Genomic DNA, 55,765 nt, shown 5'->3' with positions numbered 1-55,765 from the left:
AGCATGGCCCCCGCCCCGCCCACGGCTTGTTCGGGAGTGCTCTTCAGCTGGCTGCCCAAGGTATTGAGCCGATTGGCCTGCGCCTCGGGCGCCTGCACCTGGCCTTGTTGCTTCTGGTTCTGCATGGCCGACACGGCATTGGCGGCGTCGCTGAGGTTGAAGGCGAACACCGGGCTTGCGGCCAGGGTCATCAGGGTTGCCAGGGTGAATGCTTTCATCGGGAGGGACCTCGTGGGCCGGGATGGCCGGGGAAACGAGGCGTTTGACTTGGGGTTGGAGGGTTTGTTCCGCACCAACTGTCGTCAATTGTTCAACGCCGCTAATCGATATGCCTTCCTGACATTTTTGCTAGTAGCCAGTGCATTGAGGAGAGCCAATACTGTAGTTCCCCCCACGTGCAGGGCTTTGCCATGGAAAAGTGTGTAGACAGAACGAGGCTCTTTTATAGAGGGAAAGAACTTGCCACTGTGAGAAGGGGGAACCGCGACCTCGGGATTTTCCGCGGATACAATCAATGCCTTGCTGAACAGGATAGCGATAGCATTCGCTTGCTATGCGCGGATGAAAACGGCTCTGTTCTATGCGTGGAAGATGACGCCGAGCGCGAAGCGCATATTTTTACCGCCTACGGCTACGCTGCAACGATGCCATCAACCAAGACACTGAATGGCTTCAATGGTGAAATGCTAGAGCCTTTGATACAAAGTTACTTGTTGGGCGCAGGTTATAGGGCGTTCACCCCCACCCTGCTACGTTTCCACTGCCCTGACAATTTGAGCCCGTTTGGCCTAGGGGGCTTGAACGCTTATGCCTACTGCAATGGGGATCCGGTAAACACGACCGACCCAAGCGGACACTCCGGCTTTTTCAGGAGATTATCCAAGGGCATTAGAAATAGGCTTGGCTTGAGGCGTCCACGGCAATCCCCCAACCTACCCACAACGGCTCAGGCACCCAGCATTGCCCCACAAGCCAGTAGTCCGGAACAAAATCGAAGATCAAGGTTTCCGATGGATAACGTATCCGTCAATACTTATTCTATGATTTCCATGACTGAAACGCTGTCCTCACTTCACACATCGCTATCCTCGAGCCAAAGCGCAACGAGTCGTTTTACTACCGACAACCCTGAGCGCATTCCAAGCGGGTTTACTGTGGGTGATATAGACTCCTGGGTAACGGACCCTCGATTCAGTGTGAACGACCCCCAACTCATCCCCGACGACCTCACGATAGACTCAGTGAACGCAAGCCTTGTCACTCAGCACAACGGGAGAATTAAAAGCAAAATACTTAAAACCGCCGTTGAGGACTTTCCAGCCGATCGCGGATATATAGTTAACGGGAAGTATTATACTTCCGCTCAAAGAATCCAAAACCGCATCCGGCGTCGAAATAAATAATCCAGGCTTCATCGCCGGGGGCTGCCTTCACACATTTCGTGTCCTTCGCTGTAATGGGAAGATCACGCTGAGCGGTTTTTCCGCAAAAAATCTACGATTTATCCTATTTCTTGTAGGACGTTTCTGAAACATACTGCCGTCCCCCTCAAGCCATTGCGGTGACCTGGGTTGCGCACTAGTCTCGGGCGGTCGTTGCGCAAGCGGCGACCGGCTTTGACAGGCCGACTAGGTCAAAAAGCAGATGGCTTTGCCTTTATGGCGGCTGTGCGTGGGGCACCTCGTGTGCGCCGGGTGCTTTTGCTTTTTGTTCCTACCGGTCTGTCAACCCATGCACAGCTGCCACCCTCTTGTTTGACAGCAGATGGTGGTGGCCTTTTTTCAGGAACAAAAATGATGCTGAAAATCGTCCCCGATCCACCTCACAACTCCCATTCCCTCGAAGACACCCTCCTCCAGGCCACGGACTATGCCCTGTGCGCCCAGACCGTCGCGCACCAGGCAATTCTGTTGCAACCCAAGTCGCCGGTTTCGATTCTGATGATGGCCACGATGCATGAACTCGAAGCGCTGCGGGTGCTGCTCGAGTCGGCGCTGATCCAGGTGCAGATGCCGGCGGAGCCGCGGACGCTGCACTAGGGTTGAGGCCATGTGTTGCCTGGTCTGGCCTCATCGCCGGCAAGCCGGCTCCCACAGGGAAAGCCACAGGCCTCAGGCCATGCGCAGGGCCTTGTGGGAGCCGGCTTGCCGGCGATGAGGCCAGGCGATAAAGCACTTTCAGGGAGATCGAACAATGACCACTGACAACACCAAAACCACCGTAGGCAAGACCTTCTTCTTCCAGGCCCAAGGCCAAACCCAACCACTGTTCTGCATCGCCCCTGGCATCCCCTGCCAAAGTGCCCGCGAACAAGCCTCGGAGCTGATGGGCTATGTGCGCGACATGACCCTCACCGGCCTGATGGAAGGCGACCAGCAACTGCTCTGGGCCTCTCACTACCTGAGCGCAATGGCCAAGGCGCTGCTCGATGATGCCGAGCTTGGAATGATGCACTGATAGGCCCAATGCCGGGGCAAGGGCGCGAGCGAATGCCCCGGCGGCACCTGTTATTTTTGCCAGTTTCATTAATCTGGCGGCTGTTCAAAATGACCCCTGGGACAACGTTTCCATCATCGCTGCAGGGGGCCGAAGCCATGAGCAGGTCATTGAACGACACACTGTTCTTCTACCAACGCGACAAGCTCGTCAGCCTAAGACAGGGCAGCCAGCAGCGCACCATCTTGCGCAGTGCCGACTTTCCCTTAGCCGAATGGCAGGCCGGGGACACATCGGAAAGAGGGCTACTGGCCATTGATGAAAAAGGCTCTGTGCTCGAGGTCCAGGTGGCAAACGAAGCAGAGCAACACCATTATTCCGCCTATGGCCATGCCCCGAACCTTCCCTCGGCCCTGACATCGCTCAGTTTCACTGGCGAACACTGCTACTTGCGCCTGGGCGCCTATTTATTAGGTAAAGGCCAGCGCGCCTACCAACCAACACTGATGCGATTCTTTTCCCCCGATTATCTAAGCCCTTTTGCAGCAGGCGGGTTGAACGCCTACGGGTATTGCAACGGCGACCCTATAAACCAAATAGACCCATCCGGCACTTCACCGATAAAGTTCAGAGCGCCCGCTTCCAACGCACCCGTGCAAAAGCCTGCGTACTCTCAGAACGCCGCTATGCAAGCTGCCCAATACACTAGCTCAGCACCACTGGGCGCTAAAAGCGCCTTACCACAGCAACGCCAGCTTGACAGCAAGACGCAGAGCGTTCCTTACCGCCCAACCGATGAACGCGCCCATGCAGAATTAATCATGCGAGAACTTAGCGTCTTAGAACCCACGCGATCCGCACTAATAAAAGAAGTGTCAAAACTTAATGCTGGCATTCTTGAAAAACAAATCATCCATCAATTCGTTCCCCGGCAAGAGAAAACCAAAGTCGCACAGCTTAGAGATAAAATTGACATATTTAGAAAGAAAATCAACGCCTCAAACGATGAATTGAAAAAGATTCGCGGCTAGCGCCTGTAGATAACCCACCCGATACTCGACGTGCAGCACTCAAGGATCCGAAGCCATGAGCAAATCATTGAGCAACACCCAGTTTTTCTACCAAGGCGACAAGCTGATCACCGTCAAACACGGCGACCAGCACCGCGCTATCTTCCGCAATGCCGCGATGCCGCTGGCCGAGGTGCAGGCCGGCGAAGCCTCCAGCGCCGGGCTGCTGGCAACGGACGACAAAGGGTCTGTGCTGCAGGTGGCTAGCGAAGAGGAAGAGGAGCCTCATGCCTATTCAAGTTATGGCCATGACCCCACCTTGCCTTCTCCCCTGACGCTGCTTGGGTTCAATGGCGAGCGTTATGACCACGCTATTACAGGGTCATTGTTAGGCAATGGTTACCGGGGTTTCAACTCGACACTCATGCGCTTTTGCGCGCCTGATAGCTGGGGCCCTTTTTCAGTGGCAGGGCTGAACACTTACTGTTATTGCCTAGGTGATCCTGTCAACCACGTCGACCCGTCAGGCCATATTCGCCTGCCCATGCTGGCAAAAGCCATTACCAAATTTCTTGGACTCCGCCAGCGCCCATTGCCTTTCACCGGTACCAACGCAATGATGGTCATCGTTTCATCCCTACCTCGGCCATCTCGGCAGCGAATGCCCGTCGCGCCAAGCCCAAGGCCAGTGACAGCCCCCCACTCAAGCATTCAGGCACCACAGCAAGCGCTACGGGAGCCCGCTCCCATTCAGCTACCTCGTCAGCCACTTCAAGGCACTGTGCCTCGAGCGCGCCGCTATTCTTCCGACTCCTCGATGTCAACAGACGCTTCAACAGACTCCACACCGACGGGCAGTCGCGCTGCCAGTCCCACCCTCCCCGACTTCGTGCAACATGCACTGGACTTGAGAAGTAGCGCTTACTACAGCCGACGGTTCGATTATTGAAGTGCAAAAAAAACCCCTCATCTGAGGGGTTTTTCTAATTCACATCACGCCGCACTGAAGGTCTTGTGCGGATCGATCACAAACTTCTTCGGCACACCCGCATCGAACTCGCCATACCCTTCCGGCGCCTGATCCAGGCTGATGACCTGCACGCCAACGACTTCAGCGATATTGATGCGATCCCACATGATCGCCTGCATCAGCTGGCGGTTGTACTTCATGGTCGGGGTCTGGCCGGTGTGGAAGCTGTGCGACTTCGCCCAGCCCAGGCCGAAGCGGATGCTCAGCGCGCCGATCTTGGCGGCGGCATCGACCGCGCCCGGGTCTTCGGTCACGTACAGGCCCGGGATACCGATGCTGCCGGCAACGCGGGTCACTTGCATCAGCGAGTTCAGCACGGTGGCCGGGGCCTCGTGCTTGGCGCCTTCATGGCCGTGGCCGCGGGCCTCGAAGCCCACCGCGTCGACCGCGCAATCGACTTCGGGCTCGCCGAGGATGTCGACGATCTGCTCGTGCAGCGGGGTGTCCTTGGACAGGTCAACCACTTCGAAGCCCTGGGCCTTGGCGTGCGCCAGGCGCGCCGGGTTGAGGTCGCCGACGATGACGCAGGCCGCGCCCAGCAGGCGCGCCGAAGCCGCAGCCGCCAAACCGACGGGGCCGGCACCGGCGACGTAAACGGTGCTGCCTGGGCCAACACCAGCGGTGACGGCGCCGTGGTAGCCGGTCGGCAGGATGTCGGACAGGCAGGTCAGGTCGCGGATCTTCTCCATGGCCTTGTCGCGGTCCGGCAGTTTCAGCAGGTTGAAGTCGGCGTAGGGCACCAGCACGTATTCGGCCTGGCCGCCGGGCCAGTCGCCCATGTCGACATAGCCATAGGCACCCCCGGCGCGGGCAGGGTTTACGGTCAGGCACACACCGGTGTGCATCTCTTTGCACGAGCGGCAGCGGCCGCAGGCGACGTTGAACGGTACCGACACCAAGTCACCGATCTTCAGGCGCTCGACATCACGCCCCATCTCGACGATTTCACCGGTGATTTCGTGGCCCAGGACCAGGCCGACCTGGGCCGTGGTGCGGCCGCGGACCATGTGCTGGTCGGAGCCGCAGATGTTGGTGGAGACCACCTTGAGGATGACGCCGTGTTCGATCTTCTTGCCGCGCGGGTCCTGCATTTTCGGGTAGTCGATCTTCTGTACTTCGACCTTGCCAGCGCCGAGATACACCACTCCACGATTGCCAGACATGCTCTTACCTCGCTTGATTTGTATTTATGCAGCGGTGGTTGAACGCGCCGCCATCCGTGGGCGGCATCGGGTACTGGGATGCAGGGAATTGTGGGCCTGATGGGCGATGTCGCAGTGACTGGAAGCGACAGGGAGATACCTTTTTACGGCAGCCCCAAAGGGGTGGGGCCAATCGCCGGCAAGCCGGCTCCCACAGACCTGTGGGAGCCGGCTTGCCGGCGATAAGGCCCGAACAGCCTCTACAGAACGACCGTCCGGTTGGCATTGAGAAACACCCGCCGCTCGATGTGATACCCCACCGCCCGCGCCAGGGTCAGGCATTCGATATCCCGCCCCTTGGCAATCAAGTCCTCGGGGTAATGGCTGTGGTCCACCACCTCCACGCCCTGGGCGATGATCGGCCCTTCGTCCAGGTCGTTGTTGATGTAGTGCGCGGTCGCCCCAACCATCTTCACGCCCTTGTTGTACGCCTGGTGATAAGGCTTGGCGCCTTTGAAGCCGGGCAACAACGAGTGGTGGATGTTGATCGCCCAGCCATCGAGCCTGCGGCACAGCTCGGGCGACAGCACCTGCATGTAGCGGGCAAGGATCACCAGCTCGGCGCCACTTTCCTCGATCACCTGCAGCACCTTGCGCTCTTGCGCCGGCTTGTCCTTGGGGTCGAGGGCGAAGTGGTAATAGGGGATCTTGTGCCAGTGCGCCAGGGGTTCGAGGTCGGGGTGGTTGGACACCACCGCAACCACGTCCATGCCCAGCTGGCCGATGCACTGGCGATACAGCAAATCGTTCAGGCAGTGGTCGGCCTTGGACACCATGATCACCACCTTGGGGCGGTGGTTCGGGGCGGTCAGCTCGAAGGCCATGCCGAACGCTTCGCTACGCTCGGCGAGGCCGGCGCGAAAGCCCGCCTCGTCAAAATCGTCCGGCTGGCGGAATTCGACGCGAATGAAGAAGCGCCCCGACTGCCGGTCATCGAAGGAGTGGTGCTCGGTGACGTAGCAGCGCTGCTCGAAGAGGTAACGCGTCACCACGTCGACGGTGCCGAGCATGCTCGGGCAGTCGGCGGTGAGAATCCAGGTATCCGGTGCCCGACTCATGCCATGTTCTCCTTAGGCTTCGATGCTCAGGCCGTACTCGGCCGACGCGTCCTGCAGCCACAGCCACCAGTAGTCGGCGAAGCTGCGGCGAATCACCAGCTCCCAGGTGTCTTCGGCGGTGCGGCGGATCACCAGTTGCGACTTGGCGAACACGGTGCCAACTGCCTTGCCCACCGGGAAGTTGTTCGGGTGCACATCATAGCTGGTGGATTTCATCAGCACTTCGCGCACGTTCGGGCCGCGCAGCTCCAGCAGGCTTTGCCCGCCGCTGACGTTGACCACCTGGATGTGCTGACCTTCGAGGGCGGCGCGCAGTTTCTGCTCGACGGCGTACTCCTGGCCACCGGGCACGATCAGCAGCCACTCGTCGGGGCCCATCCACTGCAGCGACATCTCGGCGTTGGCGACCACGGTCAGGGCCACGGGCAGCTCCAGGCCCAGGGCCTTGTGCACGCCGGCGGCGAATTGCGGGTCATGGCCGTCGCCGCGCAGGGTCAGGTGGCCGAGGAACTTCTTCTCGCGCAGGGTCACGCCTGCGTTCTTGCGGCCTTTGCCGACCAGGCTGGCAAGGTCAGCGTGGTGCAGTGGCGACTGGGCCTTGGCATCGCTGCCGGGGTTTTGCTGGAAGACGTTGATAGCGCTCATTTCTTACCTGCCTTGAATTCTGGTTCGTCGAAGCGATGCAGACATCTGTCTTGTGGGGCCTTTGCCGGCCTCATCGCTGGCAAGCCAGCTCCCACAGGTACAGCATCAGCCTTCAGATCTGCATCGTTCCTGTGGGAGCCGGCTTGCCGGCGATGGGGCCGGCCGGCTCACCACAGGGCCCGGAGTCAAACGTTCTGCCGCTCACCCTTCGGATCGAAGAACACCGAAGAAACGATCTCGGCCTCGATCACGCTGCCGTCGGCCTGGGGCGAGAACACGCGCTCGCCCATGCGCTTGAGGCCGCCCTTGACCACACCCATGGCGAACGAATAGCCCAGGGAGTTGGCCGCGTAGCTGGAGGTGACGTGGCCGACCATGTCCATCGGGATCGGCTGTTTCGGGTCGAACACCAGTTGGGCGCCCTCAGGCAGCCACTGGGTGGGGTTCACAGGCTTGAGGCCCACCAGCTGCTTGCGGTTGTCGCGCACGCAGTCTTCGCGGTTCATGCCGCGCAGGCCGATCCACGAGAACGGCTTGTTGCGGCCCACGCACCAGCTCATGTTGAGGTCGTCCGGGGTCATCGAGCCGTCGGTGTCCTGGCCGACGATGATGAAGCCCTTCTCGGCGCGCAGCACGTGCATGGTCTCGGTGCCATAGGGGGTCAGGTTGTACTGCTTGCCCGCCTCGATCACCTTCTCCAGCACGCCCATGGCGTAGTTGGCCTGCACGTTCACTTCGTACGACAGCTCGCCGGTGAACGAGATGCGGAACACCCGGGCCGGTACGCCGGCGACGGTGCCTTCCTTCCAGGTCATGAACGGGAAGGCGTCCTTGTCCAGGTCGATGTCGTCGGTCAGCTCGCCAAGCAGCTTGCGGCTGTTGGGGCCGGACAGGGTCAGGGTGGCCCAGTGGTCGGTGACCGAGGTGAAGTACACCTTCATCTCTGGCCATTCGGTCTGGTGGTACAGCTCCAGCCACTGCAGCACGCGGGCGGCGCCGCCGGTGGTGGTGGTCATGTAGAAGTGGTTGTCGCCGACGCAGGCAGTCACGCCGTCGTCGAAGACCATGCCGTCTTCCTTGCACATCAGGCCGTAGCGGGCCTTGCCCACGTCGAGCTTGGTCCAGGCGTTGCTGTAGATGCGGTTGAGGAATTCGCGCGCGTCCGGGCCCTGGATGTCGATCTTGCCCAGGGTCGAGGCGTCGAGCAGGCCCACGCTGTCGCGCACGGCCTTGCATTCACGGGCCACGGCGCCATGGATGTCTTCACCGGCCTTGGGGAAGTACCACGGGCGCTTCCACTGGCCGACGTCTTCGAACTCGGCGCCGTTCTTCACGTGCCAGGCATGCAGGGCGGTGAAGCGCACCGGCTCGAACAGGTGGCCGCAGTGGCGCCCGGCAACAGCGCCGAAGGTCACCGGGGTGTAGTTGGGGCGGAACATGGTGGTGCCCATTTCCGGGATGCTGATCCCCAGCGAACGGGCGGCGATGGCCAGGCCGTTGATGTTACCCAGCTTGCCCTGGTCGGTGCCGAAGCCCAGCGCGGTGTAGCGCTTGACGTGCTCGACCGACTCGAAGCCCTCGCGGGTGGCTAGCTCGATGGCCGCAGCGGTGACGTCGTTCTGCTGGTCGACGAACTGCTTCGGCGCGCGGGCGGTGCCTTTGTCGTGTGGCACCTGGAACAGCGCCACGGTGGCTTCTTCCTTGCGCTGCACGGCTTTGGGCAGGGCGCCGGCGGTGGCTTTGAAACCGGCTTCGGTGGCTGCGCGCACGCCGCCTTCGAAACCATCGGCAATCACCTCACCCAGGGCGTAGACGCCATTCACGCCGCCCACGCACACACGCTTTTGCGGTGCATCGCCCGGCACGAAGCCGAGGATGTCTTCACGCCACACCGGGCGGCCGCCCAGGTGCGAGGCCAGGTGAACCACCGGGCTGTAGCCGCCGGAGGTGGCGATCAGGTCGCAATCCAGGGTTTCGCCTGGGCTGGTGACTTTGTGCGCCTGCACATCGATGGCGGCCACGCGGGCGCCGGTCACGTGCTTGCTGCCCTTGGCCTCGACCACGGCGCTGGAGGTGAGGATGCGGATGCCTTTGGCACGCGCTTCTTCAACCAGCGAGCCGCGCGGGTTGTGGCGCGCATCGGCGATGGCCACCACTTGCAGGCCGGCGTCGTGCCAGTCCAGCGCGCAGCGGTAGGCGTGGTCGTTGTTGGTCGACAGCACCAGCTTGCGGCCCGGGGCCACGCCATAGCGGCGCACGTAGGTGGAGACGGCACCGGCCAGCATGTTGCCCGGCAGGTCGTTGTTGCCATACACCAGCGGCCGCTCGTGGGCGCCGGCGGCCAGTACCACGCGGCCGGCACGCACGCGGTGCACGCGCTGGCGTACCTGGCCGATCGGGGCGCGGTCGCCGAGGTGATCGGTGAGGCGCTCGTGGATGGTCAGGAAGTTGTGGTCGTGGTAGCCGTTGACCGTGGCGCGGGGCAGCAGGGTCACTTCCGGCAGGCTTTCCAGCTCCTTGACCACCGCGTTGACCCAATCGGCGGCAGGCTTGCCGTCGAGGGTTTCGCGGGAGTCGAGCAGGCTGCCGCCGAACTCTTCCTGCTCATCGGCCAGGATCACCCGGGCACCGCTGCGTGCGGCGGCCAGCGCGGCGGCCAGGCCCGCAGGGCCGGCGCCGACGATCAGCACGTCGCAGTGCTGGTTCATGTAGTCGTAGCTGTCCGGGTCGTTCTGCAGCGGCGCACGGCCCAAGCCTGCGGCTTTGCGGATGTACTTCTCGTAAGTCATCCAGAACGATTTGGGGTACATGAAGGTTTTGTAGTAGAAACCCGGCGGCATCATGCTGCCGCCGACCTTGCCCAGGATGCCCATCACGTCGTTGTTGACGTTCGGCCAGCCGTTGGTGCTGGTGGCGACCAGGCCTGCGTACAGCGCCTGCTGGGTGGCGCGCACGTTGGGGATCTGGGTGGCTTCGCTGGAGCCGATCTGCAAGATGGCGTTCGGTTCTTCGGTACCGGCGGCGATGATGCCGCGCGGGCGCGAGTACTTGAAGCTGCGCCCGACGATGTCGACGCCGTTGGCCAGCAACGCGGCGGCCAGGCTGTCACCGGCATAGCCCTGGTAGGTCTTGCCGTTGAAGCTGAAGTTCAGGACCTTGCTGCGGTCGATGCGCCCGCCGCTGGCGAGGCGATAGGTCTGGCTCATACTTTTTCCCCTTGGCCCTTGACGGTCGACGGTGCGGCGCTCTGCTTGCCAGCGGCGGTCACTTGCGGCTTCTCGCCAATCTTGTAGGTTTCCAGAATTTCGTAGGTCACGGTGTCGCGGGTGACGTTGAAGTACTGACGGCAGCCGGCAACGTGGTCCCACAGTTCATGGTGGATGCCGCGCGGGTTGTCGCGGAAGAACATGTAGGTGCCCCACTCTTCGTCGGAGCAGGCGTTGGGGTCCAGCGGGCGGGCGATGTGCGCCTGGCCAGAGGCGTGAAACTCTTCTTCGGAGCGCAGCTCGCCGCAGTGGGGACAGAAAATATGCAACATGACGGTGGCTCCGGTTAGTGGGCGACGGCGGCAGCGCCGTGTTCGTCGATCAGTGCGCCGTTGTAGAAACGGTCCATGGAGAACGGCGCGGCCAGCGGGTGCATCTCGCCCTTGGCCAGGCTCGCGGCGAAGACGTTGCCCGAGCCCGGGGTCGCCTTGAAGCCGCCGGTGCCCCAGCCGCAGTTGAAGAACATGTTCTTCACCGGGGTCTTGGAGATGATCGGGCAGGCGTCCGGCGAGGTGTCGACGATGCCGCCCCACTGGCGGTTCATGCGCACCCGCGAGAGGTTCGGGAACATCTCGACGATGGCCTGCAGGGTGTGCTCGATCACCGGGTACGAACCGCGCTGGCCGTAGCCGACCCAGCCGTCGATGCCGGCGCCGATCACCAGGTCGCCCTTGTCGGACTGGCTGATGTAGCCGTGCACGGCGTTGGACATGATCACGCTGTCGATGATCGGCTTGATCGGCTCGGACACCAGTGCCTGCAGCGGGTGCGATTCGAGCGGCAGGCGAAAGCCCGCCAGGCGCGCCATGTGCCCGGAGTTACCGGCGGTGACCACGCCGACGCGCTTGGCGCCGATGAAGCCCTTGTTGGTTTCAACGCCAATGACCGCGCCGTTTTCCTTGCGAAAACCGATCACTTCGGTTTGCTGGATCAGGTCCACGCCCAGGGCGTCGGCGGCGCGGGCGAAGCCCCAGGCCACGGCATCGTGGCGGGCCACGCCGCCACGGCGCTGAACGGTGGCGCCGAGGATCGGGTAGCGGGTGTTCTTGGAGCAGTCCAGGTACGGGATTTCGGCCGCGACCTGGGCGGTGTTGAGCAGCTCGCCGTCCACGCCATTGAGGCGGTTGGCGCTGACGCGGCGCTCGGAGTCACGCATGTCCTGCAGGGTGTGGCACAGGTTGTAGACGCCGCGCTGGGAGAACATCACGTTGTAGTTGAGGTCCTGGGACAGCCCCTCCCACAGCTTCATGGCGTGCTCGTACAGGTGCGCCGACTCGTCCCACAGGTAGTTGGAACGCACGATGGTGGTGTTGCGGGCGGTGTTGCCGCCGCCCAGGTAACCCTTCTCGATCACCGCGACGTTGGTGATGCCGTGTTCCTTGGCCAGGTAGTAGGCCGTGGCCAGGCCATGGCCGCCACCGCCGACGATGACCACGTCGTAGACCTTCTTGGGGGTCGGCGTGCGCCACATGCGCTGCCAGTTTTCGTGGTGGCTGAGGGAGTGCTTGAGGAGGCCGAAGCCCGAATAGCGTTGCATGGTCGTCTGCTCCACTCAGCGGTAAACAGGGAAGTCGGCGCACAGCGCAGCGACGTTCTTCGCCACATCGGCTTCGACGTCGGCATCGCCGAGGTTGTCGAGCACGTCGCAAATCCAGCCGGCCAGGGCGGTGCACTGGGCAACCTTGAAGCCGCGGGTGGTGACGGCCGGGGTGCCGATGCGCAGGCCCGAGGTAACGAACGGCGACTGCGGGTCGTTGGGTACGGCGTTCTTGTTGACGGTGATGTGCGCGCGGCCCAGGGCGGCGTCGGCATCTTTGCCGGTCAGGCCCTGGCGAATCAGGCTGACCAGGAACAGGTGGTTGTCGGTGCCGCCGGAGACCACGTCGTAGCCGCGGTCGATGAACACCTGGGCCATGGCCTGGGCGTTTTCGATCACTTGTTTCTGGTAGGCCTTGAAGCCGGGCTCCAGCGCTTCCTTGAAGCACACGGCCTTGGCGGCGATCACGTGCATCAGCGGGCCGCCCTGGGCGCCAGGGAATACCGCAGCGTTGAGTTTCTTCTCGATCTCTTCGTTGGCCTTGGCCAGGATCAGGCCGCCACGTGGTCCGCGCAGGGTCTTGTGGGTGGTGGTGGTGACCACGTCGGCGAACGGAATCGGGTTGGGGTACAGGCCGGCGGCGACCAGGCCGGCGACGTGGGCCATGTCGACGAAGAGCAAGGCGCCTACCTTGTCGGCGATGGCGCGAAAGCGTGGGAAATCGAGGGTCTTGGAGTAGGCCGAGAAGCCGGCGACGATCATCTTCGGCTTGTGCTCGACGGCCAGGCGCTCGACTTCGTCGTAGTCGATCAGGCCGGTGTTGGTGTCGATGCCGTACTGCACGGCGTTGTACAGCTTGCCCGAGGACGACACCTTGGCGCCGTGGGTCAGGTGGCCGCCGTGGGCCAGGCTCATGCCCAGGATGGTGTCGCCGGCCTGCAGCAGGGCCAGGTACACCGCGCCGTTGGCCGAGGAGCCGGAGTGCGGCTGGACGTTGGCGTAGTCGGCGCCGAACAGCTGCTTGGCGCGCTCGATGGCCAGCGCCTCGACCTTGTCGACGTGCTCGCAACCGCCGTAGTAGCGCTTGCCCGGGTAGCCTTCGGCGTACTTGTTGGTCAGGCCGCTGCCCTGGGCCTGCATTACGCGCTTGCTGGTGTAGTTCTCCGAGGCGATCAGCTCGATGTGATCTTCCTGGCGCTGTTCTTCGGCATTCATCGCCGCCAGCAGTGCGTCGTCATAACCCTGGATCTGGTCTTGCTTGCTGAACATCATGTTTCTCCCGGCAGCGATCTGTTCTTGTCTGTAAGGCACTGTGGCCCTTTGTGGCGATGGTATGACTGGCCGGGGTGGGTCAGATGCCTGCGCACGCCTTGCAATGGCGCGTTTACGACATTGGCTTTGGGGTTGTTCACCCTGGCCCTATCGCCGGCAAGCCGGCTTCCACAGGTACAGCGCTGCACTCGAAGGCAGTGGTTTGCCCTGTGGGAGCCGGCTTGCCGGCGATAGGGCCCATGAAGTGGGTTGTATAGGCAACCGTTTCAGCAATGGTTTAGAGTGCGCTTCTGCGTCGTTCACAGGACCGTGCCATGACAGACAAGAGCCAACAATTCGCCAGCGACAACTATTCCGGCATCTGCCCCGAAGCCTGGGCCGCGATGGCCAAGGCCAACACCGGCCACGAACGCGCCTACGGCGACGACCAGTGGACCGAGCGCGCCTCGGAGTACTTTCGCAAACTGTTCGAAACCGACTGCGAGGTGTTCTTCGCCTTCAACGGCACCGCCGCCAACTCCCTGGCCCTGGCCTCGCTGTGCCAGAGCTACCACAGCGTGATCTGCTCCGAGACCGCCCACGTCGAGACCGACGAATGCGGCGCGCCGGAATTCTTCTCCAACGGCTCCAAGCTGCTGACCGCGCCCAGCGTCAACGGCAAGCTGACGCCCGAATCGATCCGCGAAGTGGCGCTCAAGCGCCAGGACATCCACTACCCCAAGCCGCGTGTGGTCACCCTCACCCAGGCCACCGAAGTGGGCACCGTGTACCGCCCCGACGAGCTCAAGGCGATCAGCGCCACCTGCAAGGAGCTGGGCCTGAACCTGCACATGGACGGCGCGCGCTTCAGCAATGCCTGCTCGTTCCTGGGCTGCAGCCCGGCCGAGCTGACCTGGAAGGCCGGCGTCGATGTGCTGTGCTTTGGCGGTACCAAGAACGGCATGGCGGTGGGCGAGGCGATCCTGTTCTTCAATCGCGACCTGGCCGATGACTTCGACTACCGCTGCAAGCAGGCCGGGCAGCTGGCGTCGAAGATGCGCTTCCTGTCCGCGCCGTGGGTGGGGTTGCTGGAAGATGACGCCTGGCTGCGCCATGGCGCCCACGCCAACCGCTGCGCGCAGTTGCTCGCGTCGTTGGTGAGCGATCTGCCAGGGGTGCAGTTGATGTTCCCGGTGGAGGCCAACGGGGTGTTCCTGCAGATGCCGGAGCCTGCGATCGAGGCACTGCGTGCCAAGGGCTGGCGCTTCTATACCTTCATCGGCAGCGGTGGGGCGCGGTTCATGTGCTCGTGGGATACCGAGGAAGCCAGGGTGCGCGAGCTGGCGGCGGACATCCGCGCCATCATCGGCGCCTGACAGATCGCAATCGCCGGCAAGCCGGCTCCCACAGGTACCGCGCTGCGCTCGAAGGCAGTGGTTTGCCCTGTGGGAGCCGGCTTGCCGGCGATAGGGCCACCACCGATCTAAAGCCTGAAGCCCCCCATCTGTCGCGCAAGATCATCCGCCAACCCACGCAACGCCTTACACTCCTCGCGGCACCCCTGTACTTCCGCCGCCGTTTCCCGCGCCAGATCCGATATCCCCTGCACCGTGCGGTTGATTTCCTCGGTCACCGCCGACTGCTCTTCGGTCGCCGTGGCCACCTGGTGGTTCATGTCGCTGATGTGCTCCACCTGATCGGTGATCGCGCCCAACGATGAGCCGGTGCGCTGGCTGAACTCCACGCCACTGCCCGTGGCCTGCTGCCCCGCCTGCATCGACGTCACCGCCGACCCCGCGCCCTGCTTGAGCCGCTGGATCATCTGCTGCACCTCATCGGTAGACAGCTGCGTGCGCCGGGCCAGGGTGCGCACCTCATCGGCAACCACGGCAAAGCCTCGGCCCATTTCCCCTGCCCTTGCGGCCTCGATCGCGGCATTGAGCGCCAGCAGGTTGGTCTGCTCGGAAATACTGCGGATCACCGCCAGCACCTCATCGATCGAGGCCACTTCACCGGCCAGTTGGCCGACCGCATCCGCCGCCTTGCCGATGTCGCCCGACATGCCCTCGATGCCCTGGATCGAGCGCTGCACCACATCGCGCGCCTGCAGCGCTTCGTCACGCGCCGCTTGCGAGGCTTGCGCAGCATCGCCGGCATTACGGGCAATTTCCTGCACGGTCAGGCCCATCTCGTGCACGGCAGTGGCGACCATCTCGGTCATTTCCTGCTGCCGGCCCGAGCGCTCGGCCGTGTTGTCCACCACCTGGGTCACCTGCTCGACGGCAACGTGCAGGCGCTCGGTGGTGCTCAGCACTTCGCCGATCAGGCCGCGCTGGCTGTCGAGAAAGCGGTTGAAGCCGCGGGCCAGGTCGCCCAGTTCATCCTGGCGAGAATCATCCAGGCGATGGCTGAGGTCACCCGCGCCGCTGCCGATCTGCACCAGCGCCGCCGTGACCCGGCGGATCGGCTTCACCAAGCCGCGCGCCAGCCATACCACCAGCAGCAGCGAAAGCAGCGCCACGGCGCCGCCGATCAAGGTGGTCAGCCACAGCGCCTGGTGCATCTGCGCGTAGATTTCCGCCTCCGGCACCTCGGCGACCAGGGTCCAGTTCAAATCGCGCAGGGGCAGGCCCAGGGCAAGATAGGCCTCGCCGTCGCGCTGGAAACGGTTGCTGCGCAAGGTCTGGTCGCCGGTGAGCAGCGCCTGGGCGGCGGGTGCGTCGAGCTGCTCGGCCAGTTGCCGCTTGCCGCTCAAGGCAGGGTCGGGGTGCACCTGGATCAGCCCGTCGTTGCGCACCAAAAAGACCTTGCCACGCTCGCCGAAGCTGAAGTCGTGGATCAGCTTCGACAGCTCGCTCATGCGCAGGCCCATGCCCGCCACGCCCACCAGCTTGCCGTCCTTTTCCACGCGGTAATTGATGAACAGCGCAAGCTCGCCTGTGGAGCCATCGATGTCGATGTTGAGCACGCGCTCGGCACCGCTGTCGATGTAGCGGTAGAACCAGGTGTCGTGGGGGTTTTCGCGGCTGAGGGTGCGGTCGAGGCCTTTCTCGTTGTAGTAATGGCCCGTTTCGGTCGCGGCGAACATGGTCGTAAAGGCGTGGTTGCGTTGCCTGGCGGCTTCAAGGTACTCGATGAAGCGGGGGCGCTCGGCGGCGTCTTCACCGGCTGCCAGCCAGTCGCGCAGCAGGGTGTTGCCACCAATGTCGGCGGCGGCCACCAAGGGCTGGCCGAGCATGCGCTCGATGTCGTTGCGGATGGCTTCGACGCTGGCCGGTAGCGCCGTGTCGAGCAGATAACGTTCGGTCAGGCGGTTGAGCGCCACCGTGAAAATCACCACCACCACCAAGATGCTCGCCAGCAGGGCAGCGCCCATGCTTGCGATCAACTGCCACTGGATGCTTTTACGCCAGATCCGCATGCCCCACTCCCCGTTAATTATTGTTTTACGGAAAGTGTATACACTTGAGTATCCAGTTATTCCAGTGATCTGCAGCAAACAAGTGCACCTTGTAGGAGCGGATTTATCCGCGATGCGGTAGTGAGTCCACTGACGCAATCGCGGATGAATCCGCTCCTACAAGGCCGATGTCGTGTGCTGGTTATTGTTCGGCGATGGTCCGAACGATGGCGTCCACCGTGGCATCGATCTGCGCCTGGGTCCGCTCGAGGGTCTGCTGGTGTTCCTGCTGCAGTTCGACCTGCTTGGAACACAAGTTGAGGGCGGCCAGTACCAGCAGCTTGTCGCCGATCAGGCTCGGGTACTGACGCTTGGTCTCGGCCAGGGCGGTATTGAGCATCCGCACTGCCTGCGCCAGGGTTTCTTCCTGGCCTTCAGGCGCCTTGATCGAATAGTCGCTGCCGAGGATCGACACGACATTGATCGGCTGCGCTTGCAGTCTCATGCGCCGACGACACCTGCGCTGGCGCGGTCAACCAGCGCCTGGATACGGGCGGCGGTCGCGCCGTGCTTTTCTTCCTGCTCCATCAGCGACAGCTGCAGGGTCTCGTTTTCTTCCTTGGCCTGGGCCAGTTCCTGGCCGAGGGAGGTGTTCTGCTCGGTGAGTTGAGCGTTTTTCTGCATCAGGTCGCTGACCAGTTGCTCGAGTTGATTCAGGGAAGCTTCCAGCATGGGGATATCTCGGGTTGTTGCAAAGGGCGCACACGATAAAGAAAAGTGTGAGCCATCGCCATTAAATAACGGATTCTCAAGGTTTCTTACCGCGAGATTGACAGGGTAACCGGCGCCTTGTTCCGACTTGGGTCAACCGCCGGTCAGGTAAATAGATAGCTGCCTCACAATTTTCGCCGCGCGCACTCAAGACTCACCGGTCACGACCGATAGCCCAGGTACGTCTTATTTTGTCGCATGGATTGCGCCCTCTTTCCTTGCCTGGACTCTTCCCCCATGTCTCTACGCAACATGAACATCGCCCCGCGCGCCTTGCTCGGCTTTTCGCTGATCGGCGTGCTGATGCTCGGCCTCGGCATCTTCTCGCTCATGCAGATGGGCAACATCCGCCAGGCCGGCATTGCCATCGAGGACATCAGCATCCCCAGCATCAAGACCCTGGACGAGCTGACCGCGCTGAACCTGCGCATGCGCACCCTCTCCTACCGCCTGCTGCTCAACCGCGAGCCTGAGGTGCAGCGCGACACCCTCAACCTTTTGGACCAGCGCAACGCCCAGATCGACCGCGCCCGCCAGGCCTACCTGCCGATGATCGGCGCCGCCGACGAGCAGGCGGCCTTCGACCAGTACACCCAGCTGCTCAGCCAGTACCGCCAGCTGGAGGCGCGCATGCGCAGCCTGAGCCAGGCCAACCGTACCGATGAGCTGCGAGACCTGCTCAACCGCGACCTTTTGGCCAACTCCGAGCAGATCAACAAGGTCATGGACACCCTGGTGAAGATCAACACCGACCAGACCCGCGACACCAACGACACCGCCGCCAGCCAGTACGCCGCGGCCTTCGCCCTGGTGATCGGGCTGCTGGTCGCGGCCACCGTGCTGACCTTCCTCTGCGCCTTCCTGCTCACCCGCAGCATCGTCAAACCGATCGACGAAGCCCTCAAGGCCGCGGAACAAGTCGCCGACGGCGACCTGACCCACATCATCCGCGCCGAAGGCACCGACGAAGCCGCCCGCCTGCTGCGCGCCATGGCCCGCATGCAGGACAAGCTGCGCGACACCCTGCAACTGATTGCCGGCTCGGCCACCCAGCTGGCCTCTGCCGCCGAAGAGCTGAACTGCGTCACCGACGTGAGTGCCCGTGGCCTGCAGCAGCAGAACAACGAAATCGAACAGGCCGCCACTGCGGTCACCGAGATGACCAGCGCCGTGGAAGAAGTGGCGCGCAACGCCGTTAGCACATCCGAGGCGTCCGGCGAAGCCAGCCGCTCGGCCGGCGATGGGCGTGACCTGGTCATGGAAACCGTCGGCGCCATCGAGCGCATGAGCGGCGACGTGCAGGCCACAGCGCAGCTCATCACCCACCTGGCCGAGCAGTCACGCGATATCGGCAAGGTGCTCGACGTGATCCGTGGCCTGGCCGACCAGACCAACCTGCTCGCCCTGAACGCGGCCATCGAGGCCGCACGCGCCGGTGAAGCCGGCCGCGGCTTTGCCGTGGTCGCGGATGAAGTACGCGCGCTGGCCCATCGCACCCAGCAGTCGACCAGCGAGATCGAGCGGATGATCGGCAGCATCCAGGGCGGCACCGAGCAGGCGGTGGAGTCGATGCGCACCAGCACCGAACGCGCCGAGTCGACCTTGAACATCGCCCGTGGCGCGGGCTTGGCGCTGGACAGCATTGCCGGGGCGGTGGCGCAGATCAACGAGCGCAACCTGGTGATCGCCAGTGCGGCGGAAGAGCAGGCGCAGGTGGCGCGCGAGGTGGATCGCAACCTGGTGAACATCAATGACCTGTCGGTGCAGAGTGCGACTGGGGCGCATCAGACCAGCGCCGCCAGTGCCGAGCTTTCGCGCTTGGCAGTGGACTTGAATGGGCTGGTCGCCCGCTTCAGGACCTGATACCGCTGGGGCCGCGTTGCGGCCCAATCGCCGGCAAGCCGGCTCCCACAGGAATCGGTGCAGCACTGCTGCCACTGTAGGCGCTGGCTTGCCAGCGATTGGGCTGCAAAGCAGCCCCAAAATCTCGGATCAGTAATCGATCCGCACATCCCCTTTCGGCACGCTGCAGCACGACAGGATGTACCCCTCGGCTTCATCCTCTTCGGTTATCCCGCCGTTGTGCTCCATCTCCACCTCGCCGCCCAGCTTGAGCACCTTGCAGGTCCCGCAAATGCCCATGCCGCAGGCTTTGGGGATCATCAGCCCAACCTTCGCCGCCGCCGCATGCACGGTCTCGCCCGGGGCGACGCGGATGCTCTTCTCGCTGCCGATGAACTCCACCAGGTTGAGGTCCGCGGCCGCCACTTCCGGTGCGTCGGCCGCCTGCTCGGCGTGCTCCACGGCGTCGGCCTTGGCTTCGGCCGGCGTCGCACCGAACGATTCCTCGTGGTAGTTCTTCATGTCGAAACCGACCGCTTCGAGCATACGCTTGACCGCGGTCATGTACGGCGTCGGGCCGCAGCAGAACACCGTGCGCTCCATGTAGTCGGGCGCAATCAGCTCCATCAGCCGCTGGTTCAGGTAACCGCGGTAGCCCGCCCAGGGCTCGCCCAGGCCGTGCTTCTCGCAAATGATGTGCAGGCTGAAGTTGGGGATGCGCGACGCCATCTGCTCCAGTTCGCGGTGGTAGATGATGTCCTTGGGTGAACGGGCGCTGTGCACGAAGACCATGTCGACATTGGCATTGGTGTCGTAGAACCAGCGCGCCATCGACATCACCGGGGTGATGCCGACGCCACCGGAGAGGTACAGCACCTTGCCCGCCGGGAAGTCGATGGCGTTGAACAGCCCGACCGGGCCGTGCACCGGCAGCTCGGCGCCTTCGTGCATGGTGTCGTGCAGGTGGTTGGAGACCAGCCCGCCGGGCACGCGCTTGACGGTGATCGAGAAGCTGTAGGGCACCGACGGCGAACTGGAGATGGTGTACGAGCGCATCACCGGCTTGCCTTCGATCTCCAGCTCCAGGGTCACGAACTGCCCGGGCTTGAAGAAGAACATGATCGGCTGGTCGGCCATGAAGCAGAAGGTGCGCACGTCCCAGGTCTCCTGGATGACCTTGACGCAGCGCACGATGTGGCGGCCGTTGGCCCAGGTCTGGGTGCTGACCGGATTGAGGAAGGTATCGGACATGTTCTTCTCCAGCGGCCGACAATTGGCCTTTTTATGGCTGGGATAATGCGCAAGCTGAAGGCGACGTACATTCCTGCCTGCGACATCGGCGTGCTTATCGCGACCAGCCCCGTGCTACAAGGGCTGGGGCGTCGTAATTCAAATCGGCCATGTCGCCCATGGATACGGTTCGCGCCGCCTTCGGACGCACACTCCACGGCAAAAGAAACGGCTGTTCGCGACACACAGCCTTGCGGCACCACAACAACGATTAGCCACCTTTTGCCGGCCGCACACGGCCCCGAGGAATACACGATGGACGTCACCGCAACCCTGAGCCTGGGCGATCCACTGGAACCTGCACGCAAGGCCACCGCCCAGATGCTGCAGACCCGCGAGCGCACCTACTCGCTGCCCCAGCCTTTCTACACCGACGAGCGTCTGTTCCAGATCGACATGCAGGAGATCTTCCACAAGGAATGGCTGATCGCCGGCATGACCTGCGAGATCCCGGCAAAGGGCAACTACATCACCCTGCAGATCGGCAAGAACCCGATCATCGTGGTGCGCGGCGCCGAAGGTAAGGTGCATGCCTTCCACAACGTCTGCCGCCACCGCGGCTCGCGCCTGTGCGTCAGCGAAAAGGGCAAGGTGGCCAAGCTGGTATGCCCGTACCACCAGTGGACCTACGAACTGGACGGCCGCCTGCTGTTCGCCGGCACCGAAATGGGCGCCGATTTCGACATGAACCAGTACGGCCTGAAACCGGTGAACGTGAAGGTCGCCGGCGGCTACATCTTCATCAGCCTGGCGCAGAACCCGCCTGCCATCGATGAGTTCCTGGCCACCCTGGACCACTACATGGAGCCCTACGAGATGGACAACGCCAAGGTGGCGGTGCAAACCACCTTGATGGAAAAGGCCAACTGGAAGCTGGTGCTGGAAAACAACCGCGAGTGCTACCACTGCAACGGTTCGCACCCCGAGTTGCTGCAAACCCTTCTGGAATGGGACGACACCAACGACCCGCGCGCCAGCCAGGACTTCAAGGACCACGTGGCCGCCTCCGCCGCCGCCTGGGAAGCCGAGAAGATCCCGTACCTGCACAAGAGCCACGGCCTGCGTAACCGCATCGTGCGCATGCCGCTGCTCAAGGGCACCGTGTCGATGACCATGGACGGCAAGCAGGCCTGCCAGAAGCTGATGGGCCGCATCAAGAACCCGGACCTGGGCTCGATGCGCATCCTGCACCTGCCGCACTCGTGGAACCACTGCATGGGCGACCACATGATCGTCTTCACCGTGTGGCCGATCAGCGCCCAGGAAACCATGGTCACCACCAAGTGGCTGGTGCACAAGGATGCGGTCGAAGGCGTCGACTACGACCCGGAGCGCATGCGCAAGGTGTGGGACGCCACCAACGACCAGGACCGCCGCCTGGCCGAAGAGAACCAGCGCGGGATCAACTCCAGCGCCTATCAGCCCGGGCCTTACTCGAAGACTTACGAGTTTGGCGTGGTGAACTTCATCGACTGGTACAGCGAGCGTGTGCTGGCCAACCTGGGGGCGGAGCCTGCGCCTTACTTGAAAGAAGTGCAGGCGCAGTAAACCATCGCCGGTGACCTGGCAGCGCTCCGGACTTAACATCTGGAGCGCGCAAGGCGAACCGAATGCTCGGGCAATTTCCTACACCGCGACAACATGGGGCGTCGATCGTAACGACCTGATCCTGCTCGCAGCTTCCGCAAGTCCACTGCCTACGTGTGTAAACCCACGGCCTAGGGTAGAGAGCATCTCGTCCAACATCGTCAAATCCATGAACGTCTCCCCCAATACCCCAGGAATGTCGCGTGGATAAGTTCGCAAGTAGTTGACTACTTCTGTTCCTGCGGCCCAATTGCCTGTCAAACCGCCGCTCAGATTCGTGACCATGTTTCCTAAAGCCAATACATCCACAGCATTCTGAATACCTGGGGTCACCCCGTTGGCGGCAGCGACCACCTGCCCGGCCACACCAAACGCGCCAGTCATGCTGAACTGCTGGTTCGAAACCCTGGCCAGAGTCGTTAGCTCCTTATGAGGGTTTGCCCCCCCGCTAACGCCCCGCGAAGCCGCCCTGCGCCCGACTATATTCTTCATTGTTCGAACGAACGCGCCGCCGAAGGTGGCAGCGCTGGAGAGCACGCCAATGCCCCTGAGTATGACGCCCCAGAATGCCCCATTTGGGTCATGCCGATTTACCGGATCATCGCCACAGTAGGCATACCCATTGATACCTCCCTTGGAAAACGGGCTGAGCGAGTCGTACGTCATGAATCGCATCAGGGCCGGATTATAGAAGCGACGGCCATTGCCCAACGGATAGTTTCCGGTGGACGAATGGCGGTGCTGGCCACAAAAACCAAGCGTCAGTGCCGAGTTGGCTTGCATGAAGCCGTAAGGTGAATAAGCCTGCAGGCCTGGTAACACCGAGCGTTGCAGGTCTGTCGTCAACAAGTAGGTCGCCATACGTTATCCACAGGTTTGAACTGTTTGCAGTACCGTAGCGATGACTTGAAGGTTTGCCTACTGACACAAATACCAGGCAGTTCGCTGATCATTATTTGTTCAAATCAGGCAAGGCACCATGCCTATTGGGCTGCAGCGGACTCCATACACCTTATCCACAGATACACCAACAGAGTTTGTGAGCAACTGCTCAAGCCCTGGCAACCGCATTGTGGATAAGTAGCGGTTTTCAAAGAATCCAGCATCTATCGTAGGTTTTGAGCGTTTTTTGACCAAACCTGCGAAAGGATTGATCTGCGTGGCCTGCAGGCGATATCGAACATATTATCCACAGACCGGCTAACAGCGATTGTGGGTAAAATCGCTAAGTGCATCAGCGTGATGTATCCCGTGTGGATACTTCGCCATGATCAGTTTTTGATCAACGCCTTGCAGGCCACGTGGAATAGAGCCTACAGCCATACGCCAACACTTTATCCACACCTTGGCAAACAGATTCCGTGGGCAACTTGCGCAGGCACCTGACATTTTTGCCAGTTTCGCTTGCTTCGGCTTCGTGATTGATTACAGGCAAGCTAAATGCCATTGATGCGAGGTCACTTATGCACAGGCGCCTGGTCGGCACTGTGAAGTGGTTCCATGGAGTAAACGGAGTGGGAGTGATCAAGGCAGATGACGGTAGCGGGGACTACTTCGTGACGCGTATTGCGATCCTGATGGCGGGTAATGCACAGCTGCTGGAGGGAGAGCGGGTGACGTTCGATCCGATTGTCGAAGGCTTGAGTTGCTGGGCGTTCAATGTAAAGCGAGGGCTGCTGTAGGAGCGGCCTTGTGTCGCGATGGGCCGCAACGCGGCCCCAGGCTGCCGAACCGACTCGAGATTGCCGGGGCTGCTGCGCAGCCCATCGCGACACAAGGCCGCTCCTACACAGGCGCGTGTCAGCGCAGCACGCCCTCTTCCACCAGCAGCTTGAGAATCGCCTCGGCGCCTTCTTGTGGAGAAACATCCTTCAGCACCTTGCCTCCCCCACCACTGGCCTTGGCCGTGGCCGCCTTCATCCGGTCGGCACCGCTCTTGGCCTTGATCACCTTGAGCCGCTTGGGCCGCGGCCGCGCCGGCTGCAGCTCGGCCTCGCCCAGCAGTTCGTCTTCGACGATGGCCACGTTGCGCGCCGCCAGCACGCCCCGGCGCGCCGGGCCAAAGGCGCTCTGACGCGGCTTGGGCGCGGCGTTATCCACAGTCGCCAGCAGCGGCAGGCGCACCTTCAGCCGGCGCCGCTGCCCCCGTGGCAAGGCTTGCAGCACCTGGGCAGTGCCGTTGTCGATCGATTCCACTTCGGCCAGCCCCACCACCAACGGCCAGCCCAGTTTCTCCGCCAGCAGGAACGGCAGCATCCCAGAACCTTCGCCGGTTTCGGCCTGGCTGCCAGTCAGCACCAACTGGGCGCCGGCATCGCGCAGGTAATCGCCGAGCACGCCCAGCACATCAGCGCCGGCCGGCTGCTCCAGCACGTCGAGATGATCCAGGCCCATGCCCAGGTAGGCCCGCAGCGCTTCTTCACGCGGGTCGCCGGCATGCACCACCTGCAAGTTATCCCCAGCCAGCTGCAAGCCCAGCTCCACGGCGCGTGCGTCCTGCTCGGCGCGGCGGGCGCGGCCGGAGCTGGGGTGGGCACCGATGGAAACCAGGCTGATGACTTTCGTACTCATGCTCGTGCCCTTATGCCGCGTCGCGCTGGCCGCCGCTGCGGAAGTTTTCCACAGCCTCGATCAGTGCCTCAAGAATCGCCGAACTGTCGCCAATCACCGACAGGTCGGCCCGTTTGATCATGTCGCAGCCGGGGTCCATGTTGATCGCCACCACCTTGTCGCAGGCACCGATGCCCTGCAGGTGCTGGATCGCACCGGAGATACCCACAGCCACATAAACCCGTGCCGTGACCCAGGTACCGGTGGCGCCCACCTGGCGGTTGCGCGGCATAAAGCCATCGTCCACTGCCACCCGCGAGGCGCCTTCGGTGGCGCCGAGCGCTGCGGTGGCCTTGTGGTAGAGGGCCCAGTCCTTGACGCCGTTGCCGCCGGAGACGATGAACTCGGCCTCGGCCATGGCGATGGTCGCCGGGTCCACGGCCACCGAGCCGAGGTCTTCGATACGCGACAGGCTGCGCGCCACGTTTGTGGACAACTCCACCGGCAACGCCTCGTGGCGGGTTTCGCTGACCGGTTCGGCGCACTCGGCCGCCCCCAGGATCAGGCGCGGCACGGCCCGTTGCAGATCCTGCTGGCCGGCACCGGCGCGGCCGATGCACTGGCCGTCCTTGACCTGCCACACCCGCGTCGCCGGGCGCTCGCCCAGCGCCGCACCCAGGCGCCGGCCCAGTTCGCCGCCACCGCTGCGGCTGTCGGGCAGCAGCCAGTGGCGCGGGGTGAACTGGTTATCCACAGCCCGCAGGCCTTGCACTAATTGCTCCGGTGCATAACCTGCGAAGGCCTCGCCCTCGATGACCAGCAGGCGGTCGACACCAGCTGTGGAAAAGTTGCTTTCCTTGTGCTCGCCGAACACCACCGCCAGCACCGCGCCGTCGCTGCCGGCCAGGCTGTGGGCCAGGCCGAGCAGGTCGCGGTCGTGGCTGCTCAGGCGGCCACCGACCATGTCCGGCACCACGGCGATGAAGAATGCCGGCGCCGGCACCTGGTGCAGCGGCAATTGCACTTCGGCAGCGGCACTGCGCCGCCCACCGACGCCGGTGCCCTGCTGGGCACCGCTGCGGTCGATGCGCTTGATGCCATTGGGGCCGATGAAGCCGGCGGCGATGGCATGCGGGTTCTTGCGCAGCAGGCCGTTGGGGCCCATCCAGCGGGTTTGTTGCGTCTGCAGCGCTGCATGCAGCGGGTGCAGGCGGTTACGGGCAATCCACTCGGCGCGTGGGTCGCGGCGGATGATGTCGCTCATCAGTGCACCTCCGCAGGTTCACGTTTGACCGCTGGCGACTTTGGGGTCGCGGCGGTGTCCTCTTCGATCAGCACATCGGCCACCAGCTCGGCGAGGTCCTTGATCTGTGGGCGCGGTTCGACCACGCCTTCGAGCATCGCGGTGCACTGCGGGCAGCCCACGGCCACCAGCTCCGCCTGGGTTTCGCGGATGTCGTCCATGCGCATGTCGGGGATCCGCTGCTTGCCGGGGATGTCGGTGATCGGCGCACCGCCGCCGCCACCACAGCAGCGCGAACGGAAGCCCGAACGCTGCATCTCGCGCACCTCGATACCCAATGCCTTGAGCACTTCGCGCGGCGCTTCGTACTCGCCGTTGTAGCGGCCCAGGTAGCACGGGTCGTGGTAGGTGACGCTGCCGCCCTTGTGCTGGCCGAGGTTGAGCTTGTTCGCCGCGATCAGCTCGGCGATGTAGGTGCTGTGGTGCTGCACCTGGTAGTCGCCGCCCAGTGCGCCGTACTCGTTCTTGAGCACATGGAAGCTGTGCGGGTCGCAGGTGACGATGCGCTGGAACTTGTACTGGGCCAGCGTCTGGATGTTGCGCTTGGCCAGTTGCTGGAAGGTCGCTTCATCGCCAAGGCGCCGCGCCACATCGCCACTGTCGCGTTCTTCCAGGCCGAGCACGGCGAAGTCCACGCCGGAGGCCTTGAGCACCTTGACGAACGCGCGCAGGGTGCGCTGGTTGCGCATGTCGAAGGCGCCGTCGCCGACCCAGAACAGAATGTCGGTCGTTTTCACCTCCGACAGCAGCTTCAGGTTGAGGTCGGCCGCCCAGTTCATGCGACCACCGGGCGCGAAACCGCCCGGGTTGTCGGTGGCGATCAGGTTGTCCAGCACCTCGGCGCCCTTGTTCGGGGTCGCGCCCTTTTCCAGGGTGAGGTGGCGGCGCATGTCGACGATGGCATCGACGTGCTCGATCATCATCGGGCATTCCTCGACGCAGGCGCGGCAAGTGGTGCACGACCACAGCGTCTCGGCATCGACCAGGCCGTTGACGATCGGCTGGTGCGGGTTGCCGCCATGCTCGCCGATCGGCTTGCCGGGGTACGGGCTGCCGGCGAACTGCGCGTCGGTGCCACCGGCCAGGCCGATGACCATGTCCTGGATGAGTTTTTTCGGGTTCAGCGGCTGGCCGGCGGCGAACGCCGGGCACATGGCCTCGCATTTGCCGCACTGCACGCAGGCGTCGAAGCCCAGCAGCTGGTTCCAGGTGAAGTCGGTCGGTTTTTCCACGCCCAGGGGGGCGTTGCGGTCTTCCAGGTCCAGCGGCTTGAGGCCGGTGGAGCGGCCGCCGCCGAAGCGTTCGGCGCGGCGGTGCCAGGCCAGGTGCAGGGCACCGGCGAAGGCGTGTTTCATCGGGCCGCCCCAGGTCATGCCGAAGAACAGCTCCGACACGCCCCACAGCACGCCCAGGCCGAGCACGCCGACCATCACCCAGCCACCGCTGTTGGCCGGCAGGATGCCGGCCACCGGCAAGGTGGCGATGAAGAAGCTGGCGGCGAACACCAGCAGGCTTTTCGGCAGGCGCATCCACGGGCCCTTGGACAGGCGCGAGGGCGGGTTCAGGCGGCGCTTGAAGACGAAGATGGCGCCGCAGAACATGATCACCGTGGCCACCAGCAAGGCGTAGCCGAGGATCTTGCTGTGCAGGCCGAAGCCATGCACCAGGATCGCCAGCACGGCCGACAGCACGAAGCCGCCGGCGGTGGCCACGTGGGTCTTGGACATGTACTTGTCGCGCTCGACCACGTGGTGCAGGTCCACCAGGTAGCGCCGCGGCATGGCCAGCAGGCCGCCGAGCAGGTCGACCTTGGCCGGCCGGCCGCGGCGCCACATGCGCACCCGGCGCAGGGCGCCGAGCAGCGCCAGGGCAAGGGCCGCGAACAGCAGGATGGGTAGCAGGGTGTTCAACATGGGAGGCTCCCACAACAACAGCTCAATTCTTGCGCCGCTCTCAAGGGCGGCGCGGACCCCTGTAGGAGCGGCCTTGTGTCGCGAAAGGGTCGCGAAGCGGCCCCAAGATCTGTGCTGCTGCGAAGATCTTGGGGCTGCTGCGAAGACCTTGGGGCCGCTTCGCAGCCCTTTCGCGACACAAGGCCGCTCCTACAGGGGGGCCAGTCCCGCCTCTACAACGGCGGTGCGATCAGAAATCCTTGCACAGGCGCAAGGCGTCGTAGATCGCCGCGTGCACGTTGCGCTGGGCCACGCAGTCGCCGATGCGATACAGCAGGTAGCCCTCGCCCGGCTGGCTGAGGATCGGCTGCGGCTTGATGGCGAACAGCGCCTCCACATCGATCTGGCCCTTGTTGCGCGACCCTTCCTTCAGCGCGTAGTACAACGCTTCGTCGGGGCGCACGCCGTTTTCCACCACCACCTGGTCGACCACACGCTCTTCCTTGGCGCCGGTGTATTCGTTTTCCAGCACCGCCACCAGCTTGTCGCCTTCGCGGTAGACCTTCTCCAGCATCATGTCGCCGGTCATGATCACTTCTTTGGGGTACATGCTGCGGTAGTAGGTCGGGAAAGTGGTGCCGCCCATGGCCACGCCCGGCTTGATGTCGTCGGTGACGATCTCGACTTGGCTGCCCTTGTCGGCGATGAAGTCGGCCACCGACATGCCGGTGAATTCGCAGATGGTGTCGTACACCAGCACGTTCTTGCCCGGCGCTACCTTGCCGTCGAGCACGTCCCAGCTGCTGACCACCAGCCCTTCGGCGGCGCCCCAGTGCTCGTTCTGCTCGAGGAACGAATGCCCGCCCACGGCCAGCACGATCACGTCCGGGCGCAGGTCCTGGATGGTCGCCACGTCAGCAGCAGTGCCCAGGCGCAGGTCGACTTTCAGGCGCGCCAGCTCCAGCTGGTACCAGCGGGTGATGCCGGCGATCTGGTCACGTTGCGGTGCCTTGGCGGCGATGGTGATCTGCCCGCCGATCTGCTCCTTCTTCTCGAACAGGGTCACGTCGTGGCCACGTTCGGCGGCCACGCGGGCCGCTTCCATGCCGGCCGGGCCGGCGCCGACCACCACCACCTTGCGCTTGACCCCGGTGGTCTTCTCGATGATGTGCGGCACGCCCATGTATTCACGGGACGTCGCGGCGTTCTGGATGCACAGCACATCCAGGCCCTGGTACTGGCGGTCGATGCAGTAGTTGGCACCGACGCACTGCTTGATCTGGTCGATCTGGCCCATCTTGATCTTGGCGATCAGGTGCGGGTCGGCCATGTGCGCGCGGGTCATGCCGACCATGTCCACGTAGCCGCCTTCGAGGATGCGCGTGGCCTGGTTCGGGTCCTTGATGTTCTGCGCGTGCAGCACCGGGACCTTGACCACTTCCTTGATGCCGGCCGCCAGGTGCAGGAACGGCTCCGGCGGGTAGCTCATGTTGGGGATGACGTTGGCCAGGGTGTTGTGGGTGTCGCAGCCCGAGCCGACCACGCCGATGAAATCGAGCATGCCGGTGCCGTCGTAGTAGGCGGCGATCTGCTTCATGTCCTCGTGGCTGAGGCCATCGGGGTGGAACTCGTCACCGCAGATGCGCATGCCCACGCAGAAGTCGTCGCCGACTTCGGCGCGCACGGCCTTGAGCACTTCCAGGCCGAACTTCATGCGCCCTTCGAAGGTGCCGCCCCATTCGTCGGTACGCTTGTTGACCCGCGGGCTCCAGAACTGGTCGATCATGTGCTGGTGCACCGCCGACAGCTCGACGCCGTCCAGGCCACCTTCCTTGGCACGCCGCGCAGCCTGCGCGTAGTTGCCGATCACCCGCCAGATCTCTTCCACCTCGATGGTCTTGCAGGTGGCGCGGTGCACCGGTTCACGGATGCCCGAGGGCGACATCAGGGTCGGCCAGTTGAAGCCGTCCCAGCGCGAGCGGCGGCCCATGTGGGTAATCTGGATCATGATCTTGGCGCCATGCTTGTGCATGGCGTCGGCCAGGTTCTGGAAGTGCGGGATGATGCGGTCGGTCGACAGGTTGACCGAGGCCCACCATTCCTGCGGGCTGTCGATGGCCACCACCGACGAGCCGCCGCAGATGGCCAGGCCGATGCCGCCCTTGGCCTTCTCTTCGTAGTACTTCACGTAGCGGTCGGTCGTCATGCCGCCGTCAGTGGCGTAGACCTCGGCGTGCGCGGTGCTGAGCACGCGGTTGCGGATGGTCAGTTTGCCGATCTGGATCGGCTGGAACATTGCTTCGAATGCCATGACGCTATCTCCGGCTTACAACGGCTTCGTAACGAACAGGCCATCTTCGTGGCCTTCTTCCGACCCGCCGTAGACCTGCTCGGCCACGGTGCGGATCTTGCTGCCGCGGGCAGCGAGAATCTGGTCCATCGCGCCGGCGAACCAGCCGGTGAACATGTAGTCGACCTTACGCCCGCACTTGCCGTACACGTACACGAACGCCGAGTGCTTGAGCTTGACGCTGCAGGTGCCTTTGTCCAGGTCGATGTCCTGGATCTGGAACAGGCCCCAGCCACGCTGGCTCAGGCGCTTCATGTAGTGCTCGAACACCGCCACGCCTTCCAGGCCATGGCACTCGGCTTCTTTTTCACACCAGTGCCAGGCCGACTTGTAGCCGGCCTTGTAGAGGATCTCGGCGTAGGCGTCGGCGCCCAGCACTTCTTCGATGCCGATGTGGTTGTTGACGAAGAAATGCCGCGGCACGTACAGCATCGGCAGGGCGTCGCTGGTCCAGACACCGGTCTCGCTGTCGACTTCGATTGGCAATTGCGGGGCGATCTTGGCCATGGAAACTCAACTCCATAAAATTTTTTATGTGGGTGCCCCGGCGTTGCTGGCAGGGGCTATCAGGCGTGGAGAGCGGCTTACTCGCCCCAGACGTCCTTGAGGACGTTGACCCAGTTCTCGCCCATGATCTTGCGCACCACGCGCTCGGAGTGGCCGCGCTTGAGCAGGGTTTCGGTGAGGTTGGGGAACTCGCCGACGGTGCGAATGCCGAGCGGGTTGATGATCTTGCCGAAGTTGGTCAGGCGACGGGCGTAGCCCTTGTCGTGGGTCAGGTATTCGAAGAAGTCCTGGCCGTGGCCCTGGGTGAAGTCGGTGCCGATGCCGATGGCGTCTTCACCGACGATGTTCATGGTGTACTCGATGGCTTCGGCGTAGTCGTCGATGGTCGAGTCGATGCCCTTGGCCAGGAACGGCGCGAACATGGTCACGCCGACGAAGCCGCCGTGGTCGGCGATGAACTTGAGCTCCGCATCGGACTTGTTGCGCGGGTGCTCCTTGAGGCCCGACGGCAGGCAGTGCGAGTAGCACACCGGTTTTTTCGATTCGAGGATGACTTCTTCGGATGTCTTGGAGCCGACGTGGGACAGGTCGCACATGATGCCCACGCGGTTCATTTCCGCCACGATCTCGCGGCCGAAGCCCGACAGCCCGCCGTCACGCTCGTAGCAGCCGGTGCCGACTAGGTTCTGGGTGTTGTAGCACATCTGCACGATGCCCACGCCCAGCTGCTTGAACACGTCGACGTAGGCGATCTGGTCTTCGAAGGCATGGGCGTTCTGGAAGCCGAAAAGAATGCCGGTCTTGCCCAGCTCCTTGGCCTTGCGGATGTCGGCGGTGGTGCGCACCGGCATCACCAGGTCGCCGTTCTCGCGGATCAGCTTCTGGCTGGCGGCAATGTTGTCGACGGTGGCCTTGAACCCTTCCCAGACCGACACGGTGCAGTTGGCTGCGGTCAGGCCGCCTTTGCGCATGTCTTCGAACAGCTCGCGGTTCCATTTGGCAATGATCAAACCGTCGATGACGATGCTGTCGGCGTGCAGTTCGGCTGGGCTCATCAGGCTGTCCCCTTTTATTGAGTTGGGTCGCACCGAACGATGTGCCGGCGCTTTGGGGCCAGCATATGCCTGTGCCCCAAGGCGCCCCGATGCAAAAACGACAGGGGGTTTGCCGAAAGCGTCAATGCGCGACATCGGCCCGTCTGGCCCGGCGCCTGGGGATGAGAGACAGTCTCGATAACGACCTGTTGGGGCGTTTCATGAACATTTCGTCAGGGAGCTATCGTCTTGTCGTGGGGTGAGCGAGAATCCCTGCGATTCGTCAGCCTGTTTAGGAGAAAACGGATGAAATCATTGGCATGGCTGGTACTGCTGGCGGTGGTCGGCGTGGCCCAGGCCGGCGAGGAAGAGAGCACGCCGTGCGACAACGTTGAAACCGACCAGCAGACCTATGCCTGCGCGGCGTTCAACAAGCAGACCGCCGAGCGTGAGTTGAAGTTGGCGTATGACGACCTGACCCAGCGTATTCGCGACCAGTATGCCGACGAAGCGGCCCAGGCCACGGCGCTGGTCGAGCGCATGGACGCCGCCGAAAAGCTCTGGACGCAATTGCGTGATGCCGACTGCAAGGTCGAGACCTACGCCGAGAAACCCGGGAGCAAGGCCTTCGAGGCGGCGTGGAACACCTGCGTGGCGCAGCGCAGCGATGACCGCTCGGAGTACCTGCAGACCATCGGGCAGCAGTAGCCTGCACCGGCCTCATCGCCGGCAAGCCGGCTCCCACAAGTGACGCCACAGCCTTTTGTGGGAGCCGGCTTGCCGGCGATGAGGCCGCCACTGACACCCCTCAAACCGCCCGCGCCAGCCGATCCTCCCGGGGGCACCGGGCAAACCGCGCCCGGTAGCAGCGGGTGAAGTACGAAGCCGACTCGAACCCGCACGCCACCGCCACCTCCAGCACATTCATGTCGGTCTGACGCAACAGCTGCCGCGCCTTGTCCAGCCTCAGGCGCAGGTAGAAGCCGCTGGGCGTGTCCTCCAGGTGCAGGCGAAACAGCCGCTCCAGCTGGCGCCGGGTCACTTGCACCGCATCGGCCAGCACCTGGGTATTGAGCGGCTGCTCCAGGTTGCGCTCCATCTCGCCAATCACCTTCACCAGCTTCTTGTTGCTCAGGCCATAACGGCTGGCGATCTGCATGCGCTGGTGGTCCTGGCGCGGGCGGATGCGCCCGAGCACGAACTGCTCCGACACCTGCACCGCCAACTCGCTGCCATGGGCCTGGGCGATCAGGTCGAGCATCAGGTCGATCGACGCCGTGCCGCCAGCGCAGGTGATGCGCCGGCGGTCGATCTCGAACAGCTCCTGGGTCGCCTGCAACCTTGGGTAGCGCTCCTTGAAGGCGTCCAGCGCCTCCCAGTGCAAGGTCGCCCGGTAGCCATCGAGCAGGCCGGCCTCGGCCAGCAGCATGGCGCCGGTGTCGATGCCGCCGAGGATCACGCCGTCGTGGTCGAAGCGGCGCAGGCCCTGCTGCAGCGCCACGCCGTAATGCGCCAGCGGGTCGAAGCCGGCCACCACCAGCAACATCTTGCCCGGCGCCTCCTGCGCCAGCGCGCCATCGGCATTCACCGACATGCCATTGCTCGCCTGCACCGCGCCACCGTCCAGGCTGAGCACGCGCCAGCGGTACAACGGGCCGCGAAAACGGTTGGCCACCCGCAGCGGCTCCAGGGCGCTGATGAAGCCCATGGCGGAAAAGCCCGGCAGCAATAGGAAGTGGATGGTGTCCGGCATCGAATGCTCCACAGTGAAGGTGGTCGCTTGCGTGCAAGTGTTGGTCGCCAGGGTGCGATTTTCCACCCCGCCGCCCGCGTAGCTTATTCACACGGCCCGCAGAGGCCGCCCACCATAACAATATGCACTGCCGATGGAGAGCCACCATGCACAGCTTGATCCGCCGCAGCCTGTTGTCCCTTGCCCTGAGCAGCATCGTCGCCACCCCGCTTTTCGCCGCCGAGCCCGCGGCCTGCAAGAACGTGCGCCTGGGCGTGGTCAACTGGACCGACGTCATCGCCACCAGCGCCATGGCCCAGGTACTGCTCGACGGCCTGGGTTACCAGACCAAGCAGACCAGCGCCTCGCAGCAGATCATCTTTGCCGGTATCCGCGACAAGCGCCTGGACATGTTCCTGGGTTACTGGAACCCGATCATGACCCAGACCATCACCCCATTCATCGACGCGCAGCAGGTCAAGGTGCTGGAAAAGCCGAGCCTGGAAGATGCGCGGGCGACCCTGGCAGTGCCCAAGTACCTGTATGACAAGGGCCTGAAGACCTTTGCCGACATCCACAAGTTCGACAAGGAGTTGGGCGGCAAGATCTACGGCATCGAACCAGGTTCGGGCGCCAACACCCAGATCAAGGCCATGATCACCAAGAACCAGTTCGGCCTGGGCAAGTTCCAGCTGGTCGAGTCCAGCGAGGCCGGCATGCTCGCCGCCGTCGACCGCGCCGTGCGGCGCAAGGAAGCGGTGGTGTTCTTCGGCTGGGCGCCGCACCCGATGAACGTGAACATCGACATGGCCTACCTGGGCGACAGCCAGGATGCCCTGGGCCCGGACGAAGGCCGCGCCACGGTGTGGACGGTGACCGCCCCGGACTACGCCGACCGCTGCCCCAACGCCCACCGCCTGCTGGCCAACCTGAGTTTCAGCGCCGAGGACGAGAGCCGCATGATGCAGCCGCTGCTCGACCACAAGGACGCGCTGGAATCGGCCCGCCAGTGGCTCAAGGACCACCCCGACGACAAGGCCCGCTGGCTTGAGGGTGTGACCACCTTCGATGGCAAGCCGGCCGCAGACAACCTCAAGCTCAGCGCCAACTGACAGATCGCCTCGCGGATAAATCCGCTCCTACAAAACCTTTTGGCCAGGGGGCAGCGCCGCCCCCTGTAGGAGCGGATTCATCCGCGAAAAGCCTCAACCGACCCCACAAGGAACACACGATGAACCACGACGTCATCATCACCTGCGCCCTCACCGGCGCTGGCGACACGGTCGCCAAGAGCCACCTGGTCCCGGTCACCCCCAAGCAGATCGCCGAAGCCGCCGTCGAAGCCGCCAAAGCCGGCGCCACCGTGGTCCACTGCCACGTCCGCGACCCGCAAACCGGCCGCTTCAGCCGCGACGTGAACCTCTACCGCGAAGTCATGGAACGCATCCGCGAAGCCGACGTGGACGTCATCGTCAACCTCACCGCCGGCATGGGCGGCGACCTGGAAATCGGCCCAGGCGAATCGCCCATGGAATTCGGCCCCGGCACCGACCTGATCGGCCCGCTGGAGCGCCTGGCCCACGTCGAGGCGCTGCTGCCGGAAATCTGCACGCTCGACTGCGGCACCCTCAACTTCGGCGACGGCAACGCCATCTACGTCTCCACCCCGGCGCAACTGCGCGCCGGCGCCAAGCGCATCACCGAACTGGGGGTGAAGGCCGAGCTGGAAATCTTCGACACCGGCCACCTGTGGTTCGCCAAGCAGATGATCAAAGAAGGCCTGCTCCAAGACCCGCTGTTCCAACTGTGCCTGGGCATCCCCTGGGGCGCACCGGCCGACACCACCACCATGAAGGCGATGGTCGACAACCTGCCGGCCAACGTCACCTGGGCCGGCTTCGGCATCGGCCGCATGCAGATGCCGATGGCAGCGCAAGCCGTGCTGCTCGGCGGCAACGTGCGGGTGGGCCTGGAAGACAACCTGTACCTGGACCGCGGCGTGCTGGCCAGCAACGGCCAGCTGGTGGAGCGCGCCGCCGAGATCATCACCCGCATGGGTGGCCGCGTACTCAGCCCGGCAGAAGGCCGGGAAAAAATGAACCTCAAGCGCCGCTGATCCCTACTGGAGACCGATATGCCCTTCATCACCGAGATCAAGACCTTCGCCGCCCTGGGTAGCGGCGTGATCGGCAGCGGCTGGGTCGCCCGCGCCCTCGCCCACGGCCTGGACGTGATCGCCTGGGACCCGGCACCGGGTGCCGAGCAGGCGCTGCGCAAGCGCATCGCCAACGCCTGGCCTGCGCTTGAAAAGCAGGGCCTGGCCGCAGGCGCATCACCCGAGCGCCTGACCTTTGTGGCCACCATCGAGGAATGCGTGCGCAACGCCGACTTCATCCAGGAAAGCGCGCCAGAGCGGCTGGACCTCAAGCTCGAGCTGCACGCCAAGATCAGCGCCGCAGCCAAGCCTGACGCCATCATCGGTTCGAGCACCTCGGGCCTGCTGCCCAGCGAGTTCTACGAATCGGCCACGCACCCCGAGCGCTGCGTGGTCGGCCACCCGTTCAACCCGGTGTACCTGCTGCCGCTGGTGGAGATCGTCGGCGGCAACCGCACCGCGCCCGAAGCCATCGAGGCGGCAAAAACCATCTACACCGCCCTCGGCATGCGCCCGCTGCACGTGCGCAAGGAAGTGCCGGGCTTCATCGCCGACCGCCTGCTCGAAGCGCTGTGGCGCGAGGCGCTGCACCTGGTCAACGACGGCGTCGCCAGCACGGGCGAAATCGACGATGCCATCCGCTTCGGCGCCGGTTTGCGCTGGTCGTTCATGGGCACCTTCCTCACCTACACCCTGGCTGGCGGCGATGCGGGCATGCGCCACTTCATGTCGCAGTTCGGCCCGGCGCTGAAACTGCCCTGGACCTACCTGCCAGCCCCCGAGCTGACCGACAAGCTGATCGACGACGTGGTGGACGGCACCTCGGCGCAACAGGGCGAACGCAGCATCGCCGCGCTGGAGCGCTATCGTGATGACACCCTGCTGGCGGTGCTGGACGCGGTGAAGACCAGCAAGGCCAAGCACGGCATGGCCTTTGGCGACTGAGGAGCGCACGATGCCCGCACTGACCACTTACCGCACCCCCGTCCAGGAGGACTGGGTCGACTACAACGGGCACCTGCGCGATGCCTTCTACCTGCTGATCTTCAGCTATGCCACCGATGCGCTGATGGAGCGCATCGGCCTGGATGCCGACAGCCGTGGGCAGAGTGGCAATTCGCTGTTCACTTTGGAAGCTCACATCAACTACCTGCACGAAGTGAAGCTGGGCACCGAGGTGTGGGTGCAGACGCAGATCGTCGGCTTCGACCGCAAGCGCCTGCATGTCTACCACAGCCTGCATCGGGCGGGGTTCGACGAGGCCCTGGCGGCCAGCGAGCAGATGCTGCTGCATGTCGACCTGGCCGGGCCGAAGTCTTCGCCGTTCGCTGAGCGCAGCGTCGAATTGCTGCAAGGGTTGCTGGCTGAACAGCAGGATCTGCCTGCGCCTGCGTTCACCGGCCGGGTGATCGGCCTTCCCGCGAAGGCCTGACAACGGGTGTTTGCGGGGCAAAAAAATAGCCCCGCAAAGCCGTGAGCCAGCGGGGCCAAGAGCGAGCAACATCCACTGTGCGTGAGCGAGGGTGACCAAACCCTCTGGTACCGTGAATGGCTTCAGTGTGCAGGCTTGCCGGGCGCGGGATTTAGCCGTAAACGACCTGTTCTTAGCCAAAGCAGCCATGGCGGCATTCTGTTGTTGCGGGGCTGCCGTGCGCGTCACAGAATCGATGTGAATCAAGCAGCACTCTCTTCGCGATAAAAGGGACAACAGCCATGATGCATGCGGATTTGATTGATCAGGACGACCTGGCAGGCCACCTGCGCGCGCGCGGTTTCGACATTCCGGCCGGGGCCAGTGCCGAGCAGGCCTGCGAAGCGGTGGTGCGGGGGCTGACCGAGCCCAACGCGCGGGCGCTCAAGGGCATGGTCGAGCAGATGTATACCGGCAGCGCGACGATCTTGCCGGCGGTGCGCCAGGCCATCGACAAACAGCTGTTGCCGGCGTTGGCGCAGTTCAACAAGCGCGCCTGATCGGCTTTTCCTGTACTGGCCCTATCGCCGGCAAGCCGGCTCCCACAGGTACCCCACTGAGCTCAAGGGCTGTGGGTTACCTGTGGGAGCCGGCTTGCCGGCGATGGGGCCAGCGCGGTTTCAGAGCCTCACACTGGCAAAGGTCGACTCGTTGCGCGCCTGGCTCAGCGCCGCCATCGGCCCGCTGTGCGGCGACAGCGCCATGGCCTGCGGAATCGGCATCATCGCCACCTGCTGCGCGGTATTGGAACCCACCCGCTCATCGCGCGGCGGAATGCCGAAGTACTCGCGGTAGCACTTGGAGAAGTGCGGGGTGGAGACGAAGCCGCACACCGACGCCACCTCGATGATCGACATCGGCGTCTGCTTGAGCAGCTGCCGCGCGCGGATCAGGCGCAGCTTCAGGTAGTAGCGCGACGGCGAGCAGTGCAGGTACTTCTGGAACAGCCGCTCGAGCTGGCGGCGCGACACCGACACGTACACCGCCAATTCATCCAGGTCGATCGGCTCTTCGAGGTTGGCTTCCATCAGCGCGACGATTTCCTGCAGCTTCGGCTGGTTGGTGCCGAGCATGTGCTTGAGCGGCACGCGCTGGTGGTCCTGCTCGTTGCGGATGCGCTCGTAGACGAACATTTCGGAGATCGCCGCCGACAGCTCGCGGCCGTGATCGCGGCTGATCAGGTGCAGCATCATGTCCAGTGGCGCGGTGCCGCCGGAGCTGGTGAAGCGGTTGCGGTCGAGGGTGAACAGGCGGGTGCTCATGTTCACCCGCGGGAAGGCCTCCTGCATCGCCGCCAGGCATTCCCAGTGCACGCTGCAATCGAAGCCATCGAGCAGGCCGGCACAGGCCAGCGCCCAGCTGCCGGTGCACACCGCGCCCAGCCGGCGCGACTGGCGGGCCTGGGCCTGCAGCCAAGTGACGTGCTCACGGGTGACCGAACGCTGGATACCGACACCCCCGCAGACGATCACGGTGTCCACGGGCGGTGCATTGCCGATGGCCGCATCCGGGGTGATCTGCAGGCCATCGCTGGCCCATACCTGGCCACCATCGACGGTCAGGGTGTGCCAACGGTACAGCTCGCGGCCGGACAGCTGGTTGGCCATGCGCAGCGGCTCGACGGCCGAAGCCAGGGAAATGAGGGTGAAGTTGTCCAGTAGAAGAAACCCGATGGACTGGGGTGCTGTGCGGTTCTGGGTTGGATTCCCGGAGGTGTACGACGTCATCGCGATTTCTCCTCACACAATGCTGGGCGTGCCTCAGGCGGGCACTGATTTCTTGTTATTGACCCCTCGGTCATTTTCCGGGGGTGGTCTGCCAATCTCAACGCAAACGCCGTGCCTGAAGTTGAACGGCCATTCGAAAAAACCTGAAAACGACGCCATTGTTGGGCAATTCAAGGTCTTGCATCGAGGTTGTCAATCGCCTAAAACCGGCGAGTTAGTGCGATGCGTGTAACGGTTGAGCAGTTTAGTGACACGCGCAGTGTGGGTTTTCCAGAAACGACACTCTTGAGTGTCACCGACAACGCCCATACCAATCGCGACATCCGACGGCCGGCCATGCCCTGGAACAGGGCACCACTGAATCAGTGGTGCCCGTTGTGAATGCAGTGGGTACCTGCAGGAGCCGGCTTGCCGGCGATGGGGACAGCCCAGGGTGTCAGCATTCGATGACGCTGACCGCCAGGCCACCACGCGAAGTCTCTTTGTATTTGTCATGCATGTCGGCCCCGGTGTCGCGCATGGTGCGGATCACCTGGTCGAGCGAGATGAAGTGCTCGCCATCGCCACGCAAGGCCATCTGCACCGCATTGATGGCCTTCACCGCCGCAATCGCATTGCGCTCGATGCACGGCACCTGCACCAGCCCACCCACCGGGTCGCAGGTCAGCCCCAGGTTATGCTCCAGGGCGATCTCGGCCGCATTCTCCAGCTGCGGCGGCGTCGCCCCCAGCACTTCGGCCAGGCCCGCCGCCGCCATGGCGCAGGCCGAACCGACCTCGCCCTGGCAGCCCACCTCGGCACCGGAAATCGACGCATTCTTCTTGCACAAAATACCCACGGCAGCAGCACCCAGGAAGAAATCGACCACGCACGACTCGTCCACCGCATCGCTGAAGCGCATGTAGTAGTGCAGCACCGCCGGGATGATGCCGGCCGCGCCGTTGGTGGGCGCGGTCACCATGCGCCCGCCGGCGGCGTTCTCTTCGTTGACCGCCAGGGCGAACAGGTTCACCCACTCCATGGCGCTCATGGTCGAGCCGATCACGTTGGGTTTGCCGATCTCCTGCAGGCTGCGGTGCAGCTTGGCGGCGCGGCGGCGCACGTTCAAACCGCCAGGCAACGTGCCTTCGTGCTTGAGGCCGTTGTTGACGCACTCCTGCATGGCTTGCCAGAGCGTGTGCAGGCCGGCGCGGATCTCTTGCTCGCTGCGCCAGACCTTCTCATTGGCCATCATCAATTGCGACACGCTGAGGTCGTTTTGCTTGCACAGGCGCAGCAGCTCGGCGGCGCTGTTGAAGTCGTAGGGCAGTACCGTCTGGTCGGCATCCAGCACGCCGCTGGCGGCCTGGGCGGCGTCGACCACGAAACCGCCGCCCACCGAGTAGTAGGTGTCGCGGTGCAGCTCGCCCTGCTCGCCTTCGGCGATCAGGGTCATGGCGTTGGGGTGGTACGGCAGGTTCTCGTCCAGCAGGCGCATGTCGCGGGCCCAGACGAATTCGATGGGCAGGCGGCTGTCCAGCAGCAGGGTGTCGGTTTCACGCAGGTCGGCGATGCGCGGGGTGATCTGCGCCGGGTCGATCGCGTCCGGCCATTCGCCCATCAGGCCCATGATGGTGGCGTTGTCGGTGCCGTGGCCAATGCCGGTGGCCGAAAGCGAGCCATACAGCTGCACCTCCACCCGCTTCACCCGCTCCAGCTCGCCGCGTTCGCGCAGGCCCTGGACGAACAGGGCGCCTGCGCGCATGGGGCCGACGGTGTGGGAGCTGGAAGGCCCGACACCGATCTTGAACAGGTCGAACACGCTGATGGCCATTGTCGCTTCACCTCTTGCTGGGCTTGTCTCTGCGCGCCATGCGCAGGGCGGGGCAACTGCTAGGCTGAAGCTGCGAGCCGCCACGAATGCACGCATCATCGGGGTTTTGACGCCCTCCTCGCCGTCTGCAACCGACGTACTTTTGTCCACCAGCGCCGCGCTGTTTTGCCCAGCCGTGCGCCGTTTTCCAGCGCCCTGGTGACGCAAAAATGCGGCCGTGAGGATGGAAAAACCCATATGCGACATCGCCCGTACTGGATGCGACCCGTTCGGTACTGGTTACGACCCCACCAGTAGGCGTAAGCCCGGCGCTGGAGGATTATCGAAAGCGACTCGTATTGCACGGCCTCGCAACCTGCCCTCTGCAGGCCTGGTCGACCGGACCCTGAGAAAGCCCGGCGACCCGCGCGAACCCGAAGATAAAATCACAGGAGTCCATCCATGAAAGGTTCACCCTCGCTGTTGCTGGTTGCGTTGCTATCGGCACCGCTGCTGGCCCACGCCGCCGAACCCGAGCAGTGCCAGACGGTACGCTTCTCGGACGTCGGCTGGACCGACATCACCGTGACCACCGCAACCACCAGCGTTGTGCTCGAAGCACTGGGTTACAAGACCCACACCACCATGATCTCGGTACCGGTGACCTACAAGTCGCTGGCCACCGGCAAGGACCTGGACGTGTTTCTCGGCAACTGGATGCCGACCATGGAGAACGACATCAAGCAGTACCGCGACGCCGGCACCGTCGAAACGGTTCGCGCCAACCTGGAAAACGCCAAGTACACCCTGGCCGTGCCCCAGGCGCTGTATGACAAGGGGCTGAAGGATTTCAGCGACATTCCCAAGTTCAAGAAGGAACTGGACGGCAAGATCTACGGCATCGAACCGGGCAACGACGGCAACCGCACCATCCAGAGCATGATCGACAAGAACGCCTTCGGCCTGAAGGACGCCGGCTTCAAGATCGTGCAGTCGAGCGAGGCCGGCATGCTGGCGCAGGTCGACCGGGCGCAGAAGCGCGGCGAGGCGATCGTGTTCCTGGGCTGGGAACCGCACCCGATGAACACCCGCTTCAAGATGCAGTACCTCACCGGCGGCGATGATTTCTTCGGCCCCGAGTTCGGCAAGGCCACCGTGCTCACCAACACCCGCAAGGGCTACGTCAACGAATGCAGCAACGTCGGCCAGCTGCTGAAGAACCTGTCGTTCGAGCTCAAGGATGAAAGCACCATGATGGGCTATGTCCTGGACGACAAGATGAAGCCCGACGACGCCGCCAGGAAGTGGCTCAAGGCCAACCCCGGCAAGCTGGACACCTGGCTGGCCGGCGTGACCACCGTGGATGGCAAACCCGGCCTGGAAGCGGCCAAGGCCAAACTGACGCAATAACGCAAGGCGCTGTAGCAACACCGCCGGGGCGCGGCCGTGCCCGCCCCGGACTGATTTCAATCTTTGCAGGTGGAAGCTCGCTATCATGCTTATCGATCAGAAAATACCCCTGGGGCAGTACATCGCCTCATTCGTCGAATGGTTGACCCAGAACGGCGCCAGCTACTTCGACGCTATCGCCCAAGGCCTGGAATTCATGATCCACGGGGTCACCAGCGCCCTGACCTGGTTCAACCCGTTCGTGCTCATTGCCCTGTTCGCCGCCCTTGCGCACCTGATCCAGCGCAAATGGGCACTGACCGTCTTCGTCGCCTTGTCCTTCCTGCTGATCCTCAACCTGGGGTACTGGCAGGAAACCATGGAAACCCTGGCGCAGGTCACCTTCGCCACGGTGGTGTGCGTGGCCATCGGCGTGCCGCTGGGCATCCTCGCCGCGCACAAGCCGATGTTCTACACCGCCATGCGCCCAGTGCTCGACCTGATGCAGACGGTGCCGACCTTCGTGTACCTGATCCCTACCCTGACCCTGTTCGGCCTGGGTGTGGTGCCGGGGCTGATTTCCACGGTGGTGTTCGCCATTGCCGCGCCCATTCGCCTGACCTACCTGGGCATCTGCGACGTCCCCCAGGAACTGCTGGACGCCGGCAAGGCCTTCGGCTGCTCGCGCCGGCAACTGCTCACCCGCATCGAACTGCCGCATGCGATGCCGAGCATCGCCGCCGGCGTCACCCAGTGCATCATGCTGTCGCTGTCGATGGTGGTGATCGCCGCCCTGGTCGGCGCCGACGGCCTGGGCAAACCTGTGGTCAACGCACTGAACACCGCCGATATCTCCCTGGGCTTCGAAGCGGGCCTGGCGATCGTGCTGCTGGCGATCATGCTCGACCGTATCTGCAAGCAACCGGAACTGCCGGTAAGGGGTGAGGCATGAGCATCATTCGCTTCGAAGACGTCGACGTCATCTTCTCCAACAAGCCGCGCGAAGCGCTGGCGCTGCTCGACCAGGGCAAGACCCGCGAGCAGATCCTCAAGCAGACCGGCCTGGTGGTGGGGGTCGAAAAGGCCAACCTGGACATCAACAAGGGCGAGATCTGCGTGCTGATGGGCCTGTCCGGTTCGGGCAAGTCGAGCCTGCTGCGCTGCATCAACGGCCTCAACACCGTGAGCCGCGGCAAGCTGTTCGTCGAGCACGAAGGCAAGCACATCGACATCGCCCACTGCACCCCGGCGGAACTGAAGATGATGCGCACCAAGCGCATCGCCATGGTGTTCCAGAAGTTCGCCCTGATGCCCTGGCTGACGGTGCGCGAGAACATCAGCTTCGGCCTGGAAATGCAGGGCCGGCCGGAAAAGGAACGGCGCAAGCTGGTGGATGAGAAGCTCGAGTTGGTGGGCCTGACCCAGTGGCGCAACAAGAAGCCGGACGAACTCTCCGGCGGCATGCAGCAACGCGTGGGCCTGGCCCGGGCGCTGGCGATGGACGCCGACATCCTGCTGATGGACGAGCCGTTCTCGGCCCTCGACCCGCTGATTCGCCAGGGCCTGCAGGACGAGCTGCTGGCGCTGCAGAACAAGCTGAGCAAGACCATCGTGTTCGTCAGCCACGACCTCGATGAAGCGCTGAAACTGGGTAGCCGCATCGCCATCATGAAGGATGGGCGGATCATCCAGTACAGCAAGCCGGAAGAGATCGTGCTCAACCCGGCCGACGAGTATGTGCGCACCTTCGTTGCCCATACCAACCCACTCAACGTGCTGTGCGGCCGCAGCCTCATGCGCACCCTGGACAACTGCAAGCGGATCAATGGCTCGGTGTGCCTGGACCCGGGGATCGATTCGTGGCTGGACCTTGGCGAAGGCGGTTCGCTCAAGCGTGCGCGCCAGGGCCAGAACGGGCTGGACCTGCAGAACTGGGCGCCGGGGCAGGATGTGGACTTGCTGGAGCGTCGGCCGACGCTGGTGAATGCCGACATCGGCATGCGCGAGGCGCTGCGGATTCGCTATCAGACCGGCAACAAGCTGGTGTTGCAGGACAACGACAAGGTGGTGGGGATTTTGGGGGATACCGAGCTTTATCACGCCTTGCTTGGCAAGAACCACGGGTGAAGCTGTTGGGGCCGCCTTGCGGCCCTTTCGCGACACAAGGCCGCTCCTACAGGAAAATGCGTACCTCTGTAGGAGCGGCCTTGTGTCGCGAAAGGAGGGCAAAGCCCTCCCAGCAATCCATCAGCGAACCACGATCCCGCGCGAAGCCATGTAGGCCTTGGCCTCAGGCACCGTGTACTCGCCAAAGTGGAAGATACTGGCCGCCAGCACCGCACTGGCATGCCCTTCCAGAATCCCGTCCGCCAGGTGCTGCAAGTTACCCACACCACCCGAGGCAATCACCGGGATCCCCAGCGCATCGCTGATCGCCCGGGTAACCCCGAGGTCGAAGCCGTTCTTCATGCCGTCCTGGTCCATGCTGGTCAGCAGGATCTCGCCGGCACCCAGGCCTTCCATCTTCTTCGCCCATTCCACGGCATCCAGCCCGGTCGGCTTGCGCCCACCGTGGGTGAAGATCTCCCAGCGCGGCGCTTCGCCCGGCCCGGAAACCTTCTTGGCATCGATGGCGACCACGATGCACTGCGAACCGAAACGGTCTGCCGCCTCGCCCACGAACTCGGGGTTGAACACCGCGGCGGTGTTGATCGAAACCTTGTCGGCACCGGCGTTGAGCAGGTTGCGGATGTCCTGCACGGTGCGCACGCCACCGCCCACGGTCAGCGGGATGAACACCTGGCTGGCCATGCGCTCCACGGTATGCAGCGTGGTGTCGCGGCCATCGACGCTGGCGGTGATGTCGAGGAAGGTGATTTCGTCGGCACCCTGCTCGTTGTAGCGGCGGGCGATTTCCACCGGGTCGCCGGCATCACGGATGTTCTCGAACTTGACGCCCTTGACCACCCGGCCGTTGTCCACGTCCAGGCAAGGGATGATGCGCTTGGCCAGTGCCATGGTTCAGTCCTCAGCCTTGGTAGTTGTCGCAGAAGGCCTGGGCCTCGGCGACATCGAGGGTGCCTTCGTAGATGGCACGGCCGGTGATGGCGCCGATGATGCCGGGGGCCTTGGCGTCCAGCAGGGCCTTGATGTCACCCAGGTTGTGGATGCCGCCCGAGGCGATCACCGGAATGCGCGTGGCTTCGGCCAGGGCCTTGGTGAAGGGCACGTTGCAGCCTTGCATCATGCCGTCCTTGGCGATGTCGGTGTAGACGATCGCCGAGACGCCATCGGCCTCGAAACGCTTGGCCAGGTCGATCACCTGCACCGTGCTCACTTCGGCCCAGCCGTCGGTGGCGACGAAACCGTCCTTGGCATCCAGGCCGACGATGACCTTGCCCGGGAACGCCTTGCACGCTTCGGCGACGAACTCCGGCTGCTTGACCGCCTTGGTGCCGATGATCACGTAGCTCACGCCAGCCTTGACGTAGTGCTCGATGGTTTCCAGCGAACGGATGCCGCCGCCGATCTGGATCGGCAGGGTCGGGTAGCGCTTGGCGATGGCGGTAACCACTTCACCGTTGACCGGCTGGCCTTCGAAGGCGCCGTTGAGGTCGACCAGGTGCAGGCGGCGGCAGCCACCCTCGACCCACTTGGCGGCCATGCTCACCGGGTCGTCGGAGAATACCGTGGAGTCTTCCATGCGGCCCTGGCGCAGGCGCACGCAGGCACCGTCCTTCAGATCGATAGCGGGGATAATCAGCATCTTGGGAACCTGTCTATTTGTTGGGTTTCAGGGCTTCTCGAGTGCCCACAGGTCGCTTTCGATGCTCTCGAACCGCTCCTTGAGGTGCAGCTGAACATCGGCAATCGCCCTGTTGTAGTAATGGGGTGCAATCTCTTTGCTGAACACGTCGAGGACCTCGGCCACTTCGAACGACCCCAGCTGCAACTCGAAACGGTCTTCGAGAAAACGCTTGAGGGTATCGAGCGCCTCGCGCTCCTGTTCGGGGGCCAGGGTGATGACCGGGGCCTTGGCCTTCGACCTGCTCATTTACCAGCGCCCGTCCCAGGCCACGAAGTTCTGCAGCAGCTGCAGGCCATGGGTATGGCTCTTCTCGGGGTGGAACTGCACGGCGAAACGCGAACCATCGGCCAGCGCGGCGGCGAAGTCGACGCCATAGTGGCCGCGGCCGACCACCTGGCCCGGCTTGCCGGCTTCGATGTAGTAGCTGTGCACGAAGTAGAAGCGCGCACGCTCGGGGATGTCGTGCCACAGCGGGTGGTCGATGGTCTGGCTGACCTCGTTCCAGCCCATGTGCGGCACTTTCAGGTGCTCGCCGTCTTCTTCCAGGCCCTTGCCGAAGAAGCGCACCTGGCCTGGGAACAGGCCGATGCAGTCGACGCCCTGGTTCTCTTCGCTGTGCTCGAGCAGTGCTTGCATGCCCACGCAGATACCGAGGAACGGGCGGTCCTGGCTGACTTCACGCACCAGGCTGTCGAAGCCCAGGCGGCGGATCTCGGCCATGCAGTCGCGGATCGCGCCGACGCCTGGGAACACCACACGGTCAGCTTCGCGGATGACGGCCGCGTCGCTGGTGACCACGACCTTGCCGGCACCTACGTGCTCCAGCGCCTTGGCCACCGAGTGCAGGTTGCCCATGCCATAGTCGATTACGGCTACCGTCTGCATTTACAGGCATCCCTTGGTGGATGGCATCTGCCCGGCCATGCGCTCGTCCAGGGTAATGGCCATGCGCAGGGCGCGGCCGAAAGCCTTGAACACGGTTTCGATCTGGTGGTGGGTGTTGTGGCCACGCAGGTTGTCGATGTGCAGGCTCACCAGGGCGTGGTTGACGAAGCCCTGGAAGAACTCCTGGAACAGGTCGACATCGAAGCCACCGACCGTGGCCCGGGTGTACGGCACGTGCATCTGCAGGCCAGGGCGGCCGGAGAAGTCGATGACCACCCGCGACAGCGCTTCATCCAGCGGCACGTAGGCGTGGCCGTAGCGGAAGATGCCCTTCTTGTCGCCGATGGCCTGGGCAAATGCCTGGCCCAGGGTGATACCGACGTCTTCGACGGTATGGTGATCGTCGATATGCAGGTCACCCTTGCACTCGATATCCAGATCGATCAGCCCATGTCGGGCGATCTGGTCGAGCATGTGTTCAAGGAAAGGCACGCCGATATCGAATCGAGCCTTGCCACTGCCATCGAGGTTGATCGAGCACTTGACCTGGGTTTCCAGGGTATTGCGCTCGACGGAAGCCTTACGTTCGACCATCACCAGCTCCGCAAAATCATTGGGCGAAAAGGGCTCCATTATAGGCCCAGAACGCGCCAGCTTGAAACGCGGATGACATATGGCAATGCCGGAGGCTGCTTTGCAGCCCGATCGCCGGCAAGCCGGCTCCCACAGATCTCGAACATCACAGAGCTCGTGTGGGAGCCGGCTTGCCGGCGATGAGGCCGTCAATGGAACAGCACCGCCGTCTTCTGCAGGGTGACCCACACCCCCCAGGCCAGCGGAATCACCACCACCGCCCAGGCCACCAGCACCAGCGGCAGGCTCCCCGGCGCAGCGTGCCACTCCAGCGACCGGCCGCCATCGGCGCCCTTGTCATGGCTCAGCGCCCGCTCGGCGGCAAGTTCGGCGTCGCTCATGAAGTGCTTATCCGCCACCGGCCGCACCAGCATGTTGCAGATAAAGCCCAGCACCAGCAGGCCGGCGAGGATGTACAGGGTCATGTCATAAGCCGCTGCCCGCTCGACGCCCGCCGCCAGCTGGTACTCGCGCAGGTAGGTGATCAGCACCGGCCCCAGCACCCCCGCCGCCGCCCAGGCAGTCAGCAGGCGGCCGTGAATGGCACCGACCATCTGCGTGCCGAACAGGTCGGCAAGGTACGCCGGCACCGTGGCGAAACCGCCGCCATACATCGACAGGATGATGCAGAACGCCGCCACGAACAGCGCCACGTTGCCCAGGTGCCCCATGTTCGGCACCAGGCTGTAGAGGCCGACACCCAGGGCGAAGAAGGCAAAATAGGTGTTCTTGCGGCCGATGTAGTCGGAGAACGAGGCCCAGAAGAAGCGCCCGCCGATGTTGAACAGGCTCAGCAAGCCGGTGAAGCCGGCGGCGATCGCGGCAATCTGCGCCAGCTGCGCGGGGTTCAGCTCGCTGAAGGTCAGCTCGTTGCCCAGCAGCTTGCCGGCGAACACTTCCTGCAACAGCGGCGAGGCCATGCCGAGAATGCCGATACCGGCCGACACGTTCAGGCACAGTACCAGCCAGATCAACGCAAATTGCGGGGTTTTCCACGCAACGCTGACATGCACGTGGCGGTCGGTGACCATCGCGTTGGCCTTCTTCAGCGGCGCGGTCCAGCCCTCGGGCTTCCAGCCGGTGGGCGGCACGCGGTAGGCCAGGGCGCCGGCGGTCATGAACACGAAGTAGATCGCGGCCATGGCGACGAAGCTCTGCCACACGCCAACTTCATGCTCGTTGCCAAAGTGGCCCATCAGCGCGGTGGCCAAGGGTGCACCCACCATGGCGCCGCCGCCGAAGCCCATGATCGCCATGCCGGTGGCCATGCCGCGCTTGTCCGGGAACCACTTGATCAGGGTCGAGACCGGCGAGATGTAGCCAAGGCCCAGGCCGATACCGCCAATGACCCCGGAGCCCAGCCACATCAACCAGAGCTGGTGGGTTTTTACCCCGACCGCCGAAATCAGCATGCCGCCGCACCAGCACAGTGCCGACACCAGGCCAGCCTTGCGCGGGCCGGCATGTTCCAGCCAACCGCCGAGCACCGCGGCCGAGCAGCCGAGGAAGACGAAGAACAGGGTGTAGATCCAGCTCAGCATCGAGATCGGCCAGTCGCACTCGGCGCTGAACAGGCGGGCGATGAAGCCCATGTCGGCCGAGCAGGCGACCGGGGCGGTGATGCCGATGGCCTGGGACAACGGCAACCAGAACACCGAGAAGCCGTAGGCCATGCCGATGCACAGGTGAATGGCCAGGGCCGCCGGCGGCACCAGCCAGCGGTTGAAGCCCGGGCGGGCGATGATGCGCTCCTTCGACAGGAAGCCCGGCGCGCTGGCGGCGGCCCCTGCCGTGATACTGCTGTTCATGGATTCGATCCTTTTGTAGGTAGACGATGCCCGCGGATTGAATGCCCGGCTCTTCTGGCTGCACACAAGGTGAAACGCGGCCGTTGGCGGCAACGCCCGCGACAATCTGTCGCGGCGCTCCACGCAAGCGGCGCAAGGGTATCAGCAACACCTGAGATAGTGGCAATCTGATGCAGGGTCGCGTCTCTCCCATAAACGGACGGAACTGCCCGCCCTCAGGCTGTCGAAAGCCGCACTACCTGATCCATTAGTAGGAAATGGCCTGTATCTCTTGTCGGATACTCAGGCCCTACCCCGGCGGCGCTATACTCAACCGCTTGAATTCAAAAACGGACTACAAGGACTCGCCCATGAAAGCGTTCGGCAAAATCCTGGGACTGGGGCTTCTCGGGTTGCTGCTGATCATCGTGGCACTGGGCTTTGCCCTGACCCACCTCTTCGATCCCAACGACTACAAAGACGAGATCCGCCAGCTGGCGCGCGACAAGGCCCATGTCGAGCTGACCCTCAATGGCGATATCGGCTGGAGCCTGTTCCCCTGGCTGGGCCTGGAGCTGCACGATGCCAGCATCGCCACCCTGAACAAGCCCACCGAGCCGTTTGCCGACCTGCAGATGCTCGGCCTGTCGGTACGCGTGCTGCCCTTGCTGCGCCGCGAAGTGCAGATGAGCGACGTGCGCGTCGAAGGCCTGAACCTGACCCTGGTGCGCGATGAGCAAGGCCATGGCAACTGGCAGGACATCGGCAAGCCGCTGCCACCCCAGGGCGGCACCAGCAGCAACGCACCGGCCCCCGCCGAACAACCCGGCGCACCTGCCGACAGCGGCAGCGAGCGTGCGGTCAAGCTCGACATCGACAGCCTGACCGTGAACAACGCCCGGGTGCAGTACACCGATGCCCAGAACGGCAAGAGCTACAGCGCCGAAAGCATCCAGCTGAGCACCGGCCCCGTTCACGAGGGCACCAACATCGCCCTCAAGGCCAGTGCCTTCCTCAGCGCCAGCCAGCCGAACATCAAGGCCCGTACCGAGCTTGCCGGCGAACTGCGCTTCGACCGCAAGCTCAAGCGCTACAACTTCGAAGACATGCGCCTGTCGGGCGAAACCTCGGGCGAGCCTACCGGCGGCAAGACCGTGACCTTCGCCGCCCAGGGCCAGTTGCTGGTCGACATGGCCGCCAACGTCGCCTCTTGGAACGGCCTGAAAGTCTCGGCCAACCAGCTGCGCGCCCTCGGCGAGCTGAACCTGCGCGACCTGGACAAAGCCCCGCAGCTCAGCGGTGGCCTGTCGATCGCCCAGTTCAACCTGCGCACCTTCCTCGACAGCATCGGCCGCCCCCTGCCGGCCACCAACGACCCGGCCGCCTTCGCCAAGCTGGAGCTGGTGACCCGCCTGCAGGGCACGCCGTACAGCCTGGCCCTGGCCGACCTTGCGGTAAAACTGGACGACAGCACCTTCACCGGCCGCGTGGCCGTGGACGACTTCGCCAAGCAGGCCCTGCGCCTGCAGCTCAAGGGCGACAAGTTCGACGCCGACCGCTACCTGCCGGCCAAGAGCGAAGAGGCCAAGGGCGCCACGGCCGCGCGCCAGAGCGAAGTGCAGCAGCAAGAAGCCAGCGCCGTGGGCAACCCCGGCACCTCGCCGCTGCCCAACGCCCCGACCCAGGTGGCCTGGAGCAATGACAAGCTGCTGCCGGTGGACCGCCTGCGCGAGCTCGACCTGCAAGCGGACCTGGCCTTCGGCGCGCTGACCCTGGACAAGCTGCCGATCAGCGATGCCCAGCTTCAGGCCACCAGCCAGGGCGGCCTGCTGACCCTGCAAAGCCTGCGCGGCGGCCTCTACAACGGCAGTTTCGAAGCCAAGGGCAGCGTCGACGTGCGCCCTGCGGTGCCGCAGGTTGGCTTGAATACCAAGATCAACCGCGTGCCGGTCGAGCACTTCATCAAGCGCGAAGGCAAAGAGCAGGCCCCGCCAGTCAAAGGCCTGCTGACCCTCAACAGCGACCTGACCGCCACCGGCAACAGCCAGAAGGCACTGGTCGACACCCTCAACGGCAGCGCAAACTTCACCATCAACGACGGTGTGCTGGTCAACGCCAACCTGGAACAACAGCTGTGCCAGGCCATCGCCACCCTCAACCGCAAGACCCTCAGTGGCGAACCGCGCGGCAAGGACACCCCGTTCCAGGAACTGCGCGGCAGCCTGGTGGTGCGCAATGGCGTCGCCAGCAACCCGGACCTCAAGGCGCGCATCCCGGGCCTTACCGTCAACGGCCATGGCGACCTCGACCTGCGTGTGCTGGGCATGGACTACAACGTCGGCGTGATCGTCGAAGGCGACCAGCGCGCCATGCCGGACCCGGCCTGCCAGGTCAACGAACGCTATGTCGGCGTCGAAGTGCCGCTGCGCTGCCGTGGCCCGCTGGAGCTGGGCGCCAAGGCCTGCCGCCTGGACCAGGACGGCCTGGGCAAGGTCGCGGCGAAACTGGCCGGCAACCGCCTCAAAGACAAGATCGATGAAAAGCTCGATGAAAAACTCGGAGACAAAGTGAGCCCAGAACTGAAAGAAACGCTCAAGGGGCTGTTCAAGCGATGAGCCCAGAGCAGTTCTCCAGCGCCGTGCTGGCCTGGTACGACCAGCACGGCCGCCACGACCTGCCCTGGCAACAGGGCATCACCCCCTACCGGGTGTGGGTGTCGGAAATCATGCTGCAGCAGACCCAGGTCAGCACCGTGCTCAACTACTTCGACCGCTTCATGCAGGCCCTGCCGACCGTGCAGGCGCTGGCCGAGGCGCCGGAAGACGAAGTGCTGCACCTGTGGACCGGGCTGGGTTACTACACCCGTGCGCGCAACCTGCAGAAGGCGGCGAAGGTGGTGGTCGAGCAGTATGGCGGCGAGTTTCCGCGCAGCGTCGAGCTGCTCACCGAGCTGCCCGGCATCGGCCGCTCCACCGCCGGTGCCATCGCCAGCATCAGCATGGGCATCCGCGCGCCGATCCTCGACGGCAACGTCAAGCGCGTGCTGGCCCGCTACACCGCCCAGGCCGGCTACCCGGGCGAGCCCAAGGTAGCCAACCAGCTGTGGGCCACCGCCGAGCGCTTCACCCCGCAGCAACGCGCCAACCACTACACCCAGGCGATGATGGACATGGGCGCCACGCTGTGTACCCGCAGCAAGCCCAGCTGCCTGATCTGCCCGGTGCAGCGCGGCTGCGAAGCGCACCTGCACGGTGAAGAAACCCGTTACCCCGAACCCAAGCCACGCAAGGCGCTGCCACAACGGCGCACGCTGATGCCGCTGCTGGCCAACCACGAAGGCGCGATCCTGCTCTACCGCCGGCCTTCCAGCGGCCTGTGGGGTGGCCTGTGGAGCCTGCCGGAGCTGGACGACATCGCCCAGCTCGACGACCTCGCCTACCAGCACGGCCTGCGCCTGGCCGACAGCCGTGCGCTTGACGGCCTGACCCACACCTTCAGCCACTTCCAGCTGGCCATTGAGCCCTGGCTGGTGCGCGTCGACCCGGTCGGCCAGCACGTGGCCGAGGCCGACTGGCTCTGGTATAACCTCGCCACCCCGCCGCGCCTGGGCCTCGCCGCCCCGGTGAAGAAGCTGCTCAAACGCGCGGCCGACGAACTGATTGCAGGAGACGCCCGATGACCCGCACCGTGATGTGCCGCAAGTACAAAGAAGAACTGCCAGGCCTGGACCGCCCGCCTTACCCAGGCAGCAAGGGCCAGGACATCTTCGATCACATCTCGCAGAAGGCCTGGGCCGACTGGCAGAAGCACCAGACCATGCTGATCAACGAAAAGCGCCTGAACATGATGAACGCCGAGGACCGCAAGTTCCTCCAGGGCGAGATGGACAAGTTTTTCGCCGGCGAAGATTACGCCCAGGCCGAAGGCTACGTTCCACCGGCCGAATGACCCCAAAAATCGTAAGCGACGGAATTAATTTAAAATTTTTTCAAAAAGTCGTTGACGAGCGGTCTGGAAATCTATTTAATTCACCTCGTCGCCCAGATAGCTCAGTCGGTAGAGCAGAGGATTGAAAATCCTCGTGTCGGCGGTTCGACTCCGTCTCTGGGCACCACCTTCAAGCTTCTGGTGGTTGCAAAGTTACCCGAAGCGACAACAAGAAACCCGCCTAGTGCGGGTTTTTTGTTGCCTGCGATTTTTGCTGCAGGGTTGGCAGGTCCCTGCCCGGCATCGGCTGCCACAGCAACCCACCTACCCAGCCGCTACGACCGCACGATCATCACACCTCAGCATAGGCATCCCAGTGCTCTCGCAAGACCGACCAGGGCAGCAGCGAGCGATGCAGGTCTTTTTCTTCAAGGCAAGTCTCCAGGTACAAAGCCATCTCTTCCTCGGCCTTGCACCGTTCAACACTTCGACAAACATCGCAATCCAAAAAACGATTTCTCCTACAAAATCTCCTCACAACTAAATCTTATATATAAATTGAAACATAAATACGCAAATTAGAATCCTTGCAGAGCTTAGCAAGTACGCTACGTTTACTGTGGACCGAAATTCAAGACCACAGTTTGCATGGAGAGCAATATGCAGTATTCCGCCTGTTTACGCGTCGGACTAAATGATGTGAAGGCTCTGGTCAATCTGGAGCCAGAAAGAAGAGATCACTTTACCCCACTGCTGGATATGCGCGGCAAAGACGACAAGCATCTTCAGTCCTTCCTAAAGGATTGGACTGAACACCGATTTTTCATCGACATATCCAGGGGCAGATTGGATAGGCTTGAGGCGTTCATTGCCGACAATGATTTACATAACCCCAAGAATGCGTTCGAACGAAAAAAGGCATTTTTCGACGACATCCATACCACAGCCTCTCTCGCTATCCCCGTTATCTCCTGGACGGACGATGATCCTCAACGAGATGTGATTCAGCTTGGCCTTGCACTGGAACGCGACTTTGACGAAATAGCGATTCGCGTATTCTGCCCAGAAAAGCCAACGAGCATCTCTCGCAATCGCCTGTTTTCATTACTGGACTCATTGACTCACCCTGGAGAAGCCCATGTCATTGTCGACTACATTGCGTCTCCCCCGTCCAGCACTGCAACGGGATCAGAGTTCGATCATTTCATCAGGGACATCGCAGCCTACGCGCCCGCCAGCATCATTCTGCTGAGCACCTCCTTCCCTACGCACAAGCCCGCCTCTAACTCGTCGAGGTCAGCTACCTGCACCGACATCGCATGGCAATCAACGGTCAACAGGAGTATCTCCGGCACCCAGGTGGTTTACGGTGACTACGCGGCAACGAACCCCACGGCGGCAATCGAATATGTGGCAGGCATGCCCGTGCTACCGTTTGGCTGCTATTACACCCCAACCGAGTGGTGGCAACGACGCAAAGGTGGCGATAAGGAGTTCAATAACTACATTGATATTGCCAGAGAAATAAGAGCGCTCCCCGGGTATCATCAGGATGATTTTTGCTGGGCGACCAAGGAGTATGCAAGGATCGTTGCCACTTCAACAGGCTATGGCAATAACGGCACTTGGAATGGATATAGAATCAATCAACACATTTGCGCGATGCTGAAGTCCATCCTGGATCGTCAGCACACTGCACTTGAACCGATAGACCCAGATGAACTGGACGACCTGATCTAGGAATAGCGCCGCTTCAATATACTCAGCACGAACTCTCTGATCTGTTCCAATGACAGTGCGTCACTCACAGCCTGGCGCACTGTCTTTATAAGATCCCTGCTTTTAACCTGCACGCCATGTGCACGCGCAAGGCGGTCAAGCTCATCCCGCCATAGAAACCCGGTCAGGTGAAACTTCTCTTGCTTTCTGTTCGCCTTCGCTTTGCGAACCATCGCCATACCAGAGAAATCATCAACCACGAGAATGCCCACATTAGCGGCGGACACCTCTAGTGCTTTGACCAGATGTCGAGAATGACAGCAAAGCCATACCTCATCAAAACAGGCCAGATAGGCATCTTGCTGCCCGGCCCATCTCAGCAATGTGTCTGCGTGGGACTTGATTTCAAAAGCCGTCAGCCTGCCATTGGCATGCACCAAGTCCGCTCGCCTGGCTTTATCAATGAAGCAGAGCTCCTCGATGAACACATCACCGGGCTCGTGGCTCATCACCTTTGTGACCCACTGCTTCAAGAGGGGGCGGATTTCGTCTGGATTCAGCATGCCGCGATTATAGCTTCCGCCCTGCCACGCTTCACAAGCTGTACGACAGGCTGTGCATGTAAAGTGTTTCTCGGCCGGTGAGCCACAGAATCCGCCAGCGGGCAGGCCTGGCGGCAGCGTGGGTTGACCGACATCAACAAGCCACTATTCGCTCGAACTCACAATTGGAGTCGGACTCCAGAATCGACCCCGCAAGGACCCCCATGAGCGAAGAAT

Annotated in this window: 51 protein-coding genes, 1 tRNA gene and 2 pseudogenes; 24 read left to right on the top strand and 30 right to left on the bottom strand. The window is 63.3% G+C overall.

The window, feature by feature from the left end; all coding sequences use genetic code 11:
* Nucleotides 1-218: DUF2780 domain-containing protein (locus L6D75_RS24735; protein ID WP_236193873.1), on the bottom strand; the 218-nt coding region annotated here is incomplete at its 3' end.
* A gap of 192 nt (nt 219-410) precedes the next feature.
* On the opposite strand from L6D75_RS24735, the gene L6D75_RS24730 reads away from it, so the two are divergent.
* The 5 genes from L6D75_RS24730 to L6D75_RS24710 all read left to right on the top strand — a co-directional run bounded on the left by L6D75_RS24730 (nt 411) and on the right by L6D75_RS24710 (nt 4,395).
* Complete coding sequence (locus tag L6D75_RS24730) at nt 411-1,403, top strand: RHS repeat-associated core domain-containing protein (protein ID WP_176516243.1); 993 nt, start codon at nt 411-413, stop codon at nt 1,401-1,403.
* Nucleotides 1,404-1,796: 393 nt separating this feature from the next.
* Nucleotides 1,797-2,039, top strand: a complete 243-nt coding sequence (locus L6D75_RS24725; protein ID WP_176516247.1) for a hypothetical protein — start codon at nt 1,797-1,799, stop codon at nt 2,037-2,039.
* A 154-nt stretch (nt 2,040-2,193) separates the two neighbouring features.
* On the top strand, nt 2,194-2,457 hold the full coding sequence (locus L6D75_RS24720; RefSeq protein WP_176516241.1) for a DUF3077 domain-containing protein: 264 nt from the start codon (nt 2,194-2,196) through the stop codon (nt 2,455-2,457).
* A gap of 149 nt (nt 2,458-2,606) precedes the next feature.
* The gene (locus tag L6D75_RS24715) at nt 2,607-3,467 is read left to right on the top strand and encodes an RHS repeat-associated core domain-containing protein (RefSeq protein ID WP_236193871.1); all 861 of its coding nucleotides are present in this window, start codon (nt 2,607-2,609) and stop codon (nt 3,465-3,467) included.
* A gap of 55 nt (nt 3,468-3,522) precedes the next feature.
* On the top strand, nt 3,523-4,395 hold the full coding sequence (locus L6D75_RS24710) for an RHS repeat-associated core domain-containing protein (protein WP_176516237.1): 873 nt from the start codon (nt 3,523-3,525) through the stop codon (nt 4,393-4,395).
* 44 nt (nt 4,396-4,439) lie between these two features.
* On the opposite strand, the gene fdhA is transcribed toward L6D75_RS24710, so the two are convergent.
* The 7 genes from fdhA to L6D75_RS24675 form a co-directional block, all read right to left on the bottom strand.
* The gene (fdhA, locus tag L6D75_RS24705) at nt 4,440-5,639 is read right to left on the bottom strand and encodes a formaldehyde dehydrogenase, glutathione-independent (protein ID WP_176516235.1); all 1,200 of its coding nucleotides are present in this window, start codon (nt 5,637-5,639) and stop codon (nt 4,440-4,442) included.
* Nucleotides 5,640-5,878: 239 nt separating this feature from the next.
* Nucleotides 5,879-6,736: a formyltetrahydrofolate deformylase gene (gene purU, locus L6D75_RS24700; RefSeq protein ID WP_176516234.1), complete on the bottom strand. Its 858-nt coding sequence runs from the start codon at nt 6,734-6,736 to the stop codon at nt 5,879-5,881.
* Between the two features lie 12 nt (nt 6,737-6,748).
* Complete coding sequence (locus L6D75_RS24695; protein WP_176516233.1) at nt 6,749-7,381, bottom strand: sarcosine oxidase subunit gamma; 633 nt, start codon at nt 7,379-7,381, stop codon at nt 6,749-6,751.
* 185 nt (nt 7,382-7,566) lie between these two features.
* On the bottom strand, nt 7,567-10,587 hold the full coding sequence (locus L6D75_RS24690; RefSeq protein ID WP_176516232.1) for a sarcosine oxidase subunit alpha: 3,021 nt from the start codon (nt 10,585-10,587) through the stop codon (nt 7,567-7,569).
* The gene (locus L6D75_RS24685) at nt 10,584-10,919 is read right to left on the bottom strand and encodes a sarcosine oxidase subunit delta (RefSeq protein ID WP_176516231.1); all 336 of its coding nucleotides are present in this window, start codon (nt 10,917-10,919) and stop codon (nt 10,584-10,586) included. The genes L6D75_RS24690 and L6D75_RS24685 overlap by 4 nt, the downstream gene beginning before the upstream one ends.
* Before the next feature lie 14 nt (nt 10,920-10,933).
* Nucleotides 10,934-12,184 (bottom strand): sarcosine oxidase subunit beta family protein, encoded by a 1,251-nt coding sequence (locus L6D75_RS24680; protein WP_176516230.1) that lies wholly within the window; start codon nt 12,182-12,184, stop codon nt 10,934-10,936.
* 15 nt (nt 12,185-12,199) lie between these two features.
* On the bottom strand, nt 12,200-13,453 hold the full coding sequence (locus L6D75_RS24675) for a serine hydroxymethyltransferase (protein ID WP_176516228.1): 1,254 nt from the start codon (nt 13,451-13,453) through the stop codon (nt 12,200-12,202).
* Between the two features lie 317 nt (nt 13,454-13,770).
* Between L6D75_RS24675 and L6D75_RS24670 the strand changes: the two genes are divergently transcribed.
* Nucleotides 13,771-14,811, top strand: a complete 1,041-nt coding sequence (locus tag L6D75_RS24670; RefSeq protein ID WP_176516226.1) for a threonine aldolase family protein — start codon at nt 13,771-13,773, stop codon at nt 14,809-14,811.
* A 107-nt stretch (nt 14,812-14,918) separates the two neighbouring features.
* Here L6D75_RS24670 and L6D75_RS27550 read toward each other — a convergent pair whose 3' ends face one another.
* The 4 genes and pseudogenes from L6D75_RS27550 to L6D75_RS24655 form a co-directional block, all read right to left on the bottom strand.
* Complete coding sequence (locus L6D75_RS27550) at nt 14,919-15,647, bottom strand: methyl-accepting chemotaxis protein (protein ID WP_371871979.1); 729 nt, start codon at nt 15,645-15,647, stop codon at nt 14,919-14,921.
* Nucleotides 15,648-15,782: 135 nt separating this feature from the next.
* Nucleotides 15,783-16,811 (bottom strand): annotated as a pseudogene (locus tag L6D75_RS27545) (HAMP domain-containing protein); the annotation flags it as partial.
* A gap of 226 nt (nt 16,812-17,037) precedes the next feature.
* Complete coding sequence (locus L6D75_RS24660; RefSeq protein WP_176516222.1) at nt 17,038-17,340, bottom strand: cell division protein ZapA; 303 nt, start codon at nt 17,338-17,340, stop codon at nt 17,038-17,040.
* Nucleotides 17,337-17,567 (bottom strand): hypothetical protein, encoded by a 231-nt coding sequence (locus L6D75_RS24655; RefSeq protein WP_176516221.1) that lies wholly within the window; start codon nt 17,565-17,567, stop codon nt 17,337-17,339. Before L6D75_RS24655 ends, L6D75_RS24660 begins: the two co-directional genes overlap by 4 nt.
* Nucleotides 17,568-17,804: 237 nt before the next feature.
* Here L6D75_RS24655 and L6D75_RS27540 point away from each other — a divergent pair.
* Both L6D75_RS27540 and L6D75_RS27535 read left to right on the top strand, forming a co-directional pair.
* A pseudogene (locus L6D75_RS27540) lies at nt 17,805-18,614 on the top strand (MCP four helix bundle domain-containing protein); the annotation flags it as partial.
* Nucleotides 18,597-19,469 carry a methyl-accepting chemotaxis protein gene (locus L6D75_RS27535; RefSeq protein ID WP_371871977.1) on the top strand — a complete coding sequence of 291 codons (873 nt, stop codon included), beginning with the start codon at nt 18,597-18,599 and terminating at the stop codon, nt 19,467-19,469. The pseudogene L6D75_RS27540 and the gene L6D75_RS27535, both read left to right, overlap by 18 nt.
* A 129-nt stretch (nt 19,470-19,598) precedes the next feature.
* Here L6D75_RS27535 and gbcB read toward each other — a convergent pair whose 3' ends face one another.
* On the bottom strand, nt 19,599-20,699 hold the full coding sequence (gene gbcB, locus L6D75_RS24645) for a glycine-betaine demethylase subunit GbcB (protein WP_176516219.1): 1,101 nt from the start codon (nt 20,697-20,699) through the stop codon (nt 19,599-19,601).
* A gap of 294 nt (nt 20,700-20,993) precedes the next feature.
* On the opposite strand from gbcB, the gene gbcA reads away from it, so the two are divergent.
* Complete coding sequence (gene gbcA / locus L6D75_RS24640) at nt 20,994-22,286, top strand: glycine-betaine demethylase subunit GbcA (RefSeq protein ID WP_176516218.1); 1,293 nt, start codon at nt 20,994-20,996, stop codon at nt 22,284-22,286.
* Between the two features lie 78 nt (nt 22,287-22,364).
* Here gbcA and L6D75_RS24635 read toward each other — a convergent pair whose 3' ends face one another.
* Nucleotides 22,365-23,186 carry an RHS repeat-associated core domain-containing protein gene (locus tag L6D75_RS24635; protein ID WP_176516217.1) on the bottom strand — a complete coding sequence of 274 codons (822 nt, stop codon included), beginning with the start codon at nt 23,184-23,186 and terminating at the stop codon, nt 22,365-22,367.
* A gap of 602 nt (nt 23,187-23,788) precedes the next feature.
* On the opposite strand from L6D75_RS24635, the gene L6D75_RS24630 reads away from it, so the two are divergent.
* On the top strand, nt 23,789-24,007 hold the full coding sequence (locus L6D75_RS24630; protein ID WP_176516216.1) for a cold-shock protein: 219 nt from the start codon (nt 23,789-23,791) through the stop codon (nt 24,005-24,007).
* Between the two features lie 118 nt (nt 24,008-24,125).
* Here the strand turns inward: L6D75_RS24630 and etfB are convergent, their stop codons facing one another.
* The 6 genes from etfB to L6D75_RS24600 form a co-directional block, all read right to left on the bottom strand.
* The gene (gene etfB / locus L6D75_RS24625; protein ID WP_176516215.1) at nt 24,126-24,896 is read right to left on the bottom strand and encodes an electron transfer flavoprotein subunit beta; all 771 of its coding nucleotides are present in this window, start codon (nt 24,894-24,896) and stop codon (nt 24,126-24,128) included.
* 10 nt (nt 24,897-24,906) lie between these two features.
* On the bottom strand, nt 24,907-26,139 hold the full coding sequence (gene etfA, locus L6D75_RS24620; RefSeq protein ID WP_176516214.1) for an electron transfer flavoprotein subunit alpha: 1,233 nt from the start codon (nt 26,137-26,139) through the stop codon (nt 24,907-24,909).
* Nucleotides 26,139-28,091 carry a dimethylglycine demethylation protein DgcB gene (dgcB, locus tag L6D75_RS24615; RefSeq protein ID WP_176516212.1) on the bottom strand — a complete coding sequence of 651 codons (1,953 nt, stop codon included), beginning with the start codon at nt 28,089-28,091 and terminating at the stop codon, nt 26,139-26,141. Before dgcB ends, etfA begins: the two co-directional genes overlap by 1 nt.
* Before the next feature lie 229 nt (nt 28,092-28,320).
* Nucleotides 28,321-30,381: a dimethylglycine demethylation protein DgcA gene (gene dgcA / locus L6D75_RS24610; protein WP_176516210.1), complete on the bottom strand. Its 2,061-nt coding sequence runs from the start codon at nt 30,379-30,381 to the stop codon at nt 28,321-28,323.
* A gap of 15 nt (nt 30,382-30,396) precedes the next feature.
* Nucleotides 30,397-30,927, bottom strand: a complete 531-nt coding sequence (locus L6D75_RS24605) for a DUF5943 domain-containing protein (protein WP_176516208.1) — start codon at nt 30,925-30,927, stop codon at nt 30,397-30,399.
* Nucleotides 30,928-31,004: 77 nt separating this feature from the next.
* On the bottom strand, nt 31,005-31,982 hold the full coding sequence (locus L6D75_RS24600; RefSeq protein WP_176516206.1) for a dipeptidase: 978 nt from the start codon (nt 31,980-31,982) through the stop codon (nt 31,005-31,007).
* 285 nt (nt 31,983-32,267) lie between these two features.
* Here L6D75_RS24600 and L6D75_RS24595 point away from each other — a divergent pair, with 285 nt between their 5' ends.
* A complete protein-coding gene (locus tag L6D75_RS24595) occupies nt 32,268-32,669 on the top strand; it encodes a lysozyme inhibitor LprI family protein (RefSeq protein WP_176516204.1) in 402 nt (133 codons plus the stop codon).
* 100 nt (nt 32,670-32,769) lie between these two features.
* On the opposite strand, the gene L6D75_RS24590 is transcribed toward L6D75_RS24595, so the two are convergent.
* Nucleotides 32,770-33,714 carry a GlxA family transcriptional regulator gene (locus tag L6D75_RS24590; RefSeq protein WP_176516201.1) on the bottom strand — a complete coding sequence of 315 codons (945 nt, stop codon included), beginning with the start codon at nt 33,712-33,714 and terminating at the stop codon, nt 32,770-32,772.
* 146 nt (nt 33,715-33,860) lie between these two features.
* On the opposite strand from L6D75_RS24590, the gene choX reads away from it, so the two are divergent.
* The 5 genes from choX (at nt 33,861) to L6D75_RS24565 (ending at nt 37,819) form a co-directional block, all read left to right on the top strand.
* Complete coding sequence (gene choX / locus L6D75_RS24585; protein WP_176516199.1) at nt 33,861-34,805, top strand: choline ABC transporter substrate-binding protein; 945 nt, start codon at nt 33,861-33,863, stop codon at nt 34,803-34,805.
* Between the two features lie 119 nt (nt 34,806-34,924).
* Nucleotides 34,925-35,809 carry a 3-dehydrocarnitine:acetyl-CoA trimethylamine transferase CdhC gene (gene cdhC, locus L6D75_RS24580; protein WP_176516197.1) on the top strand — a complete coding sequence of 295 codons (885 nt, stop codon included), beginning with the start codon at nt 34,925-34,927 and terminating at the stop codon, nt 35,807-35,809.
* Nucleotides 35,810-35,827: 18 nt separating this feature from the next.
* Complete coding sequence (locus L6D75_RS24575) at nt 35,828-36,793, top strand: L-carnitine dehydrogenase (protein WP_176516195.1); 966 nt, start codon at nt 35,828-35,830, stop codon at nt 36,791-36,793.
* A gap of 10 nt (nt 36,794-36,803) precedes the next feature.
* Nucleotides 36,804-37,280: a thioesterase family protein gene (locus tag L6D75_RS24570; protein WP_176516193.1), complete on the top strand. Its 477-nt coding sequence runs from the start codon at nt 36,804-36,806 to the stop codon at nt 37,278-37,280.
* A 281-nt stretch (nt 37,281-37,561) separates the two neighbouring features.
* The gene (locus L6D75_RS24565; protein ID WP_003255717.1) at nt 37,562-37,819 is read left to right on the top strand and encodes a hypothetical protein; all 258 of its coding nucleotides are present in this window, start codon (nt 37,562-37,564) and stop codon (nt 37,817-37,819) included.
* 120 nt (nt 37,820-37,939) lie between these two features.
* On the opposite strand, the gene gbdR is transcribed toward L6D75_RS24565, so the two are convergent.
* Entirely contained in the window at nt 37,940-39,046 is a 1,107-nt protein-coding gene (gene gbdR / locus L6D75_RS24560; protein WP_176517975.1) for a choline metabolism transcriptional regulator GbdR, read from the bottom strand.
* A gap of 436 nt (nt 39,047-39,482) precedes the next feature.
* Entirely contained in the window at nt 39,483-40,859 is a 1,377-nt protein-coding gene (locus L6D75_RS24555; protein ID WP_176517974.1) for an L-serine ammonia-lyase, read from the bottom strand.
* Nucleotides 40,860-41,300: 441 nt separating this feature from the next.
* On the opposite strand from L6D75_RS24555, the gene L6D75_RS24550 reads away from it, so the two are divergent.
* The 3 genes from L6D75_RS24550 (at nt 41,301) to choV (ending at nt 44,354) form a co-directional block, all read left to right on the top strand.
* Nucleotides 41,301-42,248: a choline ABC transporter substrate-binding protein gene (locus L6D75_RS24550; RefSeq protein WP_176517973.1), complete on the top strand. Its 948-nt coding sequence runs from the start codon at nt 41,301-41,303 to the stop codon at nt 42,246-42,248.
* Between the two features lie 82 nt (nt 42,249-42,330).
* Nucleotides 42,331-43,179, top strand: a complete 849-nt coding sequence (gene choW, locus L6D75_RS24545) for a choline ABC transporter permease subunit (protein ID WP_176517976.1) — start codon at nt 42,331-42,333, stop codon at nt 43,177-43,179.
* Nucleotides 43,176-44,354: a choline ABC transporter ATP-binding protein gene (gene choV / locus L6D75_RS24540; protein WP_176517972.1), complete on the top strand. Its 1,179-nt coding sequence runs from the start codon at nt 43,176-43,178 to the stop codon at nt 44,352-44,354. The genes choW and choV overlap by 4 nt, the downstream gene beginning before the upstream one ends.
* A gap of 120 nt (nt 44,355-44,474) precedes the next feature.
* Here the strand turns inward: choV and hisF are convergent, their stop codons facing one another.
* The 6 genes from hisF to L6D75_RS24510 all read right to left on the bottom strand — a co-directional run bounded on the left by hisF (nt 44,475) and on the right by L6D75_RS24510 (nt 49,361).
* On the bottom strand, nt 44,475-45,245 hold the full coding sequence (gene hisF, locus L6D75_RS24535; protein ID WP_011536177.1) for an imidazole glycerol phosphate synthase subunit HisF: 771 nt from the start codon (nt 45,243-45,245) through the stop codon (nt 44,475-44,477).
* Nucleotides 45,246-45,255: 10 nt separating this feature from the next.
* Nucleotides 45,256-45,993: a 1-(5-phosphoribosyl)-5-[(5-phosphoribosylamino)methylideneamino]imidazole-4-carboxamide isomerase gene (gene hisA / locus L6D75_RS24530; RefSeq protein WP_016484508.1), complete on the bottom strand. Its 738-nt coding sequence runs from the start codon at nt 45,991-45,993 to the stop codon at nt 45,256-45,258.
* A 27-nt stretch (nt 45,994-46,020) separates the two neighbouring features.
* The gene (locus L6D75_RS24525; RefSeq protein WP_176517971.1) at nt 46,021-46,281 is read right to left on the bottom strand and encodes a DUF2164 domain-containing protein; all 261 of its coding nucleotides are present in this window, start codon (nt 46,279-46,281) and stop codon (nt 46,021-46,023) included.
* A complete protein-coding gene (gene hisH, locus L6D75_RS24520; RefSeq protein ID WP_176517970.1) occupies nt 46,282-46,920 on the bottom strand; it encodes an imidazole glycerol phosphate synthase subunit HisH in 639 nt (212 codons plus the stop codon).
* The gene (hisB, locus tag L6D75_RS24515; RefSeq protein WP_027594270.1) at nt 46,921-47,514 is read right to left on the bottom strand and encodes an imidazoleglycerol-phosphate dehydratase HisB; all 594 of its coding nucleotides are present in this window, start codon (nt 47,512-47,514) and stop codon (nt 46,921-46,923) included. It abuts the gene before it with no gap.
* A gap of 188 nt (nt 47,515-47,702) precedes the next feature.
* Complete coding sequence (locus tag L6D75_RS24510) at nt 47,703-49,361, bottom strand: OFA family MFS transporter (RefSeq protein WP_176517969.1); 1,659 nt, start codon at nt 49,359-49,361, stop codon at nt 47,703-47,705.
* A gap of 350 nt (nt 49,362-49,711) precedes the next feature.
* Here L6D75_RS24510 and L6D75_RS24505 point away from each other — a divergent pair, with 350 nt between their 5' ends.
* The 5 genes from L6D75_RS24505 (at nt 49,712) to L6D75_RS24485 (ending at nt 55,007) form a co-directional block, all read left to right on the top strand.
* Nucleotides 49,712-51,955, top strand: a complete 2,244-nt coding sequence (locus L6D75_RS24505; RefSeq protein ID WP_176517968.1) for an AsmA family protein — start codon at nt 49,712-49,714, stop codon at nt 51,953-51,955.
* Nucleotides 51,952-53,019: an A/G-specific adenine glycosylase gene (gene mutY / locus L6D75_RS24500; protein ID WP_176517967.1), complete on the top strand. Its 1,068-nt coding sequence runs from the start codon at nt 51,952-51,954 to the stop codon at nt 53,017-53,019. Before L6D75_RS24505 ends, mutY begins: the two co-directional genes overlap by 4 nt.
* Nucleotides 53,016-53,288 (top strand): oxidative damage protection protein, encoded by a 273-nt coding sequence (locus tag L6D75_RS24495; RefSeq protein ID WP_176517966.1) that lies wholly within the window; start codon nt 53,016-53,018, stop codon nt 53,286-53,288. Before mutY ends, L6D75_RS24495 begins: the two co-directional genes overlap by 4 nt.
* Before the next feature lie 90 nt (nt 53,289-53,378).
* Nucleotides 53,379-53,454, top strand: a tRNA-Phe gene (locus L6D75_RS24490).
* A gap of 473 nt (nt 53,455-53,927) precedes the next feature.
* Nucleotides 53,928-55,007, top strand: coding sequence for a beta family protein (locus L6D75_RS24485; protein ID WP_176517965.1), 1,080 nt, complete (start codon nt 53,928-53,930; stop codon nt 55,005-55,007).
* Here L6D75_RS24485 and L6D75_RS24480 read toward each other — a convergent pair.
* Complete coding sequence (locus tag L6D75_RS24480; RefSeq protein ID WP_176517964.1) at nt 55,004-55,549, bottom strand: sce7726 family protein; 546 nt, start codon at nt 55,547-55,549, stop codon at nt 55,004-55,006. The two genes, L6D75_RS24485 and L6D75_RS24480, sit on opposite strands and share 4 nt — an antisense overlap.
* Between the last annotated feature and the right edge of the window lie 216 nt (nt 55,550-55,765).

Origin of the sequence: Pseudomonas faucium, from assembly GCF_021602585.1 — a bacterium.
Classification (GTDB): domain Bacteria; phylum Pseudomonadota; class Gammaproteobacteria; order Pseudomonadales; family Pseudomonadaceae; genus Aquipseudomonas; species Aquipseudomonas faucium.
Note: the sequence above shows the minus strand (reverse complement) of the source record. Positions and strands in the feature narration are given on the sequence as shown.

Coding starts and splice junctions, on each gene's coding strand:
- L6D75_RS24730 (WP_176516243.1), top strand. CDS start 411: ATGGAAAAGTGTGTAGACAGAACGAGGCTCTTTTATAGAGGGAAAGAA.
- L6D75_RS24725 (WP_176516247.1), top strand. CDS start 1,797: ATGCTGAAAATCGTCCCCGATCCACCTCACAACTCCCATTCCCTCGAA.
- L6D75_RS24720 (WP_176516241.1), top strand. CDS start 2,194: ATGACCACTGACAACACCAAAACCACCGTAGGCAAGACCTTCTTCTTC.
- L6D75_RS24710 (WP_176516237.1), top strand. CDS start 3,523: ATGAGCAAATCATTGAGCAACACCCAGTTTTTCTACCAAGGCGACAAG.
- fdhA (WP_176516235.1), bottom strand. CDS start 5,639: ATGTCTGGCAATCGTGGAGTGGTGTATCTCGGCGCTGGCAAGGTCGAA.
- purU (WP_176516234.1), bottom strand. CDS start 6,736: ATGAGTCGGGCACCGGATACCTGGATTCTCACCGCCGACTGCCCGAGC.
- L6D75_RS24695 (WP_176516233.1), bottom strand. CDS start 7,381: ATGAGCGCTATCAACGTCTTCCAGCAAAACCCCGGCAGCGATGCCAAG.
- L6D75_RS24690 (WP_176516232.1), bottom strand. CDS start 10,587: ATGAGCCAGACCTATCGCCTCGCCAGCGGCGGGCGCATCGACCGCAGC.
- L6D75_RS24685 (WP_176516231.1), bottom strand. CDS start 10,919: ATGTTGCATATTTTCTGTCCCCACTGCGGCGAGCTGCGCTCCGAAGAA.
- L6D75_RS24680 (WP_176516230.1), bottom strand. CDS start 12,184: ATGCAACGCTATTCGGGCTTCGGCCTCCTCAAGCACTCCCTCAGCCAC.
- L6D75_RS24675 (WP_176516228.1), bottom strand. CDS start 13,453: ATGTTCAGCAAGCAAGACCAGATCCAGGGTTATGACGACGCACTGCTG.
- L6D75_RS24670 (WP_176516226.1), top strand. CDS start 13,771: ATGACAGACAAGAGCCAACAATTCGCCAGCGACAACTATTCCGGCATC.
- L6D75_RS27550 (WP_371871979.1), bottom strand. CDS start 15,647: ATGGTCGCCACTGCCGTGCACGAGATGGGCCTGACCGTGCAGGAAATT.
- L6D75_RS24660 (WP_176516222.1), bottom strand. CDS start 17,340: ATGAGACTGCAAGCGCAGCCGATCAATGTCGTGTCGATCCTCGGCAGC.
- L6D75_RS24655 (WP_176516221.1), bottom strand. CDS start 17,567: ATGCTGGAAGCTTCCCTGAATCAACTCGAGCAACTGGTCAGCGACCTG.
- L6D75_RS27535 (WP_371871977.1), top strand. CDS start 18,597: ATGGCCCGCATGCAGGACAAGCTGCGCGACACCCTGCAACTGATTGCC.
- gbcB (WP_176516219.1), bottom strand. CDS start 20,699: ATGTCCGATACCTTCCTCAATCCGGTCAGCACCCAGACCTGGGCCAAC.
- gbcA (WP_176516218.1), top strand. CDS start 20,994: ATGGACGTCACCGCAACCCTGAGCCTGGGCGATCCACTGGAACCTGCA.
- L6D75_RS24635 (WP_176516217.1), bottom strand. CDS start 23,186: ATGGCGACCTACTTGTTGACGACAGACCTGCAACGCTCGGTGTTACCA.
- L6D75_RS24630 (WP_176516216.1), top strand. CDS start 23,789: ATGCACAGGCGCCTGGTCGGCACTGTGAAGTGGTTCCATGGAGTAAAC.
- etfB (WP_176516215.1), bottom strand. CDS start 24,896: ATGAGTACGAAAGTCATCAGCCTGGTTTCCATCGGTGCCCACCCCAGC.
- etfA (WP_176516214.1), bottom strand. CDS start 26,139: ATGAGCGACATCATCCGCCGCGACCCACGCGCCGAGTGGATTGCCCGT.
- dgcB (WP_176516212.1), bottom strand. CDS start 28,091: ATGTTGAACACCCTGCTACCCATCCTGCTGTTCGCGGCCCTTGCCCTG.
- dgcA (WP_176516210.1), bottom strand. CDS start 30,381: ATGGCATTCGAAGCAATGTTCCAGCCGATCCAGATCGGCAAACTGACC.
- L6D75_RS24605 (WP_176516208.1), bottom strand. CDS start 30,927: ATGGCCAAGATCGCCCCGCAATTGCCAATCGAAGTCGACAGCGAGACC.
- L6D75_RS24600 (WP_176516206.1), bottom strand. CDS start 31,982: ATGAGCCCAGCCGAACTGCACGCCGACAGCATCGTCATCGACGGTTTG.
- L6D75_RS24595 (WP_176516204.1), top strand. CDS start 32,268: ATGAAATCATTGGCATGGCTGGTACTGCTGGCGGTGGTCGGCGTGGCC.
- L6D75_RS24590 (WP_176516201.1), bottom strand. CDS start 33,714: ATGCCGGACACCATCCACTTCCTATTGCTGCCGGGCTTTTCCGCCATG.
- choX (WP_176516199.1), top strand. CDS start 33,861: ATGCACAGCTTGATCCGCCGCAGCCTGTTGTCCCTTGCCCTGAGCAGC.
- cdhC (WP_176516197.1), top strand. CDS start 34,925: ATGAACCACGACGTCATCATCACCTGCGCCCTCACCGGCGCTGGCGAC.
- L6D75_RS24575 (WP_176516195.1), top strand. CDS start 35,828: ATGCCCTTCATCACCGAGATCAAGACCTTCGCCGCCCTGGGTAGCGGC.
- L6D75_RS24570 (WP_176516193.1), top strand. CDS start 36,804: ATGCCCGCACTGACCACTTACCGCACCCCCGTCCAGGAGGACTGGGTC.
- L6D75_RS24565 (WP_003255717.1), top strand. CDS start 37,562: ATGATGCATGCGGATTTGATTGATCAGGACGACCTGGCAGGCCACCTG.
- gbdR (WP_176517975.1), bottom strand. CDS start 39,046: ATGACGTCGTACACCTCCGGGAATCCAACCCAGAACCGCACAGCACCC.
- L6D75_RS24555 (WP_176517974.1), bottom strand. CDS start 40,859: ATGGCCATCAGCGTGTTCGACCTGTTCAAGATCGGTGTCGGGCCTTCC.
- L6D75_RS24550 (WP_176517973.1), top strand. CDS start 41,301: ATGAAAGGTTCACCCTCGCTGTTGCTGGTTGCGTTGCTATCGGCACCG.
- choV (WP_176517972.1), top strand. CDS start 43,176: ATGAGCATCATTCGCTTCGAAGACGTCGACGTCATCTTCTCCAACAAG.
- hisF (WP_011536177.1), bottom strand. CDS start 45,245: ATGGCACTGGCCAAGCGCATCATCCCTTGCCTGGACGTGGACAACGGC.
- hisA (WP_016484508.1), bottom strand. CDS start 45,993: ATGCTGATTATCCCCGCTATCGATCTGAAGGACGGTGCCTGCGTGCGC.
- L6D75_RS24525 (WP_176517971.1), bottom strand. CDS start 46,281: ATGAGCAGGTCGAAGGCCAAGGCCCCGGTCATCACCCTGGCCCCCGAA.
- hisH (WP_176517970.1), bottom strand. CDS start 46,920: ATGCAGACGGTAGCCGTAATCGACTATGGCATGGGCAACCTGCACTCG.
- hisB (WP_027594270.1), bottom strand. CDS start 47,514: ATGGTCGAACGTAAGGCTTCCGTCGAGCGCAATACCCTGGAAACCCAG.
- L6D75_RS24510 (WP_176517969.1), bottom strand. CDS start 49,361: ATGAACAGCAGTATCACGGCAGGGGCCGCCGCCAGCGCGCCGGGCTTC.
- L6D75_RS24505 (WP_176517968.1), top strand. CDS start 49,712: ATGAAAGCGTTCGGCAAAATCCTGGGACTGGGGCTTCTCGGGTTGCTG.
- mutY (WP_176517967.1), top strand. CDS start 51,952: ATGAGCCCAGAGCAGTTCTCCAGCGCCGTGCTGGCCTGGTACGACCAG.
- L6D75_RS24495 (WP_176517966.1), top strand. CDS start 53,016: ATGACCCGCACCGTGATGTGCCGCAAGTACAAAGAAGAACTGCCAGGC.
- L6D75_RS24485 (WP_176517965.1), top strand. CDS start 53,928: ATGCAGTATTCCGCCTGTTTACGCGTCGGACTAAATGATGTGAAGGCT.
- L6D75_RS24480 (WP_176517964.1), bottom strand. CDS start 55,549: ATGCTGAATCCAGACGAAATCCGCCCCCTCTTGAAGCAGTGGGTCACA.